The organism is Pseudoponticoccus marisrubri, assembly GCF_001482405.1.
GTDB lineage: Bacteria > Pseudomonadota > Alphaproteobacteria > Rhodobacterales > Rhodobacteraceae > Pseudoponticoccus > Pseudoponticoccus marisrubri.
Genome location: NZ_LPXO01000015.1, coordinates 1 through 54349 on the forward strand (window position 1 = coordinate 1; position 54349 = coordinate 54349).

The following is a 54349-nucleotide window of genomic DNA, read 5'->3' on the forward strand; positions in this document are numbered from 1 at the left end:
CCGTTCTCACGCATCAGACGACCGACACGGCGGTGGCCAATGTTCAGGCCCAACTCCTTCAACTCCTCGGTCATCCGCGGACGGCCATAACTGCCTAGGGTCAGGATGCATTGATTTCGTTCGCGGGGCGTGATTCACGGTTCCGAAAACGGAGCGGTGACATGAGCGATCTTTTCTGCTTGACCGACGCGCAGATGGCACGTCTGGTCCCCTTCTTTCCCAAGCCACATGGCTTGCCTCGGGTCGATGACAGGCGCGTGTTGAGTGGGATTATCTTTATCAATCGCAATGGCTTGCGCTGGCGTGACGCTCCTTCCGCCTACGGTCCGCACAAGACGCTCTATAGCCGGTGGAAGCGCTGGAGCGAGAACGGCATTTTCGCGCGGATGATGGCGGGTCTGGCAGCTGAGCACGGCGAAGAGAAGACTGTGATGATCGACGCGACCTACTTGAAGGCACATCGAACGGCGACCAGCATGGCCGCCAAAAAAAAAGGGGGCGCGGTCGCCTGATCGGTCGCACCAAGGGCGGGATGAACACCAAACTGCACGCGATCTGTGATAGCCAGGGACGACCGATCGACCTGTTCGTGACTGCCGGGCAAGTCAGCGATTATATCGGCGCGCGGGCGCTGCTTGGCAGCCTTCCAAACGTCAAATGGCTGCTCGGGGATCGCGGCTATGACGCCGACTGGTTCAGAGAAGCGTTGCAGGAAAAGGGCATACTGACCTGCTCCCCTTGGAGTCCGCGTTTATAAGTTAGCGCTGTTCAGGTTTTGGTCCTCTCTTGACCGTTGGTGCTACTCCCACGGAGTGAGCCCGTCGAGGCTCGAATGTGGGCGTTGGTGATTGTAGTCGGCGCGCCATGCCGCAATCATGCGGCAGGCATGGCGCAGAGACGGGAACAGGTGTTCGTTCAGGCACTCCTCGCGCATTCTTCCGTTGAAGCTTTCCACCAGACCGTTCTGCATGGGTTTGCCAGGCGCGATGTGGTGCCAACCGACCTTTCGGTCTTCCTGCCATTTGAGCATCGCGTTCGATGTCAGTTCCGTCCCGTTGTCCGAGACCACCATGCAGGGGTAGCCTCGCAGTTCTGCAATCCGATCCAGTTCTCGGGCGACACGCGCGCCGCCGATGGATGTATCCACCACGGCGGCCAGGCATTCCCGGCTGAAGTCATCAATGACGTTCAGCACACGGAACCTGCGCCCGTCTTCCAGCGCATCGGACATGAAGTCGAGCGACCATCTCTGGTTCGGTCCTTGCGGGATCGCCATCGGCGTCCTGGTGCCCACAGCGCGCTTGCGTCCGCCGCGTTTACGAACGGTTAACCCTTTTTCGCGGTAGAGCCGGTACAGCTTCTTCCAGTTCACATGCCACCCCTCGCGCTTCAAAAGGATGTGCAGACGCCGATAGCCAAACCGCCGCCGTTCAGACGCCAATTCCTTCATCCTGACCCGCAGCTCAGTATCCGCCGGACGCTTCGATGCCCGCCGGTAAACCCGCGGATCAATCCCCGCCAGAGCACAGGCGCGACGCTGCGAATACCTCTTCTCTTTCATGGCGCAGTCCACGGCATTCCGCCTCGAACCGGGCCTCAGAAGTTTTTTCCAAGCATCTCTTTAAGCGTCACCACATCCATCATCTGCTCGGCCAGCATCCTCTTCAGCTTGGCGTTCTCAGTTTCCAGCGTCTTCAGCCGCCGCGCGTCGGAAACCTCCATGCCGCCATACTTCGACCGCCACTTGTAGAAGGTCGCGTCGCTGATCCCGTGCTTGCGGCACAGCTCCTTCGCGCCCAGCCCGGCCTGATGCTCCTTCAAAATCCCAATGATCTGTTCTTCGCTGAAACGGCTTCTCTTCATCGTCTGTCTCCTCAATTGGAGAACAGGCTAACCAAAATTCGAGGACATTTCTGGGGAGCAGGTCAATACGCGCCTGCATCCCCGGCCGAAAGCAACGCAAGACACCGGTGAAACATGACAAGCGGCGGAACCGCATCGAGATCATGTTCGGCAGGCTCAAAGACTGGAGGCGCGTCGCGACCCGCTATGACCGATGCCCCAAAGTCTTTCTCTCGGCCATCGCCCTCGCGGCCATCGTCATCTACTGGTTATGAATCCTGACCCTAGGAACATCTTACAGGTTGTTTGGCCTCGATGCGGCCATGCGGTGACGCAGCATAATTCTCTCTGCGATACTGGAATGAAAGTCGGTTCGTCGTTCGGCGGCCCGCCCAGTTCGCAGGCGCGGAGAATGACCGCTGTCCGCCCATTGTGTTGAAAAACTCTGCGGCCTGAAATTCGCTTTAAAATTTTGGAACAGCTTTCCCTCAATTCACCCTTGGTCAAACTGTGTCCGCGCGACGGAGCTCTCTTGGGAGGAGGTTCTGGAGATTTGCTTCGTCCTCGCAGCACACCGAATTCTTCAACACAATGCGCCCTTCCTCCCACTGGGCTTCGCTGTTGCTGCGCAAACTCAGCAAGTGCGGCGAACTGCAGAAAAGTCCCGCAAACTCGACGCCCGAGATCACAAAAAGTCTTTACGCCCCGCAGATATCTGCAGGGGGCGTCGGCCTATTCGGAACCGCGCCGCGAGCAAGGGCGGGGCGCGTCACCACGCCGTTACATCGGCGGCGGGGGCGGGGGCATGACGGTGAAGAGCTGTGCCAGTTCCGAGACCTGGCCCGCCTTCTTCCAGCCGTCCTGGCCTTGCGTCCAGACATAGGTCTCGCGGGTCAGCTCGCCGCTGCTGGCCATGCGGCCCAGATCGGCGCGCGAGAAGGGGCCGCGGGTCTGGCCGTTCTCGGCCAGGTGCCAGACATGCTCGACCGGGGGCGGGGGCGGCGGGGCGGCGGCCGCCGCCTGCGGCTGTTGGGGGGCGGCGCCCCAGGGGCCCTGCTGGCCCATCGCGTTGGCCATCTGCATGCCCATGCCGGCGCCGAAGCCCATGCCCATGGACTGGTCCATCGCGCCGCCCTGGCCCATGGCCTCGGCCGCCTTCCACTTCATGTGGTCGTCGAGATTGCCCGCCAGCCCGCGCGAGGTGCGCGCATCCAGCGCCTTCTCGACCTCGGGCGGCAGCGAGATGTTCTCGATGTAGAGCTCGGGCAGCTCCAGCCCGTATTGCCGGATCACCGGGTCGATCGCCTTGGCGATCAGCTGGCCCACGTCGCCTGTGTTGGCCGCCATGTCCAGCACCGGGATGCCGCTTTTCGCGATGTCCTTCGAGAATTCCTGCACGATGATGTTGCGGATCTGGAAGCTGATCTCGTCCATCGTGAACTCGCCATCGGTGCCCACGATCTCGGACAGGAACAGCGCCGGGTCCGCCACCTTGACCGAATAGGTGCCGAAGGCCCGGATGCGCACCGGCCCGAATTCCGGGTCGCGCAGCATGATCGGGTTCTTGGTGCCCCATTTGAGGTTGGTGAACCGGTTTGTGTTGACGAAATAGACCTCGGACTTGAAGGGCGACTGGAAGCCGTGATCCCAGTGCTGCAACGAGGTCATGATCGGCATGTTGTTGGTCTCGAGCATGTAGAGCCCGGGCGTGAACACGTCGGCCAGCTGGCCCTCATGCACGAAGACGGCGGCCTGCCCCTCGCGCACGGTCAGCTTGGCGCCGTACTTGATCTCGTGGCCCTCGCGCTGGAAACGCCAGACCATGGTGTCGCGGGTGTCGTCGGTCCAGTGGATGACGTCGATGAACTGGCCCGACAGGAAATCCCAAATGCCCATCCGAATACTCCCTTGATTTAACTCGGCCCGTCCGAGCCGGTCAGCTCGGCGGCCCTGGCCTGGACGATGGGCAGCGCCTGTTCGGCGCGCATGCCCGGGGTCAGCCGCGGATCGTAGAGGATCTTCAGCAGCATCTCGTCATGCGTCGTCAGCAGCGCGAACTCGTCATCGTCGTTGAAGATCGAGGGCCGCGCGCGCGGGTCGTCATTGCCCAGCCCCATGCCCTGCGCCACCTCCTCGTGGATGCAGGAGCGGCGCAGCAGCTCGGGATGCTCCGAGCGGATAACCGCGATCGCGGTGCCGTAGGAATAGCCGCCCGGCGTGTCCGAGAAGGCGACGACAAGGCAATGGATCGAGCGCGGCAGGTTGTTGAAGATGCGCAGGGCCGACGGGTTCACGTCCGGCACGATCTGCTGGATGCGCGGCGCGATGCGGTCGCTGTCATCCTCGCTCATGAACAGGACGTGGAAATTGGGGTCGCTGTCCGTCATGGTGATCGGGTGGCCGGTGACCCGCGCCAGCCGCGCGGCAAAGGACGAGACCTGCGCGCGGTCGAAGGCGTGCTGGTCCTCGGGCACGCGCGGGCCGAACTCGACCGTCATGCGCACCGGCTGCAGCCATTTCTTGATCGCGCTGGCCGCCCCGCCCGAGGGGCGCAGCCCCTCGCCGCGGACATATTCCTCCTCCAGAGCGATGGCGGCGAAGTTGCGCACCAGCATCGTGTCGGTGAAGGCCGTGTCGGGGCCGCCGCCATCGGTGCGCAGCAGACCGCGGGCCAGCAGGTCATTCTGGACGCGGGCGTAGTACTGCGCAAGCGCCTGGCTGGCGGCCGAGGGCTCGGGCGCGGCCGGCTGGGCCGGCATCGCCGCGGGCTGCGGCGCGGGCGCCGGGGCCAGCGTGGCGGGACGCGCCTGCGGCTTGACCCCGCTCGTGCGCGGGGCCAGCGCCGAGGTCTCGCAGCCCGCAAGGGCCGCGACGACACCAAGAGCCGCCAGCGTGGCGGCAAGCCTGCCCCGACGCAGCATGATCAGCGCGGGACCGAGGTGGCGGCCACGTCGCCGGTGCCGCTGCGCCGCGACTTGGCGGCGGCCAGCGTCTCGCGCAGTTCCTTCTCCATGGTCTGGAGCTCTTCCTCGGCCTTGGCGCGGCGCGCCTTGCCCTCGTCGGCGATCTGCAGGCTGTCCTGGATGGTGGCGACCAGGTCGGCATTGGCCTGCTTGACGGCCTCGATGTCGAACACGCCGCGCTCCATCTCCTCGCGGATCATCTTGTTGCTGTCGCGCAGGTTGGCCGCGTTCGAGGTCAGCAGCTCGTTGGTCAGGTCATTGGCATCGCGCACCGCCGCCGCCGCCTGCTTGGAGCGCTGCAGCGTGACCGCCTGGGCCAGCTGCGTCTCCCAGAGCGGGACGGTATTGACGAGGGTCGAGTTGATCTTGGTGACCAGCGACTTGTCGTTCTCCTGCACCAGCCGGATCGAGGGCAGGGACTGCATGGTCACCTGCCGCGTCAGCTTGAGGTCATGCACCCGGCGTTCCAGGTCGTCGCGCGCGGCGCGCAGGTCGCGCAGCTCCTGCGCCTTCATCACCTGGTCCCCCTCGGGCGCGGCGTTGACCTCGGCCTCCTTGGCGGGGATCTCGGTGTTGTCGAGCTCTTCCAGCTTCTCCTCGCCGGCCGCGATGTACAGCGCCAGCTCGTCGTAGAACTGCAGCGTCTTCTCGTAGAGCATGTCCAGAGACTTGATGTCCTTCAGCAGCGTGTGCTCATGCTTGAGAAGGTCGTCGGTGATCTTGTCGATCTGCGCCTGCACGGTCTCGTAGCGGGCGGTGAACTTGGCGAAGGGCGCGGCGCGGCCCAAGAGCTTTTCCCACCACGAGCGTTCGCGGCGCACGTCCAGCTCCGAGACCGAGAAGCCGCGGATCGTGGTGACCATGTTGCGCAGCCCGTCACCCGCCGGGCCCACATCCTTGTTGCGCACATCGGCCAGCATGGCCTGGCTGATCTCCTGCAGCTCGGCCTGCGCGGCGGAGCCGAAGGACACGATGGAGTTCGTGTCGCGCATGTCGATCTCGTCCATGCGGGTGCGGATCTCCTCGCCGACCGGGGCGTCGGCCTCCTTCAGGTGCACGATGGCATTGGCGTCGCGCGGCTCGGGCAGAACCACCGCGTTCACCTCGTCGACCAGGGTCACTGCCTTCTCGGCTTCTTGGCGTACATTCTCAGACATGGGGGCTCCCGCATTAAATCACTTCATCGCGTGTCGAGACGGACACCTTCGCGCTGCAGACGCTCGCGCAGTACCTCGATCTCGACGGTCAGATCGGCATTGTTGTCCAGCAACAGCCTGTCGATCTTCTTGTCAAAGCTCTCTTCCAGATCGGTCAACAGCATCATGAAATCGCTGCGCGCATCGCGGTCGCGTTTGCGCGCGTAGACATCGGAAAACTTCACCGCCGCATCCCGGGCGCCCATCAGGTAGACGCCAAGGAATTTCTTGGCCGCCGTCAGGTCGCGGGGATCCTCTTCGACCGTGCGGATCATCTCGCGCACCTTGCCGGCAAAGCGCTCGACCCGGGCCTCGACCTGCCGGTCGCCGGCACGTTTCACCGCGTCCGTCATGTCGGCCAGGTGTTTCTCGGCCTCGTCCACCACCCGGGCGACGCGGTCCTGCTGGAAGGTGTCGATCCCCTCCATCCCCTTGTCCTTCATCGGATCGAGGCCGAAGGCGCCGAGGTGCAGCGCGGTCGCGGCGCCGCCGAAGATCAGCGGTGCGACCAGCCCGGGCTCGGACCGCCAGGCGGCGATCGCGGCGCCGATCCCGGTCAGCACGGCGGCAAACAGCTTGCGCGGGATGCCCGGACGGCGCGCCACCTTGCGCGCGTCATAGGCGGCCTGCGCCTTCAGCCCGTCGCGCAGCAGCCAGGCGCCCAGCAGCAGCGCGCCCGCGCCGCCCAGTCCCGCGGCGAGGCCCACGGCACCGTCATTCAGCGACAGCGCGGCCAGCACGATGGGCGGGATGAAAAGCAGGTTCGAGCGTGCACCGACCGGCGTCACCGTCGCACCCGCATAGGCCGGGCGGTCGCCGGGCTCCGGGCCGCTTTCGCCGTCGGGGCTGTACTTGCCGCCATAGCGCTGCGCCATGCCTAGAGCCCCCCGAGCCAGCCGGTCGCCACCCCGAACAGGAGCACGATCAACAGCACGTAGCTCACCTTCTGCAAGGCGTTTCCGGACATGGCTCCCCCGCGCTCTGCTTACGCCGCAGAACTTAAGGGCAAATTGCTGCGCTTGCTAGGGGGAACCCGCGGCGAGGGGCGTCAGGCAGCGGATTCGCGCGGCATGCGCTCCAGCAGGAAGTCCGCCTCCATGTCGAACACGTCGCGGCCGCCGCGCAGCCCGTGCCGCCGGGCGCGTTCCTCGAAGCTTTCGGCCATCACGTCCAGCTTGGCGACGAAGCGACGGCGGGCAAAGCGGAAATCCTCGCGCCTTGCGGCGTCCTCCAGCCGCGCGGTCTCGGTTTCCAGCATTTCGGCGAAGCGGGTCACCGGCTTGAGGATGCGGGCCCGCTCTTCGGGCGTGTGGCCGATGCTGCGCATGCAGCGCAGCACCATGGCGCGGGTCGCCTCGCTGCGCCGGGTCAGGTCGGCATCCTGCAGGGCGGCAATGCGGTCGGTCAGTTCGACCAGCACATCCTCCAGCCGGGCCTGCGCGGCCTCGACCTCCAGCGCGGCGGAATTGACGGGCTGTTGTTCGCCCTTGTCGCGCAGCGGGTCCGGCCCGAAGGCCGCAAGGCTCAGCGCCATGCCCGTCAGGCCCATCAGCAGCGGCGGCATCAGCGTGGCGAACTGGTGCCCGGCCAGGATCAGCACCATCACCCCGATCAGGGCCGAGCCCAGGATCTTGCGCGGCAGGCGCGGGCGCCGGGCGACCGGCGCGGCGTCATAGGCTTGGTGCAGCCGGTGGCCATGCGCGATCAGCCGCAGACCGATAGAGAAGATCCACAGCGCCATCAGCGCCGTGGCCACCCCGGCGAACGAGCCGCGGAACAGCCAGAGCAGCAGCGGGAAGGCCGCCAGGAACAGGATGTTGAGCCAGGAATCGAAGGCCGCGTCATCGGGCGCGGTCGTTGCGGTCCGGGCACGCCTGTCCTTGGGGATCATGAGGGCCTCCACCTAGAGATAGCTGAGCAGGAAGATCATCGCCCAGAGCGCCAGGAAGGCCGCGCGCTGCGGCAGCCGATGATCGGCCCGTGCCCGGGCCGCGCATCCGGCGAGCGCGTCATAGGTGTCGCGCGCGATCCCGGGCAGCTGGCTGAGCACCAGGACCGAGGTCAACAGAATCGTGGCAAGGGCGATGAGGGATGTCATGCCCCCAAGGTCCGGCCCAATCCGGGCGAAATCGGGGCAGGGGCCGGGAAAAACTGAGAAAGGTTAATGCCGTGTGAGGTGTTCTGGGGCAGGCCGGGGCCGAGCGTGCCGGGACGGGGCGGCGCCGGGGCCCGCGCGCTCAGCTCCGGCCGCGTCCCGGCGGGCTCCGCCGGCGCCGCACCGGGCGTTTCCTGGCCGTCGCCGTGCCCTCGGTCTCGGGGGCGGGCAGGCCCAGCTGGTCGCGCAGGATCTTGCGGCGCACCTCCTGCACCTCGCCCGGTTTCAGCTGGCCCAGCTGGAAGGGGCCGTAAGACAGGCGGATCAGCCGGTTCACCTCCAGCCCGATATCGGACATGGCGCGGCGGATCTCGCGATTCTTGCCCTCGCGCAGCCCGACGGTCAGCCAGGCATTGGCGCCCTGCTGGCGGTCCAGCGCCACGGTCATGGGCTGAAAGCGCATGCCGTCGACCTCCAGCCCGTCACGCAGCGGCGCCAGCATGGCATCGGTGGGCCGGCCCTTGACGCGCACGCGGTACTTTCGCAGCCAGCCGGTCGAGGGCAGCTCCAGCTTGCGCTTGACCCCGCCATCATTGGTCAGCAGCAGCAGCCCCTCGGAGTTCAGGTCCAGCCGCCCCACGCTCATCACCCGGGGCAGGTCGTCGGGCAGTTCGTCGTAGATGGTGGGCCGGCCCTGCTCGTCCCGCGTCGTGGTCACGAGGCCCGTGGGCTTGTGGTAGAGCCACAGCCGCGCCGCGTCGGGCGCCTCGAGCGGGGTGCCGTCCACGGTGATCCGGTCCGACGGGGTGACGTTCAGCGCGGCGCGTTCGACTTGGGCGCCGTTCACCGTGACGCGGCCGGCCTCGATCAGCCGCTCGGCCTCGCGGCGGCTGGCCCGGCCCGCGCGCGCGATGACCTTGGCGATTCGCTCGCCCTCTGGGGTATCCTTGCTCATGCCCTTCCTTAACGCAGGCCGGGCGCGGAGCGGAAGGGCCTTCGAAGGCCCTTCAAAGCGGCGTGCACGCCGCTTGAAAGGCGCTTGCAAGCGCCTTTCCCCCGCCCGCCGGGACCGGTACCAAGCGGTATGAGTTTCGTGTCGCATATGGACCTGGCGCTGAAGGCCGCGCGCGCGGCCTTCGCCCGTGGCGAGGTGCCGGTAGGCGCCGTGCTGGTCGCGCCCGGTGGCCGGGTGGTCGCCAGCGCCGGGAACCGCACGCGCGAATTGCAGGACCCGACGGCCCATGCCGAGATGCTGGTGCTGCGCGCCGCCGGGGCCGAACGGCTGCCGGACCATGACCTCTACGTCACGCTCGAGCCCTGTCCGATGTGCGCCGCCGCGATCTCTCTGGCGCGGATCCGGCGGCTTTACTACGGCGCCTCCGATCCCAAGTCCGGCGGGGTGGCGCAGGGGCCGCGCATCTTCAGCCACCCGCAATGCCACCACGTCCCCGAAATCTATGACGGGCTGGCCGAGCCCGAGGCGGCCGCGCTGCTGCGGGATTTCTTCCGCGCACGGCGGGGCTGAGCGAGGGTGTCCGGAATGACGAAAATCCCGTCCGGATCGTACGAAACGGATATTGCCCCCGAGGCCCCATGGCGCGCGTGATCCTCTTCAACAAGCCCTACGGCGTGCTGTCGCAATTCACCGATCGTGGCACTGCCGACAGCCCGCGCGCCACCTTGTCGGATTTCATCGACCTGCCCGGGGTCTACCCGGCCGGGCGGCTGGATCGTGACAGCGAGGGGCTATTGGTGCTGACCGATGACGGCAAGCTGCAGGCGCGCATCGCCAATCCCCGCTTCAAGCGCCCCAAGACCTATCTCGTGCAGGTCGAGGGCCGGGCCGAGCCCGCGCAGATCGCCGCGCTGCGCCGTGGCGTGACGCTCAAGGACGGCCCCACGCGGCCCGCCCGGGTCGCGGCGATCGATCCGCCCGTGCTCTGGCCGCGCACCCCGCCGGTGCGCTTCCGCAAGACCGTGCCGGATGGCTGGCTGCGGATCACCATCACCGAGGGGCGCAACCGGCAGGTGCGGCGCATGACCGCCCATGTGGGGCTGCCCTGCCTGCGGCTGGTGCGCTGGGCGGTGGGCGACTGGACGCTGGACGATCTGCCCCCGGGCGCATGGCGCGACGCGTGAGGCGCACACCCTGAAGTTGATTTTTGCCGCATATTCTGCCATCATGGCGGGACTTTCAGCAGCAAATTTCAGAGCATCGCCATGGCCCATTCCCAGAAATCCCCGCGCCCGTCGGATTACGACCGGCACCTTGCCCGCCGCCTCGACGATATCGAGGAGATGATCGACACGCTCAGCCGCCGGCTCGACGATCCGGCCACGCCGGAGCCCGGAGGGCGCGCGCCCGGACCCGACAGCGCCGCGCCCTTGGGCGAATGCGCGCTGCCCGCGGTGCCCGAGCGCAGCCTGCCCGACACGGTGTCCAGCGCGCGGGCCGAGCTGATCCGCTATTCGGACCGCAAATGGGTCAACGGCACGATCCTGCATTACTATTTCTTCGAAGAGGGGCCCTTTGCCGGGGACCGCGCCAATATCCGCATGGTGCGCGAGGCCTTCGACACCTGGGCCGATGTCGGGATCGGGCTGGGCTTTGTCGAGACCGGCGACATCTCCGAGGCTGAGATCCGCATCGGCTTTCAGCCCGGCGGCTCGTGGTCCTATGTGGGGCGCGACGTGATCGATATTCCGGGCCAGGCCGAACGGACGATGAATATCGGCTGGGACCTGCGCCGCGACCCGCGCGGCATCGACACGGCGGTGCACGAGATCGGGCACACGCTGGGCTTTCCGCATGAGCACCAGAACCCGTTCTCGGGGCTGGTCTGGGACGAGGACGCGGTCTATCGCCATTTCGCCGGCCCGCCCAACAACTGGGACCGGGCGCGCACCTATCACAACGTGCTGCGCAAGCTGGCACCGCGCTTGGTCACCGGATCGGACTGGGATCCGGATTCGATCATGCATTACGGCTTTGCGCCCGGGCTGATCCTGCAGCCCGAGCCCTATCACCGCACCGGGCTGCGCCCGGCGCTGGGGCTGAGCGAGACCGACCGGGCCGAGGTGCGGCGCTTCTACCCGCCCATGACGCCGGAGGAGCTGATCGGGCTGGCGCCCTTCCGCTCGGTCCTGGTCGAGTTGGAGGCGACCGAGCAGGCCAATTACCTGCTGGTGCCCGAGGCCACGCGCGACCACACGATCCGCGCCTTCGGGCAGGTGGACCTGCTGATGGTGCTGTTCCGCCGCGATGGCGACGTGACGCGCTACGTCGCGGGCGGCGACGATGCCGGGCAGGAGGCGAACACGACCCTGACCGTGCGGCTGGAACAGGGCCAGGAATACATCCTGCGGGTGCGCATGTTCGCCCGCTACGGGAGTGAGCGGGCGGCGCTGATGTACTGGTAGACGAAGCGGGCCCCCGGGTCAGACCCACTTGGCGAGCGGCGGCAGGCTCATCAGCACGGCATTGGCGTCATGGCCGGTGGCCAGCCCGAACTTGGTGCCCCGGTCATAGACGAGGTTGTACTCGGCATAGAGGCCGCGATGCACCAGCTGCGTGTCCTTGTCGGCCTCGGAAAAGGGCATGACGCGGCGCTTTTCGACCAGCGGCACATAGGCCGGCAGGAAGGCGCGGCCGATATCCTGCGTCAGCGTGAAATCCGCGATCCAGTCGCCGGTATTGCGGTCATCCATGAAGATGCCGCCCACGCCGCGGGCGCGCTTGCGGTGGGGGATGTAGAAATACTCGTCCGCCCAGGCCTTGAGGCGGGGGTATTCCGCCTCGCCATGCGGGTCCAGATGCGCCTTCTGGGTGGCGTGGAAATGCGCCGTGTCCGCGTCATACTCGATGCAGGGGTTCAGGTCCGAGCCGCCGCCGAACCACCATGCCGCGGGCATCCAGAACATGCGCGTGTTCATGTGCACCGCCGGCACGTGCGGGTTCTGCATATGCGCCACGAGGCTGATCCCCGAGGCCCAGAACCGCGGATCCTCGGCCGCGCCGGGCACGCCGCGGGCGGCCATCGCCTTCTGCGCCGCGTCGCCCAGCGTGCCATAGACGGTCGAGACGTTGACGCCGACCTTCTCGAAGACGCGCCCGCCGCGCATCACGCTCATCAGCCCGCCGCCCGCATCCGAGCCGTCATCGGAGTGACGCGTCGTCTCGGTCACCTCGAAGCGGCCGGGCGCGGCCTCGGCGAAGGGGCCGGTGTCATGGCTGTCCTCCAGCGCCTCGAAACTGGCGACGATCTCGTCGCGCAGGGTGCGAAACCACGCGCTGGCCTGCGATTTTTCCGGCAACATGGCCTCGGACATGGCGGCTCTCCTTGTTCGGTTTGCGGCACTCTAGGGCCGGCGGCGCCGGATGAGAAGCACCCCTGCGCCGGATCAGTGGGCGGGGGCGGCGACCGGGTCCAGCAGGGTGCGCCCGCCATCCACGGTCAGGATCTGGCCGGTGACGAAGCCCGCCCCGTCGCAGGACAGGAACTGCACCGTCTCGGCCAGGTCGCGCGGGGCGGCGATGCGGCCGAGCGGCGTGTGGTCCTCGATATCCGACCGGTAGCTGGTATGCTCTTTCAGCGTGTCCTTGAGGCTGGCCGACATGACCGAGCCGAAGGCCACCGCGTTCACCCGGATCCGCTCGGGCGCCAGCGCCACCGCCATCGAGCGCGTCATCTGGTCGAGCGCGGCGCAGGAGACCGAGTAGCCCAGCAGCTCGGGATGGGTGCGGCGCGCGGCGATCGAGGACAGGTTGATGATCGAGCCGACCTGTCCCTCGGTCTGGTCCTTGGCCTGCTTGATCATGCGCTTGGCGACCAGCTGGCTCATCCGCAGCGAGGTCATCAGGTTCTGCTCCAGCAGCTGCGGAACGGTGTCGTCCTCGATGTCCAGCGGGTCCGAGGGCAGCATCTGGCGCGAGCCGTTGATCAGCACGTCGACCCGGTCGAACGCATCCAGCGTGGCCGACAGCAGGTTGGCCATGGTCAGCCTCTCGCGCAGGTCGCCCGCGAAATAGCGCATGTTGCCGTCATCATCGGTCTTGCCGCATTCCTTGTGCAGGCGCGGCTCGTCCATGTCCGCCAGCATGACATTGGCGCCCTTGTCGACGAAATGCCGCGCGATGGCCAGGCCGACCCCGTTGGCGGCGCCGGTGACGATGGCCGTCTTGCCTTCGATTGAAAAACCCATGCGAGCCTCGTTTGGTTGTCCGGTGCCCCTAACCGGAATCAGCGCCGGTTGCGAGAGGGGCGGGCGGCGTGGAACAGCTTGAAGCGCGAGGTGCCGCCCTCCAGCTCGGTCACGTCCCGGAAGGACGCGGCCAGCGCGCCTTCATAGGGCAGGTGGCGGTTGGCCACCATCCAGAGCGCGCCGCGCGGGTCCAGCATCCGTGCCGCGGCGGCGATGAAGGCCTGCCCCAGCGCGGGATCGGCGCGGCGCCCCTGGTGGAAGGGCGGGTTCATCACCACGGCCGAGACCGGGGACGGGGGCTCCCACCGCGTGGCATCGGCCCAGTGAAACGATGCCTTGGGCGTGTCGATGTTCAGCCGGGCACAGTCCAGCGCGGCGAGATCGGCCTCGACCACGTAGAGCTTGGTGACATGGGGCGTGCGCAGGATCGCGCGCGACATCCAGCCCCATCCGGCGCCCAGATCCGCCACCGGCCCCGCCAGCAGCGGCAGGTTGCGCACCAGCAACTCGCTGGCCGGGTCGACGCCTTCGGCCGAGAACACGCCCGGCGCGGTCCACGCGCCTTCGACGTTGCGTGTGGGCGTGCGCGCCCAGTCCCGTGCCAGCGCCGTATCGGCGTTGAACCAGACCACCTTGCCATGCGCCTTGGACACCTGGCCCAGCAGCTCGACCCGGGCGCGCAGCGCCTTGATCATCGCGTCCATCCCGTCCGTCTTGGCCCCGTCCACCACGACCAGCCCGCCGGGCGCGGCAGCACAGGCCTCGGCAATGCGGGCCTCGGCCAGGTCCCGGGCACGGGGCAGCGTGACGATGGCGGCAGAACAGGCGGCCTCGGGGGCGGTCACGGTCTCGATCCCGCGCGCCTCCCAGGCATCGAAATCGGGGCGAAAGCGCTGCACGACCTGCAGGCGCTCGGGCGCGAGATCGGGCAGGGGCGCATCGCCCGGCGGGCCGAACAGCACCACGCGCCCCTCGGCCGGCAGGGTCAGGCCCGAGGCCAGCGCAAAGCCAAGGCGATCGGTGCTCATGACCGGATCTCCACGCGCAGCAGGGACGGGAGGGGCAGGGGCCGCACGGCCGGCAGGCAGGACGCGGTCAGGGCGTCTATTCCTTTTCCATCGTGCATTGCAGCGGGTGCTGGTGGCGCCGCGCGAAATCCATCACCTGTCCCACCTTGGTCTCGGCGATCTCGTGGCTGAACACGCCCACCACGGCCACGCCTTTCTTGTGCACCGTCAGCATGACCTCGAAGGCCTGCGCGTGTGTCATGCCGAAGAACCGTTCGAGCACATGCACCACGAATTCCATGGGCGTGTAATCGTCGTTCAGCAGCAGCACCTTGTAGAGCGGCGGCCGTTTGGTCCGCGGCTTGGTCTTGACGACCACGCCAGCCTCGCCCTCGCCGTCATCGGGCGGGGTGGTGCTGCCGGTCAGGGGATTTGTCCGAGCCATGCGGGCGTCTGTCATCGGAACCTGTCGCGCTTTGCGTGTCTGGATGTGACGCCGTTATATAGTCTACCGAGCGGTGGCGAAAAGGGGGGGCTGCCCCATGGAGGACGAATGGCGCGCAATCTCAGGACAATTGCATTCGATGCGGACGACACGCTCTGGCACAACGAGCGGTTCTTCAGCCTGACGCAGGCGCGATTCGCCGAATTGCTGGCCGACCATGCCGAGCGCGATCACCTCGATGCGCGGCTGCTGGCGGCGGAGAGGCGCAATATCGGCCATTACGGATTCGGCGTGAAGGGGTTCACCCTGTCGATGATCGAGACCGCGATCGAGGTGACCGATGGGCGGGTGCCGGCCTCGGTCATCTCGGAGCTGCTGGCGGCAGGGCGCGACATGCTGGACCACCCGATCGAGCTCTTGCCCCATGCCCGCGAGGCGGTGGAAGCGGTGGCGCCCAGCCATCACCTGCTGCTGATCACCAAGGGGGACCTGCTGCACCAGGAGCGCAAGCTGGCGCAATCGGGGCTGGGCGATCTGTTCGACGGGGTCGAGATCGTCTCGGACAAGGCGCCGGACACCTATGCGCGCATCTTCGGCGCCGCCCCCGGCGGGGCAGAGGGTGCGATGATGGTCGGAAACTCGATGAAATCCGACGTGCGCCCGGCCATCGCGGTGGGCGGCTGGGGGGTGCATGTGCCGCACGACCTGGCCTGGGCCCTGGAACACGCCGAGGCGCCCGAGGACAGCCCGCGCTTTCGCAGCCTGTCCGACCTGTCGGGGCTGGCCGCGCTGGTCGATGAGATCGGCTGACGCGCGGGCCCGAGTCGCCACATTTCCGCCGCAATCTGCCACAATCGGAACACATTGGCCGGTCTTGGGGGGGCTTTGGGGGGAATCCCCAAGATGTTGCATCACCCGATCTGCAAAAAACAGGGGAAATCAACAGTCTGTAAGCTTTTCTGAAACCATCTGGCATGCTATGGTTGTGGACAATAATCGACAAAACCCACCGAAAAATCGGGGGTCGAGGCAGAAAGGCGGAACACGTGAAGGGACTTCGCGGGCAGTCAGGCCGGTACGGCCTGGGAATGGTGACGTTTGTCTGGCTGGCATTGATGGTGCCGATCGCCACGGCAGCCGCACCCTACGCAGCGATGGTCATGGACGCGCGCAACGGCAAGGTGCTGCATGCCAGCAATGCCGATACGCGGCTGCATCCGGCCTCGCTCACCAAGATGATGACGCTCTACATCGCCTTCGAGGCGGTGCAGAACGGCGAGATCACCATGGACGCGATGGTCACGATCTCGCGCTTTGCCGCGTCCGAGCCACCCTCCAAGCTGGGGCTGCGGACCGGGCAGAAGATCAAGCTGCGCTATCTCGTGCGGGCCGCGGCGGTGAAATCGGCCAATGACGCGGCCACCGCCATCGGCGAGGCGATCGAGGGCTCAGAGGCCGCCTTTGCCCGGCGCATGAACCGCACGGCCAAGGCCATGGGCATGACGCGCACCACCTTCCGCAACGCCCATGGGCTGACCGAGGACGGGCACCTGTCCACGGCGCGCGACATGACCCTGCTGGGGCGTCACATGATCTATGACTACCCGATGTACTACAACCTGTTCTCGCGCCAGACGGCCGATGCGGGCGTGCGCCGGGTCGCCCATACCAACCGGCGGCTGCTGCAGGCCTATCGCGGCGCGGACGGGATCAAGACCGGCTACACGCGTGCGGCGGGTTTCAACCTCGTCGCCTCGGCGCAGCGCGGCTCCGAGCGGGTGATCGCCACGGTGTTCGGCGGCCGCTCCACCGCGTCGCGCAATGCCAAGGTGGCCGAGCTGCTGGACCTGGGCTTTTCCCGGTCGCCGTCGCGCGTGGCGCTGCGGGCCCCGCGCGTGCCGCCCTATCTTGGCCGCGCCAGCGGGCCGGTCGTGACCACGGCCAAGGCCGGCATCCCGCCCGCCGACAGCGGCAAGATCATCCGTCGCGGCAGCGCCGCCGTGGCGCGCAGCCTGCGCCCGGTGGCACGTCCGGTGCCCGACACCACGCCCGACGTGGCGCCGCTGGTGGCCGATCTGCAGGATGATATCGAAACCGTGCTGAAAGAGGTGCAGATCGCCGCCGCGGCCGAGGCCTCGTCCCGCGCGCCGGACGCCTCGCCCAAGCCGGTGCCGCGCCCGGAGGGGCTGCTGCTGGCCGCCACCGCCGAAGAGCCGCCGACCCCGGCGCGCAAGGCCGAGGTGGTCACCCGCCTGTCGACCTCGGGCGGACGTCACTGGGGCATCAATATCGGCCGCTTCCCCAACCGCTTCGCCGCCGAGAAGGTGCTGCTGAAGACCGCGTTGACCGAGACGGCGACGCTGGACGGCGCGCTGCGCAAGGTGGTCAAGGGATCGCGCGGATGGGATGCCAACTTCATGGGCCTGACCCGCGACACGGCCGAGCTGGCCTGCCGCCGGCTGCATGCGCGCCAGCTCAACTGCTTCATGATCGGGCCGGGCTGAGCCCCGTCTGACCGCTCCGCCCCTGCAAAGCCCCGGCCATTGCGCCGGGGCTTTTTCATTGGCGGGATCCGCTCAGCGGCGGCCGAAGGCGCGCTGGTACTTGCCGATGAACAGGTCCTTGCCCTTCATCTGGCGGGTCAGCAGGTCGCCCACCGTCTTCAGCACAAGGAAGGAACTGCCGCGCCGGGGGCCCAGCGGGATCAGGATCGGCGCCTTGCGCCAGGGCGTGTAGCGGGGCAGGTCCTCGACCCGGCGGCCGGCGCAGAGCGCCTTGAGCGTCTTGGTCAGCCACGGCCCCTGCCGCGCGGTGGCGACCACGGTCATGCCGTCGCCGGTGGCAGCCACGTCGCCCGCCGCGAAAAGGTTGGGGAGCTGCGGGGAGGGGCGCAGCCAGTCATCCACCTTGATCCGGCCCTGGCCCGTCACCTCGGCGCCGGGCAGGTTGGTCAGCAGCTCCGAGCTGGCCGTCGCGCCCAGCACCGGGAAGACGAGATCCGCCTCGATCCGCGTGCCGTCCGACAGGGTCAGGGTGCCCTCGAAAGGCGCGGTGGTTTCGGGCAGATCCTCGGCCCGCGCGCCCAGCACCAGCTTCACGCCCATGTGGCGCAGCTTGACGGTCAGCGCGCGCCCCAGCGCGGCGGGCTGGTCGGGGAAAAGCGCAGGTTGGTCCGAGATCAGGTAGACCGTCTTGTCGGGCATGAAATGCGCGATCTCGCCGGCCAGCTCGGTGCCCACGGCGCCGGCGCCCACGATGGCCACGGTCTTGGCCGCGACCAGGCGCGCATGCGCTTCGGCGTTCTGCGCCCGCAGCCAGGCAATGTCGTCGCCCTTTGCCTTGAAGGGCAGGGCATTGGACGATCCGGTGGCGGCAACGACATAATCGGCCGCGACCCGGCTGCCATCCGCCAGCGTCACGCCTTCCGCGTCCAGCGCGGTCGCACGGGCCTGCAGAACGCGACCGCGCGAGAGCAGCTTGTCATAGGGGATCAGCGCATCGTCCAGCAGCTCGGGCGTGACCACGGCGCGGATCATCGCCGAGGTATGCACGAAATGGCTGCGCTGCTCGATCAGCGTGACCTCGGCCGTGTCCTCCAGCGACCGGGCCAGCTCGGCGCCCAGGTAGCCGCCCCCCACGATTGCGATCCGTTTCGACATGTGCTCCGCCTCTCTGCATTGTCCGGTTGGGGCAAGGGTAGGGTTCGGGGTCCGCAAGACCAAGCCGCGCACAATTTGCCGGGCCCTTAAACAGACGAACCCCCGAGAGGCGGCCTCCGGGGGTTGTCACGTGACTTCAGTGTCTGAAGACAAAGGCGGGCGCTTAGAGCAGCCCTTCGCGCTGGGCCTTCTTGCGCGCCAGCTTGCGGGCACGACGAATCGCCTCGGCCTTTTCACGGGCCTTCTTCTCGGAGGGTTTCTCGAAATGCTGCCGAAGCTTCATTTCGCGGAACACGCCTTCGCGCTGCAGCTTTTTCTTCAGGGCGCGGAGCGCCTGATCGACATTGTTGTCGCGAACACTGACCTGCATGTGGTTGTCACCACCTTTCTAGTTTCGAGTTGCAAGGAAAATTGCAGGAGGTGGCCGTATAGCAAGCAGCGGCCTAGTTGTCTAGTGTCACGCCCAACGCCACGAGGAGACGATCCCATGACCGAGACGACTGCCGACAGCCTGCTGGACGCCGCGCTGATGCATGTGCCGTTCGACGGCTGGTCCGAGGCCACGTTCCGCGCCGCGATCCGCGACACCGAGACCGAGCGCGCGGTGGCGCGCGGCCTGTTCCCGCGCGGCGCGGTGGATCTTGCCGTGGCCTATCACAAGCGCGGTGATGCCTTGATGCGCGACCGGATCGCGGCCGCCGACCTGAGCGAGATGCGCTTCCGCGACAAGGTGGCCTTTGCCGTGCGCGCCCGGATCGAGGCGGTGGATGACCGCGAGGCGGTGCGCCGGGGCACGACGCTGTTCGCCCTGCCGATGCATGCGGCCGAGGGCGCGCGGCTGATCTGGGGCACGGCCGACGCGATCTGGACCGCGCTGGGCGACAGCTCGGAGGACATCAACTGGTACACCAAGCGCGCCAGCCTGTCGGGGGTCTACTCGGCCACCGTGCTCTACTGGCTGGGCGACGATTCGCTGGGCAACGAGGCGACCTGGGATTTCCTCGACCGCCGGATCGAGGACGTGATGCAGATCGAGAAGGTGAAGGCCTCGATGCAGGACAACCGGCTCTTCGGCACGCTGATGGCAGGGCCTTCAAAGCTCTTCGACCTCGTGCGCGCACCGGGGCAGGGGATGCACGACGACCTGCCGGGGCAAAGCGGCGCGCGCTAGGCCTCAACGACCCGGGACGCTTTGCCCTTTGTCCGCCGCCGCCGACTTGCTACCACGCGGGCCAAGTCGAAAGGATCAGCGGATGACGGACATGCGAGCAATCGAGATTTCTGAGCCGGGCGGACCCGAGGTGCTGCGCCCCGTGACGCGCGGGCGGCCCGAGCCCGCGGCCGGACAGGTGGTGATTGAAGTGGCCTATGCCGGGGTCAACCGCCCCGACGCGCTGCAGCGCGCAGGCAATTACGCGCCGCCGCCCGGCGCCTCGGACCTGCCGGGGCTTGAGGCTTCGGGCACCGTGGTGGCCGTGGGGGACGGGGTCGACTGGCCGCGCGTCGGCGACGCGGTCTGCGCCCTGCTGCCGGGCGGGGGCTATGCCGAGTATGTCGCCACACCCGCCGCGCATTGCCTGCCCGTGCCCGACGGGATGGGGCTGAAAGAGGCGGCCTGCCTGCCCGAGACCTTCTTCACCGTCTGGACCAACGTTTTCGACCGCGGCGGCCTGCAGGCGAGCGAGCGTTTCCTCGTGCATGGCGGCTCGTCCGGGATCGGCACAACGGCGATCCAACTGGCCCGGCATTTCGGCGCACGGGTCTTCGCCACCGCCGGCTCGGCCGAGAAATGTGCCGCCTGCACGCGGCTGGGCGCCGAGCGCGCGATCAACTACCGCGACGAGGATTTCGTCGAGGTTTTGCGCGCCGAGGGCGGGGCGAACCTGATCCTCGACATGGTGGGGGGCGATTACATCCCGCGCAACGTCAAGGCGCTGGCCGATGACGGGCGGCTGGTGCAGATCGCCTTTCTGCAGGGCCCCAAGGCCGAGCTGAATTTTGCCCAGCTCATGGTGCGCCGCCTGACGATCACCGGCAGCACGCTGCGCCCGCAGAGCGACCTGGCCAAGGCCCGCATCGCCGAGGCGCTGCGCACCCATGTCTGGCCGCTGCTGGAGGCGGGACGCGTGGCGCCGGTCATGGATTCCGAGTTTCCGCTGGACGAGGCCGCCGCGGCCCATGCGCGGATGGAAAGCTCGGACCATATCGGCAAGATCGTCCTCAAGGTCCGCGACTGACCGTGTGGCGCAGGCGGGGGCGGCCCCTCCTGCGCCGGGGTCACGTCACGGCGTCACTTCACCGCGCGGCGATAGAGATGCCAGGTGGCATGGCCCAGCCAGGGCAGCACCAGCACCAGCCCCAGCAGGAAGGGCAGGCTGCCCAGCACCAGCAGCCCGGCCACCAGCGCGCCCCAGGCCAGGATCACCTGCGGGTTCTGCCGGGTCACGCGCACCGATGTCTCGACCGCCACGGGAAGACCTGTCTTGCGGTCGAGCAGCAGCGGGAAGGCCACGACCGACACGGCCAGAACCACCAGCGCAAAGACGAAGCCGATCCCGCAGCCCAGCACGATCATCGTCCAGCCCGCCCCGGTGCCCAGAACCTGGGACAGGAACGCCCCGATCGAGGCCGGCGCGCCGGGGCCCATCGTGACCGAGTAGAGCGTCATCGCCACCGCCATCCAGGCCAGGAACAGCATCGCCAGGTAGAGCCCAAGCACGAGGATCGCGCTGAACGAAGGGCGCTCCACCACTTTCAGCGCGCTCAGCATGCCGGCATCCTCGCCGGCCTCGCGCCGGCGGCTGATCTCGTAGACCCCGACGGCGGCCACCGGGCCCAGCAGGGCAAAGCCCGCGACCAGCGGGAAGAGCAGCGGCACCAGCGACATCTGCAGCCCGATCCCCATCAGGACCAGCCCCATCACCGGGTAGAGCAGGACGAGAAACATCACGTCGCTGCGGCTGGCCTGGAAATCGGCCCAGCCGTCACGCAGCGCGCCGCGAATATCCTGCATCGAGAGGGTCTGGACCTGCGGCGGGGCCACGTCCTCGCTGCCCAGCCGCGAGGTGCTTGCCGCCACGTGTCGCCCGGTGCGGCCGATCACGTTGGCCAGCCATGTGCCGGGATTGCCGATCGTCTGAGCCATGTCTTACCTCCTCGTTGGCATGCGCATACCAACCGGGCAGGGCCATGGGGCGCCCACGGCCAGACCGGCAAGCGCACGATGCGACAAAGGGTAGCATGATTCTGCCGCCCCGTGGGTCACGGAGTGGCGAGGGCCCGCGCCGGCGGGCCTATCCGCGCCAGTCGAAGAAGCCGGGACCGGCGCGCGACAGCAGATCGGCGGCCAGGGCGCGGCCCAGCTCGGGCCCCTCGACGATCGGCCCGCTGACCGCGCCGGCATGCGCTTCCGAGCCGTCGGGGCGCAGGATCTCGCCGCGCAGGTGCAGCTGATCGCCGTCCAGCTCGGCCAGCGCGGCGATCGGCGTCTCGCACGAGCCGTCGAGCGCGGCCAGGAAGGCGCGCTCGGCCGCCAGCCGTTGGGCGGTGGTCAGGTCGTGGATTGCCGCCAGCATCCCTGCCACGCGCGAATCGCTCTCGCGGCGCTCGATGCCGATTGCGCCCTGCGCGACGGCGGGCAGCATGTCCTCGGGCGGGATCGGGGTCTGCGGCACATGGGTCATGCCCAGCCGGCTCAGCCCCGCGCAGGCGAGGAAGGTGGCATAGGCTACGCCGTCCTCGAGTTTCTTCAGCCGGGTCTGCAGGTTGCCGCGGAACTCGACCACGCGCAGGTCGGGGCGGCGGTGCAGCAGCTGCGAGCGGCGGCGCAGCGACGAGGTGCCCACCACCGCGCCGTCCGGCAGATCGGCGATGGTCGCGGCATGCGGGCAGATGAAGGCGTCGCGCGTGTCCTCGCGCGGCAGCAGGCAGTCCAGCACCAGCCCCTCGGGCTGCTCGACCGGCATGTCCTTCATCGAGTGGACGGCGATGTCGATGCGGCCGTCCAGCATCGCCTCCTCGATCTCCTTGGTGAACAGGCCCTTGTTGCCGATCTCCTTCAGCGGCCGGTCCGCGGCGATCATCGCGCGGTCGTCGCCGGTGGTCTTGATCACCACGATCTCGAAGGCCTCCGGCGCCAGGTCATGCGCGGCGGCCAGCCTGTCGCGGGTCTCGTGGGCCTGGGCCAGCGCCAGCGGCGAGCCGCGGGTGCCGATCTTCAGGGGGGCGGCGGGGGAGGGCAGATCCGTCTTCATGCGCAAAGCTTTATGCGGCAGGCTGCCCGCTGGCAACCGGGCTTGATTTGCCATATGCGACGGAAAACGGATGGGAGGCCCCCGATGAGCAAGACGATCCTGCGTGCCCTGGCGGGCGAGACATTGCCGGTACCGCCGGTCTGGATGATGCGGCAGGCGGGCCGCTACCTGCCCGAGTACCGCGCCACGCGGGCCGAGGCGGGGGATTTCCTGTCGCTGTGCTACAACCCGGAACTGGCGACCGAGGTCACGCTGCAGCCGATCCGGCGCTACGGGTTCGACGGCGCGATCCTCTTCGCCGACATCCTGCTGCTGCCGCAGGCGCTGGGGGCGGATCTGTGGTTCGTCACGGGCGAGGGCCCGCGCCTGTCCACGATCACTTGCCAGGCCGATTTCGACAAGCTGGGCCGGGGCGAGATGATCCATGACACGCTCTCGCCGATCTACGAGACGGTGTCGCGGCTGTCCCGCGAGCTGCCGGAGGAGACGACGCTGATCGGCTTTGCCGGCGCACCCTGGACCGTGGCGACCTACATGATCGCGGGCAAGGGCACGCCCGACCAGGGCCCGGCGCACGCGCTCAAGGACGAGAACCGCCCGCTTTTCGAGGCGCTGATCGAGCGGCTGACCGAGGGCACGATCGACTACCTCTCCGAGCAGGTGAAGGCCGGCGCCGAGGTGGTCAAGATCTTCGACAGCTGGGCCGGCTCGCTCGAGGGCGAGGATTTCGACCGCTACGCGCTGGCCCCGGCGCGCACCATCACGCAGGAGCTCAAGAGCCGCTTCCCCGGCCTGCCGGTGATCGTCTTCCCGCGGCAGGCGGGCGACAAGTATGTCGGCTTCCACGCGGCCACGGGCGCGGATTGCGTGGCGCTCGACGACAGTGTCAGCCCCGACTGGGCGGCCGAGCATGTGCAGGTCTCGGGCTGCGTGCAGGGCAACCTCGCCAACACCCACATGGTCACCGGCGGCCAGGCGCTGGTGGACGAGACAAGGCGCGTGGTGCAGGCGTTCTCCAAGGGGCCGCACATCTTCAATCTCGGCCACGGCATCACGCCCGACGCCGATCCCGAGAACGTGCAGCTGATGATCGACACGATCCGGAACGGCTAGGCGGACAAATTCCATCAGATGGAATTTGCAAGAATTTTCCGAAAATTCTTGTCCGCCCCCTGTCAGCGGCGTCCCCAGAGCGAGCGGCGTCCCGGCGTGGGGCGGCCGCGCCGCCGTTCGCGCAGGAAGACGAAGATGCCGGCGCCGATGATCAGCGCGCAGCCGATCCAGGTCGCCGGTACCGGCCATTCGCCGAAGATCGCCCAGCCCCAGAAGATCGCCAGCGGCAGGCCGATATACTCGAAGGGCGCCACCGTCGCCGCCGCGGCCGAGCGGTAGGCCGCGCTCAGGCAGTAGCCCACGATGCCCGACATGCAGCCCAGCCCCAGGAAGACCGGCCAGTCCTCCTCGGGCGGCCAGCGCCAGGCGCGCAGCAGGAATTGCAGGCTCTCGTTCTCGACGCCTTCGGCAAAGCGCCCGTCGCCCGCCACCACGAAGAAGCCCAGCGAGACCACGAGGAAGGTCGACTGGATGTAGACCGCGAGGGCCGAGGCGCGCGTGGTCACGCCCAGCCGCCGTGTCAGCACCTGCATCAGCGCGTAGAGCGCTGCGGCGATCACCGGCAGCAGCAGCACCCAGCGCGCCACGTCCAGCTCGGCCTTCCACGGCTCCTGCAGGATCACCACGCCGGCAAAGCCCACCACCACCGCCCCCATGCGCAGCGGGCCCACCGTCTCGCCCAGCATCGGGATGGACAGCAGCGTGATGAAGAGCGGCGCGACGAAGAACAGCGCCGTCGCCTGGCCCAGCGGCAGCACCGCCACCGCGGCGAAGAAGGTCATGTTGGCCAGCACCACCAGCAGGCCGCGCAGCGCCTGGATGCCCGGGCGATCGGTGCGCAGCAGGCGCAGTCCGCCCTCGGCAAAGAGGAAGCCGAAGGTGAAGACCAGCCCGATCGCCGCGCGCACGAAGACCAGCTGGTGCAGCGGGTAGCCGCCGGACAGGACCTTGATCAGCAGGTCGTTGACCGAAATGGCCAGCGTGCCGATGCAGATGAACAGGATGCCGAGTCCGGGCCGGTCATGCGTGTCAGGTGTCATGCCCTGCGCCTAGCGTCGCGCGCGCGCCCGGTCCATCCCCCAACGGACATGCATGGCCGTTGTGCAGGATTGCACGATTGCATTCTGAACGATCGGGTCTAGTTTCCCCACGCGAACAGGAGGGCCGGACATGGCGATGGTAGAGATCCGCGACGTGCGGAAATGGTACGAAGGCGGATTCGAGGCGCTCAAGGGCGTCACGCTCGACATCGAGGAGGGCGAGATCCTCGCGCTGCTCGGACCGAACGGGGCCGGCAAGACCACGCTCATCTCGGCGATTTGCGGCATCACCCGCCCCAGCGCGGGCGAGATCCGCGTCGGCGGCCATGACGTTGTCAGCGACTATCGCCGCGCCCGCGCGCTGGTCGGGCTGGTCCCGCAGGAGATCAATCTCGAGCCCTTCACCAAGGTCGCCGACAGCGTGCGCTTCTCGCGCGGGCTGTTCGGCAAGCCGCATGACCCGGCCGCGATCGAGCGGATCCTGCGCAAGCTGTCGCTCTGGGACAAGCGCGACAGCAAGACGATGGAGCTGTCGGGCGGCATGAAGCGGCGCGTCCTTATCGCCAAGGCGCTGGCCCATGATCCGCGCGTTCTATTCCTTGATGAGCCCACCGCCGGGGTCGATGTCGAGTTGCGCCGCGACATGTGGCGCATCGTCGAAGAGCTCAAGGCCGATGGCGTGACCATCATCCTGACCACGCATTACATCGAGGAGGCCGAGGCCATCGCCGACCGCGTGGGCGTGATCAACAAGGGCGAGATCCTGCTGGTCGAGGAAAAGGCCGGGCTGATGGCGCGCATGGGTCAGAAAGAGCTGCGCATCGACCTCGTCACCCCGGTCGAGACGCTGCCCGAGGCGCTGGCCGCCCATGAGCTGGAACTGGAGCGGGACGGGCGCGTGCTGGTCTACCGCTACGAGACCGGGTCCGGGCGCAGCGGCATCGGCCGCCTGATGGGCGAGATCGCCGCCGCGGGCCTGCAGGTCAGCGACGTGCACACCGCGCAGGATTCGCTCGAGGACATCTTCGTCAACCTCGTGGCCGGGCAGGACCACAGTGACATGGAAGGGCGCGCGGCATGAATTTTCACGCCATCCTGGCCATCTACCGCTCCGAGATGGCGCGGTTCTTCCGCACGCTGTTGCAGAGCTTCATCTCGCCGGTCATCTCGACCTCGCTCTATTTCGTGGTGTTCGGCGCGGCCATCGGCTCGCGCATCGACGAGGTTGAGGGGGTCAGCTACGGCGCCTTCATCGTGCCCGGCCTGATCATGCTGAGCGTGATGACGCAGGCGCTCTCCAACGCCTCCTTCGCGATCTACTTCCCGAAATTCATCGGCACGATCTACGAGCTGCTCTCGGCACCGATGAACTTCCTCGAGATCGTGCTGGGCTATGTGGGCGCGGCGGCGACCAAGGCGCTGTTCATCGGGGTGGTGATCCTCGGCACCTCGTCCTTCTTCGTGGACCTGTCGATCCAGCACCCGCTGGCGATGATCCTGTTCATGGTGCTGACCTGCATCAGCTTCTCGCTGTTCGGCTTCATCATCGGCATCTGGGCGAAGAATTTCGAGCAGCTGCAACTGGTGCCGCTGCTGGTGGTGACGCCGCTGGTCTTCCTGGGCGGATCCTTCTACTCGATCTCGATGCTGCCGCCGGTCTGGCAGACCATCACCCTGTTCAACCCGGTGGTCTACCTGATCTCGGGCTTCCGCTGGTCCTTCTTCGGCGCCGCAGACGTGCCGGTGGGGCTGAGCCTCTTGGCCATCGCGGGCTTCACCGCGCTCTGCCTTGCCGTGATCTGGTGGATCTTCCGCACCGGCTGGCGCATCCGCAGCTAGGTTTTTTTGAGTTCGAGACCGCACCCCGGGCCCGCGAGACATCGCGGGCCCGCCGGACGTTTTTGGCGGGACGAGAACCCGGCAGCTCCGTGTCGCCGAACGTCCAGCCCGTCAGTACGTATCAAAGCCGCCCCGGGGCAAGCTCGGGCGCGCCCGTCCGCTGGCATCCCGCGGGCGCATGGGGCATAGGCGGGGCATGGATATTCCCAACACCGCGGCGCGCAACCGGGCGGCCGTCTTCTTCATGATCGGTGCGTCGGCGCTGATCTCGGGCACTTCGCTTCTGGCCAAGGCGCTGGGCCTGCCCATGGGCGAGGTCGCGGGGCTGCACCCGTTCCAGGTGACCGCGGGGCGGTTCTGGTTCGGGCTGGTCACGCTGCTGGTCTTTCTCGGCGCGCGGCCGGCGCTGCGGCCGGGTTTTGCCGGTGCCAACTGGGGCCTGCACATGGCGCGCGTGGCCTGCGGCTGGCTGGGCGTCACCTCGATGTTCGCCGCGGTGGCCGCCATGCCGGTGGCCGAGGCGACGGCGATCTCGTTCCTCGCACCCCTGGTCACCATGGCGCTGGCCGTGCTGATGCTGGGCGAGCGGCTGGGCCTGACCAAGCTGGCCGCCGCGGCGCTGGCGCTGGTGGGCGTGACGCTGATCCTCAAGCCCGGCACTGCGGCCTTCCAGGTGGCAGGGCTCTACGCGCTGGCCTCGGCCGGCTTCCTCGGGGTCGAGGCGATCTTCATCAAGCGGCTGAGCGGCAGCGAGCCCGCGCTGCGCGTCTTGCTGATGAGCAACCTCTTGGGCTCGGTCGTGTCGCTGGGCGTGGTGGCCTTCGTTTGGGCCTGGCCCGTGGCCGGGCAATGGGCGCTGATGGCGCTGCTGGGCGCGGTGATGGTCGGTGCGCAGGCCTGTTTCGTGCAGGCGCTGAAACGCGGCGAGGCGAGCCTCGTAATGCCGGTCTTCTACACCGTGCTGGTCTTCGCGGCGGTCTATGACTACGCGCTCTACGACGTGGTGCCGGACTTGCTGGCCGGGATGGGCGCGGCGCTGATCGTGGCCGGTGCGCTGCTGCTGGCCTTCCGGCAGCCGGTGCGCGCGGCGCTCACACGGTGGCGGGGGCGCCGCGACCTCCGAGGATGACATCGGTCGCCATGCCGCCCACCCACATGGCAAAAAGCGCCAGCCAGGCGGTGCCGGCGAATATCGAACCGCCCGAGACACCGGCGCCGATGGCGCAGCCGCCGGCCAGCATCCCGCCGAACCCCATCAGCGCGGCGCCGATCATGGCGTTGCGCATGGGCGTCGGCCCTTCGAACCCCTGGAAGCGCAGCTCGCGCGCCCAGGCAGCGGCGAGGAACGATCCGATCACCACGCCGGGCACCAGCCCGATGTCGAATTCCAGCACCGAGGTGCGGTCGAGGAAGAACATCAGCGTGTTGGCGGAAGGGCCGGTGAAGGTCAGGCTCTCGATCTGGACCGGCTCGAAGGCCGACTGGCTGAGCGCGGTGGTCAGCCCATAGCCCAGGGCCGCGGCGAACCCCACGCCCGAGGCGAAGACCAGCCGCGACCAGCCGATCTGGTTGCGGCGCGACAGTTCCAGCGCGACCAGTGCCACGATCAGCCCGATCACCAGCCCGCTGCCCTGCGGCAGGCTGGCGGCGGCCAGCAGGTCCATGTTGCGCCCGCCCTCGGTGATCCAGAGCGCCGCCAGCCGGTCGCGCAGCGGCGCCAGCCAGCCGGTCAGGCTCATCTGTGCCACCACCGCGAAGATCAGCCCCGAGACGACCGAGCGCAGGTTGCCCGTGGCCGCCAGCACCAGGAGCCGCCCCGAGCAGCCGCGCGCCAGCACCATGCCTGCGCCGAAAAGCAGCCCGCCGATCACCGCGCCCGACCAGCTGCCGGTGACCGCCATCATGCGCGCCTCGCCGGTGTCGATCAGCCCCAGCATCCGCGCGCCCTGCACCCAGACCACCGCGGTCGAGAAGGTCAGCAGCCAGACCGCCACCTTGTCCTGCAGCATGCCGCGGGCGAACTCGACCACCGCGGCGCGCAGGCAGAAGCGCGAGCGCTGCGCCGCGACGCCGAAGACCAACCCGGTGATCAGGCCGAACAGCGCGGCAGCGGGGCTTTCGCCGATCCGGTCGAGAAGGGGGACGATATCCATGGGCGGCATCCTCTCAGGCGGTTCCGGGCGGTCTGCCGCAGCCGCGCGCCGGGCGCCTTGATCTGGATCAGGGCAGGGCCGGTCCATCTGCGACGCGGGCGTCGTTTTCAGGGCGCTTGTCCCCGACACGGGCGGGTCGTCCCCGGGCCGGACCGATGCGGGTGATTCGCGGCACAAGGGGCGGCAACGACATTCAGGCGAAATCGGAGGATCGCCATGGACCAGAGCTTTTCTGCAGCCCAGCTGATCGCGGCCATGCCGGTGATCGCCAATGCCGACCACGCCCCGCTGGAGGGCGGCGAGGATCCGGCCTTCGGCACGGTGCGTTGGCGCACGCTGTTCTCGGCCGACAAGACCGACACGCATTCCATGGTGATGGGCGTGGCCGAGTTCGGCCCCGGCGGCACGCTGAACGCCCATCGCCACAGCCCGGCCGAGATCTATTTCGGGCTGGCGGGCCACGGCACCGTCACCATCGACGGGGTCCCGCACGAGATCTCGCCCAACGTGGCCGTCTTCATTCCGCCGGATGCCGAGCATTTCACCGAGGCCGGCGAAGAGGGGCTGCGCTTCCTCTATGTCTTCCCGAACAATCGCTTTGGCGAGGTGGAATACCGCTTCTCGGTCGCCTGAGCCGGCCTGTGACCCCGCGCCCGGTGCGCAGGTCGGCCTGCGCTGGCGCAGGGTGCATTGCGCTCGCCTCGTCCCGGGAAAAGGCGTAAGGACAGGGGCATGATGACCCCCGTGCCCCTGTCCGATGCCCGCAGCCTTCCGATCTGGAAGCGGCCGGTGACGCTGCTGTTCCTGATGGCCGTGGCCATGCCGCTGAGCTTTGCCACGTGGTCGGCGCTGCTGAACAATTTCGTCATCGAGGCGGCGGGGTTCGACGGGTCCGATATCGGCTGGCTGCACACGGTGCGCGAGATCCCCGGTTTCCTCGCCGTGGGCGTGATCCTTGTGATCATGGTGATGCGCGAGCAGGTGCTGGGCCTTCTGTCGCTGGTGCTGCTGGGCGTGGCCACCGGCGTGACCGCGTGGTTCCCCACCATTGGCGGGCTGATGATCGTCACGCTGCTCAGCTCCATCGGCTTTCATTATTTCGAGACGGTGAACCAGTCGCTGCAGCTGCAATGGCTGCCCAAGGACCGCGCGCCGCAGGTGCTGGGCTGGCTGATCGCCGCCGGATCGGCCGCGACGCTGGTCGCCTACGTGCTGATCGTGATGACCTGGGAAGCCTTCGATCTGTCCTACAATTTCGTCTACCTCGCCTCGGGCGGGGCGACGGTGCTGATCGCGCTCTACTGCCTGCTGGCCATCCCGCAATTCGAAAGCCCCAACCCGCAGGTCAAGAAGTTCATCCTGCGCCGCCGCTACTGGCTGTATTACGCGCTGCAGTTCATGTCGGGCGCGCGGCGGCAGATCTTCGTGGTCTTTGCGGGCTTCATGATGGTCGAGCGTTTCGGCTTCGAGGTGCACGAGGTCACGGCGCTCTACCTGATCAACCTCGTGGCCAACATGGTGATCGGGCCGCTGTTCGGGCGCGCCGTCTTCCGCTTCGGCGAGCGCAACACGCTGGCCTTCGAATATGTCGGGCTGACGCTGGTCTTCCTTGCCTATGGCGGGATCTACTGGTTCGGCTGGGGCGTGATCCTCGCCGCGGCGCTCTACGTGATCGACCACCTGTTCTTTGCCATGGCGCTGGCGCTCAAGACCTATTTCCAGAAGATCGCCGATCCGGGCGACATCGCGCCCACGGCGGCGGTGGCCTTCACGATCAACCACATCGCGGCGGTCTTCCTGCCGGCGCTGCTGGGCTATCTCTGGCTGGTCTCGCCCGGGGCGGTGTTCGGGCTGGCCGCGGCCATGGCGCTGACCAGCCTCGCGCTGGCCCTGATGATCCCGCGCCACCCCGAGCCGGGCCACGAGACGGTGTTCGCGGCGCTCGTGCCCACCCCGGCCGAGTAGCGGCGATGCGGCCCCCGTCCACGCGCACGGATCCGGGCCGGGCATGAGCGGCACCGAGGGCCGGTTCCTGCGCGGCGCGACACTGGGGCACGTGGTGCGCATGACGCTGACCAGCGCGGCGGGCATCACCTTCGTCTTCCTCGTCGATGCGGCCAACCTGTTCTGGCTGTCGCAGCTGGGCCAGCCGATCCTGATGGCCGCGATCGGTTTCGCCTTCGCGATCCAGTTCTTCACCGTCTCGATCGGGGTGGGGCTGATGATCGCCACCACGGCGCTGGTTTCACGCAGCATCGGGCGCGGCGAGCGTGCACTGGCCCGGGATCAGGGCAGCGCGGGCATGGTCCTGACCGTGCTGGTGCAGATCCTCACCGCCTCGGCCGTGGTGCTGCTGCGCGAGCCGCTGCTGCGCTCGGTCGGGGCAGAGGGGGCCGCGCTGGAGCTGGCGGCGCGCTACTTGGCCCTGTCCATCCCCTCGCTGGCGGTGATGGCCGTGGGGCTCTGCGGCAGCGCCGTGCTGCGGGCCGAGGGCGACGGGCGGCGCGCCATGCAGGTCACGCTGGGCGCGGGCGCGGTGATGCTGGTGCTGGACCCGGTGCTGATCGTCTGGCTGGGGCTGGGCCTGGACGGCGCGGCGCTCAGCGTCTGGATCTTCCGGCTGCTCATGGCCGGGCTTGCGCTGCATTACGCCATCGGCGTGCATGACCTGCTGGCGCGCCCCCGGCTGGCGGCGCTGCGCCACGCGGCCGGCCCGTTGCTGCGCGTGGCGCTGCCGGCCATGGTCACGCAAATGGCCACGCCCTTCGGCAACTTCCTTCTGACCGGCGTGATCGCCACCCATGGCGATGGCGCGGTCGCCGCCTGGGCGGTGATCAACCGGCTGACCGTCGTGGTCTTTGGCGGGCTGATCTCGCTCGGCGGGGCGATCGGCGGCATCTTCGGGCAGAATTACGGGGCGGGTGCAATGGACCGGGTGCGCAGCACCTATCGCGACGCGGTCGGCTTCGCGATGGTCTATGCCACGCTGGCCTGGCTGGTGCTGATGGCATTGGCCGACCGGGTGGCCGCGGCCTTCGGGCTGGCGGGCGAGGCGGCCGAGGTGCTCGCCGCCTTCGCGCAGGTGGGCACCGCCGCCTTCATCCTGGGCGGGCTGATCTTCGTGTCCAACGCCGCCTTCAACGCGCTGGGCCGGCCGGTCTCGGCCAGCCTGCTCAGTTGGACCCGCGAAGGCGTGCTGATGCTGCCCGCCGCGCTGTGGCTGTCGGGGCCGTTCGGCGCCGCGGGCGTGGTCTATGCCCAGGCGCTGGTCGGCGTGGTCATGGGGGTGATCGCGGGCCTGCTGGGCTGGCGCCACGTGCAGCGGCTGGATCCGCGCCCGGTCGCGCCGCTTGACCTTGTCACCCGGCGCGCCTACCGGGACGTGAACCGCTATCGGAGACGCTGACATGCCCACCTGGACCGCCTTCACCAAGCTCGCCACCAAGGCGCCCGCCGAGGCGTTGGGCGAGGCGATGGAAACGCTGGAGCCCGAGCCCACCGGGGTGGGCGTCTTCGAGATCGAGGACGGTTCGGGCACATGGGAGGTCGGCGGCTATTTCACCGAGGCCCCGGACGAGGTCGAACTGGCGCTGCTGGCCGCCGCCTTCGGGGCGCAGAGTTTCGTGGTTTCGGAAGTGCCGGATACCGACTGGGTCGACAAGGTCCGGCGCGAGCTGACCCCGGTCGTGGCCGGGCGCTTCTTCGTCTATGGCAGCCATGACGCCGACAAGGTGCCCGAGGGGTCCGAGCCGCTGTTGATCGAGGCCGCCATGGCCTTCGGCACCGGCCATCACGGCACCACGCAGGGCTGCCTCGAGGCGCTGGACCGGCTGGCGGTCGAGGGGCTGATCGGGCGCAACGTCGCCGACATCGGCTGCGGTACCGCGGTGCTGGCCATGGGCGCGGCGCGGATCTGGCCGGTAGAGCCCGACCGCCCGGTGCTGGCCTCCGATATCGACGCGGTCGCGGTCGAGGTGGCCGAGGCGAATGTCGCCGCCAATGCCCTGTCCGAGCGGGTGCGCTGCGTCGAGGCGGCGGGCTTCGGCCACGAGGACATCCTGTCCCGCGCGCCCTTCGACCTGGTCTTTGCCAATATCCTCAAGCAGCCGCTGATCGACCTTGCTCCGGACATGGCGCAGCACCTTGCCCCCGGCGGCTACGCGATTCTCTCGGGCATCCTGACGCGTCAGGCCGACGAGGTGGTCGAGGTCTATGCACGCCACGGGATCAATCAGCTGCGCCGCGACGTGATTGGTGACTGGGTGACGCTCACCTTGCGCAGTTCTGCTGCCGTTTAGTCGAAATTTCGGTGAATGCGCCGCATTTGCCGAAATTTTGCCGCAATTTGACGTCAAATTGGCCAAATCCGGTGGGGGCCGGACATTACGAGGCTGCCATGGACGACGCGCTCCGCAACTTCCAGAAACGCCAGCAGGCGGTTCACCGCAAACATCTTCGCATGGCCCGCGGCTATGTGACGAAACTCGACCGGACCGGGGTCTTCGTGCAGACCCCCGACAACAAGGCGGCCGGCTTCGGCCTGCGCACCCTGCTGCTGGTGGTGCTGGCCTTTGCCCTCTTCAAGATCGGCGTACTCGCCTATCTGGGCGAAGAGGTCTATGCCGGCCATGTCGAGGCGCTGCGCGCCGGCTCGGTCTTCGAACAGGCGGGCGCCTGGCTGATGCAGGCCGACCCGGTCACACGGGCGGCGGCCAGCCTTGTCGCGCCCTATCTCGGCTGACCCTGTCGGCTGCGCTCTCTTTCTCTCTCCGCTCACGAAAAAGGCCGCTCCTGCTTGCGCAGAGCGGCCTTCAGTTCCAAGGTATCACGTGTTCAGCCCCGCGCGACCTTGTCGATGTCGCCACGGTGCAGGCCAATATCATCCAGTTCGCGGTCGCTGAGCTTGGACAGGCTCTTGCGCGTCACGCGCTCGTCGTTCCATGCGGCAAAGCCGCCGACGGCCAGGGTGAAGATCGAACCGATCCGGGCGGCGGAGCCGGTCGCGGCGAAGGGGCGGGTGGTGTCGAATGCGGCCATCTGTCTGGTCTCCTGTCCTTGGTGCTGCGCTTCGTCACCCGCACCTAGTCGAGCCGAAATGCCCGAACAAGAGGCGCTTTTTGCATGGAACCCATGCAAAAAGCGCATGCCGGAATTGATCATTAAAGTTTTGAAATTACTGCCGGAATCTGCCTTGGCGTCGTGTCGTTTCCGACCCGTTTGGCGCCGCTTTCAGACCATGCCTGTCGCCTGTGGAAAACCGCATGTCGCAAACGGTGCAAGCGGGATTTTGCGTGGTATATGTTCGCCTTTCGTGCTAGTCGTGGCGAAATAACAACAATTGCAGGCAACCATGCGGGTATTGGGCATCGATCCGGGGCTGCGCAACCTCGGCTGGGGCGTGATCGAGGCGAAGGGCAGTCGACTCAGCCATGTCGCGAACGGCACCTGCCACTCGGCGGGCACGGATCTCGCGGCGCGTCTGCTGTCGCTGCACGCGCAGCTGAGCGCGGTCTTCGCGCGTTACGCACCGGACACGGCGGCGGTCGAACAGACCTTCGTCAACAAGGACGCGGTGGCGACGCTGAAGCTGGGACAGGCGCGGGCCATTGCGCTGCTGGTACCGGCGCAGTTCGGGCTGGCCGTGGGCGAATACGCGCCCAACAAGGTCAAGAAGACGGTGGTCGGCGTGGGACATGCGGACAAGGCGCAGATCCAGCACATGGTGAAGATGCAGCTGCCCGGCGTGACTTTGGCCAGCGCCGACGCGGCGGACGCGCTGGCCATCGCGATCTGCCACGCCTTCTACGCGGCCGCCCCGCAATCGCGGATGCGCGCGTCATGATCGGGCGGATCGCGGGACGCATCGAGTACAAGGCCACCGATCACGTGCTGATCGACGTGCGCGGCGTGGGCTATGTCGTCTATTGCTCGGACCGGGTGCTGGCGGCACTGCCCGGCCCGGGCGAGGCGGCGGCGCTCTACACCGACCTTCTGGTGCGCGAGGACCTGCTGCAGCTCTACGGCTTTCCCACCCTGACCGAGAAGGAGTGGTTCCGCCTGCTGATGAGCGTGCAGGGCGTGGGCGCCAAGGCGGCGCTGGCCATCCTCGGCACGCTGGGCGCCGACGGGGTCAGCCGCGCCATCGCGCTGGGGGACATCGCCTCGGTCAAGGCGGCCAAGGGGATCGGCCCCAAGACCGCGCAGCGCGTCGTCAACGAGCTCAAGGACAAGGCGCCGGCCGTCATGGCCATGGGTGCCGGCGCCGCACCCGCCATGCCCGACACGGAGCTGACGGAACCCGCCGAGCCGGCAAGCCGGCCGGCCACGCCCGCAGCCGCGCCGTCGCCGCAGGCCGCCGCGGTCTCGGCCCAGTCCGAGGCATTGTCGGCGCTGGGCCATCTGGGCTATGCGCCGGGCGAGGCGGCCGCCGCTGTGGCGCAGGCCGCCGGCGAGGATCCCGAGGCCGGCACCGAGACGCTGATCCGCGCCGCGCTCAAGCTCTTGGCGCCACAGGCGTAATCTCAGCCAGCAGGGCGGCGCCGCCCGACCTGCGGAAAGGGGCCCATGACCGAACCTGACCCGACCCTGCGCCCGGAACCGCTTTCCGAGGATCGCGACCGCGCGCTGCGGCCGCAGATGCTCACCGATTTCATCGGGCAGGCCGAGGCCCGCGCCAACCTGCGCGTCTTCATCGAAAGCGCCCGGTCGCGCGGCGAGGCGATGGACCACACGCTGTTCCACGGCCCCCCCGGGCTCGGCAAGACGACCCTGGCGCAGATCATGGCGCGCGAGCTGGGCGTGGGCTTCCGCATGACCTCGGGCCCGGTGCTGGCCAAGGCCGGCGATCTCGCCGCGATCCTGACCAATCTCGAACGTCGCGACGTGCTCTTCATCGACGAGATCCACCGCCTGAACGCCGCGGTGGAAGAGGTGCTCTACCCCGCGATGGAGGATTACGAGCTCGACCTCGTGATCGGCGAGGGGCCCGCGGCCCGCACCGTCCGGATCGAGCTGCAGCCCTTCACGCTAGTGGGGGCCACCACGCGGCTGGGCCTGCTGACCACGCCCCTGCGCGACCGGTTCGGCATCCCCACGCGGCTGAACTTCTACACGGTTGAAGAGCTCGAGGTGATCGTCGCCGGCAACGCCACCAAGCTGGGCGTGCGGGTCGAGGGGGACGGCGCGGTCGAGATCGCCCGGCGCGCCCGCGGCACGCCGCGCATCGCCGGCCGGCTGCTGCGCCGGGTGGTCGATTTCGCCGTGGTCGAGGGCGGCGGCGTGGTCACGCAGGCGCTGGCCGACCGCGCGCTCACCCGGCTGGGCGTCGACGGGCTGGGGCTCGACGGGGCGGACCGGCGCTACCTCCAGCTGATCGCCGAGAACTATGCCGGCGGCCCCGTCGGGATCGAAACGCTCTCCGCCGCCCTGTCCGAGAGCCGCGACGCGCTGGAAGAGGTGGTCGAGCCCTTCCTGCTGCAGCAGGGCCTGATCCAGCGCACGCCGCGCGGCCGCATGTTGGCCCGAAAGGCCTGGACGCATCTCGGCCTCGCCGCGCCGAAGGCGCCCGGGCAGGCGGATCTCTTCGGCAAGTAGCCCTGCGCCCGGCGACCGCGCCGCGCCCCCGCGGGGTTGCGGTGCCGCCGCACAGCGCCTATCCCGCGGGCGAAGGGAGAGGCCATGACCCCAGACCAGATCGAAGCCCTGTTCACCCGCGCCGATGGCGGCTTTCTCTGCGCCCGCTGGGGCCGGCCCATCGTGCCCATCGTCTTCGGGGTCGAGGATGCCACTCTGAGCACGGTCAAGGGCGCCTTCGAGGCGATCTGCGCGCTGGCCGGCCACCCGATGGCCGAGACCGACCCCGAGCTCGGCACCAACACGATGGTCTTCTTCTTCCGCGACTGGGACGAGCTTCTGGCCGTGCCCGATCTCGACCGGCTGATCGAGGGGCTGGGCCCGCTGGTGGCGCGGCTGAAATCGGCCGGGGCCAACCAGTACCGGGTCTTCCGCTTCGACGCCGACGGCGCGATCCGCGCCTGCTTCATCTTCCTGCGCATGGACGAAGAGCTGTCGAAGGTCCCGGCCGAGGTGCTGGCGCTCAGCCAGGTCGTGCAGGCGATCCTGCTCTGGTCCGACACGGCCTTCCGCGACCGCTCGCCGCTCGGCCGGGTCGAGGGCGGGCGCACCGTGCTGCGCCCCGAGATCGCGTCGCTCGTCCGCGCCGCCTACGATCCCGTGCTGCCGGCCATGTCGCAGGACCCGACCCACGCCCTGCGCCTCGCCGCACGCATCCAGGCACAGGAGAAGGCACAATAGCCGTTCCGCACCGGCCAAGGCCCTTTCATCTTTCCCGAAACACTCCGGGGTCCGGGGCAGCGCCCCGGTCCGACAGCGATGACCTGCCCGGGGCACCTTGCGGGTTCGCTCACAGCTCCTGACCCGCCGAACGGCGCAGAACCAGCCACAACAGCCGTCCCGCACCCTCCAAGCCCCTTTCATCTTTCCAAAAATACTCCGGGGTCCGGGGCAGAGCCCCGGTCCGACGATGAAAGCCCGCTCAGCGCACCATGCCGACGATGTCATAGGTCCGTGCCAGGATCGGCTGCGCGATGGCGCGGGCCTGCTCGGCGCCGTGGCGCAGGATCGCGTCGATCTCGGCGGGGTCCTGCATCAGCCGTGCCATCTCGCCCGAGATCGGCGCCAGCTGCGCCACCGCCAGCTCCGCCAGCCGCGGCTTGAACTCGGAAAACGGCTTGCCGCCCATCTCGGCCAGCACCGCCTCGACCGAGCTGTTTTCCAGCGCGGCGTAGATGTTCACCAGGTTGCGCGCCTCGGCCCGCTCGGCCAGCCCGTCGGCCTCCGAGGGCAGGGGCTCGGGATCGGTGCGCGCCTTGCGGATCTTGGTCGCGATCGCGTCGGCATCGTCGGTCAGGTTGATCCGGCTCATGTCCGAGGGGTCGGATTTCGACATCTTCTTCGTGCCGTCGCGCAGGCTCATGACCCGCGTGGCGGCGCCCTCGATCACCGGCTCGGTGATGGGGAAGAACTCCACGCCGAAATCATTGTTGAACTTCGTCGCGATGTCGCGCGTCAGTTCCAGGTGCTGCTTCTGGTCCTCGCCCACCGGCACATGCGTGGCATGGTAGACCAGGATGTCGGCCGCCATCAGCGCAGGATAGGCGAACAGCCCCAGCGAGGCGTTCTCCTGGTTCTTGCCGGCCTTGTCCTTCCACTGCGTCATGCGCTTCATCCAGCCCATGCGCGCCACGCAGTTGAAGATCCAGGCCAGCTGCGCGTGCTCGGCCACCTGGCTCTGGTTGAACAGGATCGATCGGTCGGGATCGACCCCCGAGGCGATGAAGCCGGCACAGAGCTCGCGCGTGGCGCGGGCCAGTTTCGCGGGGTCCTGCCAGACGGTCATCGCGTGCATGTCGACCATGCAGTAGATCGACTGCACCCCGCTGTTCTGGCTGTCGGCAAAGCGCTTGAGCGCACCGAGATAGTTTCCCAGCGTCAGGCCGCCCGAGGGCTGGATGCCGGAAAAGACGCGCGGCGTGAAAGCGGGAGAGGGCTGGCCCTCGGACATCGGCGGTCTCCGTCTGGAAGTTTGGCTGCGGGTGGCTTACCCATGCGCCCGAGCGTGGTCAAGAAAGCCGGGAAAGGGTCCGCCATGACGCATCCGCACCAAGAGACGCCGGTCAACCCGATGCCGCCCGTGGTGGTGGCGCTGTTCCTCGTGCTGGCAGGGATCGAGGGCGCCTTCGCGCTGGCCGACCGGGGCCTGCTGGGCGGTGCCGGCGGGGTCGGCTGGCGGATCGAGGCGCTGAACCGCTTCGGCTTCTCGGGCCGGGTGATGGACTGGATGCTGCAGACCGGGCAGACCCCGGCCGAGCACCTCGTGCGCTTCCTCGCCTATCCCTTCGTGCATGCCAGCTTCAGCCATGCGCTCTTTGCCATGGTGATCCTGCTGGCCATGGGCAAGCTGGTGGCGGAATCGCTGGGCACGCTGGCCTTTGTGGCGATCTTCATGATCTCGGCGCTGGCCGGTGCGCTGGCCTACGGGCTGCTGCTGGACGACCCGCGCCTGCTGGTGGGCGCCTACCCGCCGGTCTACGGGCTGATCGGGGGTTATACCTTCCTGCTCTGGACGGGGCTGGGCGCGATGGGGCAGGCGCGCTACCGCGCCTTCACGCTGATCGGCTTCCTGCTGGGCATCCAGCTGATCTTCGGCGTGCTCTTCGGTGGTGGCAGCGACTGGGTGGCCGATGTGGCGGGCTTTGCCACGGGTTTCTTCCTCAGCTTCCTCTTCGTGCCGGGCGCGCTGCAACGCGTGCTGGCCAAGTTCAAGCGCGACTGACCGCGCGCCAGGTTTCACGACAAAGGAGAATGTCATGATCGTCGAACATGCCCAGGTGCGGGTGACCCCCGGCGCCGGCGCGGCGTTTGCACAGGCCGTGGCCCAGGCCCGGCGCGAGGTCTTTCCCAAGGCGAAGGGCTGGCTGGGGCTGGAACTGCACCGTTGCGTCGAGGCGCCGGACAGCTACATCGTCGCGATCTCGTGGGAGACGCTGGAGAACCACACGGTCGATTTCCGCGAAGGCCCGCTCTTCCGCGACTGGCGCGCCCTCGTCGGCCCCCACCTCGCCGACCCGCCCAGCGTGCTGCATTACGAAACCGTGGATCTCGCCTGAGGGCACGCGCGGCCCGACCCTTCTTCGGCCGGGCCGCGTGTGTCGTCAGGTGTTGTCGAAGGCGACCTGCGGGGCGTAGCGGGGGCGGGTGAAGCTGTAGGTGCGGATGTCGAAGCTGCCCAGTCCCACCTCGAAGACCGGGTCGTAGAGGTCCCAGGTCTCGACAAGGATCAGCTGGTCGCCGGACATCGCCTGCGGCAGGCGGTCGACCATCTCCTGCACGTCGCGGGTCTGCAGCCGGACCTGGTCGCCGCGTTCGCGCGACCAGCGCACCTCCCAGTTGGCGTTGTCCGCGTCGTATTCCACCACCGTCACGCGCAGGTCGCTGTCGGTGCCCGACGACTTGGTCAGGTAGCGCAGCAGGTTGCGGGCATTGGTGATGTAGGTGCCGTCGATCGGGTCGGTCTCGCGCGAGATCATGTCGCCGATCACGTAATTGGCCTTCTGGCTGATCGATTGCTGGCGGAACACGTCGAAATAGACCCAGCCGGCAGCGAAGATCCACAGCAGCGCGGGCAGGACGATCATCGCCTCGACCGAGACATAGCCCCTGTCATCTTTCGAGAACCGGCGCAGGAAGCTGTTGAGCGGTCTGAGCAGCATGGACATGTCTCCTATCAGGGCTCGGTCACGAAGGCGGAGGACACCACCAGCGCGGTATAGCCCTCGGCATCCTTGGGCAGGGACGAGCTGACCGTGCCGGCCGGGGTGATGGGGCGGTACTTGTAGCAGGCGCGCAGGAACATCATCTGGTTCGCCTCGCCGTTCTGGAAATTCCGGTTCGGCGTCACCGGTTGGGCGGTGTCCACGCAATCGGCGCTCTGTTCCGGGGCCGACCAGTTGCGCATGTCGAGGCGCACCATCTCGAGATGCAGCGCGTCCATGCAGCCCGGCAGGATGGTGGTGCGGTCGCAGATCGCCTGCTTGAGCGAGCCGTGATCGGTGATCGTGCTGGGGCTCAGCCGGACCTCGCGCACCGCGCCGTCCAGCGCGCGTTCGAGGATGGTGCTGCGCACCGTGACCACGCCCAGCTCGACCGAGGAGAGGATGAGCACCAGGAAGAGCGGCATCCAGAGCGCGAAGGGAACCACCATGGAGCCGTCTTCGCTGCGGGCAAAGCGGCGGAGGAATGCTGTCTGTCTGCGGGTCATTGGATCAGCCTCAACTGGACGAGGGAGCGGGCGATATTGGCGAAGGTCTCTGTCAGGTCCTCGCCCTGCACGTCGAAGTAATGCGAGGCCGAGGAGGCGCAGTCCTGCATGGCATCCAGCCCGCGCTGCGGCGCCTCGACGCCGATGGCGTAGACGATGATGCCCTCGGCCTTGGCCGCGTCGCAGATCCGCGACAGCCGGTTGTCGGCCGTATTGGCATTGACCATCGTGCGGTAGGGCGTGCGCATCGCGTTGTAGCGGCTCCACGAGATCAGCCCGGCATAATAGGCCGGCCGGTACCAGGCCTCGGCCACCCAGCGGGTCTTGAACTCGGCATAGAGTTCGAGGTTGCTCAGCCGCAGCGGCACGTTGGACGCGCAATCGGCGGCGTCGCTGTCGGGCGCCACGTGGTAGGGGCTGCAGAGCGGCTCGGTCGTGCCGGTGCCCGCCGGGGTGATGATCGATTCCAGCAGATCGCGGGTGATCTCGGCCACGTCGCCCACCATCGGGGCCGCGCCGCCAAGCGCATGGCTGTAGGGGCCGCGCGCCCAGCCACCATTATGCGGCCAGTACCAGATGTCGTTGCTGGTGCCGACATTGTCGACCACGCGGATCGAGAACCGGTCGTCGCCCTTGGCCAGGGTGCCGTTGTCATCGACCCAGACATCGGACATGTCGTATTTCATGCTGTCCGGCAGATCGTATTGCTGGGTGTTGGCGCCGTCGGTCATCACCACGATGAACTTGAAGGTCTCGCCGTCATTGTAGGGCGCGGGGCGATCGGCCGCCGCGGGTGCCACGTGCCCGTCCGCCGCCATCTGCGCGACGGCTGTCCCGGCCGAGGGGTCGAGCAGCGCGGTGCCCCATTTCACGCCGAGGTCGATGGCCGTGTTGCCCTGCGCCTCGAAGGTCTGGATATGCGCCTTGAGCGTGGCGGGATCCGAGCTGTAGGGCACCACCGCGTTGTGGTTGCCGGCGCCGCACCACGGGTCTGTGACCCGGCCCGAGCCGCCATAGGGGTCGAAATGCGCCAGCTGGCCCAGCTCTTCGGCGGGCGAGACGGCGGCATCGTCGAATTCCGCCGCCTCGAAGGTGGCGCAATGCGATTTGTCGTGCAGCGGCTTGAGCGTGTAGTAATCCGACAGCGTCTCGCCAAGGTTGACGGTCGCGTTGTAGGGCACGACCGAGATGGTCACCGTGCCGTCATTGCCGGGCGGCAGCATCAGGTCGATGAACTCGCCCGAGGCATCCTTGAGCTGTTCCAGCTTGTTGCCCGACATCGAGCCGGACACGTCCAGCACCATCGAGATCTCGAGCTTGCTCAGCGCCTCCTCGGCGGTGGCCAGGCCCGAGGCCTGCAGCGTGTCGATGCCCAGAAGCGACAGGAAGTTCGAGGGCATCGTCGTCTGGGCCGAGGCGTTCACCCGCTTGGAGACGACCGTCTCGTCCACGTTGACCTCGGACAGCGTGTCTTCCAGCCCCATGGCGCGGAAATATTCCTCGACCGTGGAGGTGGGGTCGAGATCGTTCTCCATGCTGGCGGCGGCCAGCACGGCGCGGTCCAGCGTGCCCTGGATCTTGGCGCGCTTGACCTCGGCATACATCATGTCGATGCCGATGCCGCCGAACACCATCATGATCAGCGACCCGGCCACGCCGACATAGGACATGGCGCCGGACTGGTCTTTCCAGAACCGTCCCAGCCATCCGCCGGTCGCCGAAATGGCGGATCCTCCGGGCCGTGTTCGCCCGCGTGTCAAATGCAAGTCCGTTTCAAACATCACGTTTCCTTTCCCGTAGCAGCCCGGGACAAAACACACGATTCACTCAGCCCATGTCGCATTGATGCCGTGTCAAGGTGGCCAAATTTGGGCGGTTTTAATCGTAATTGTCTTGAATTTTAGGGGCTTGCGGTGACAGTGCAGGTCCTGCCGGGTCTTTGTCCCCGGCTTCCGCACAATGCCCGGCACAGGCCGGCCAAGGCGGGGGCGAAACTGTGTTGGGTCCGGGGCAAAGTCGCGTTACCGTCACGGTTACGGGCGATGATCCGTCACAGCAAGAACCGCAGATCGCCCGAGCGGGAGGGACACATGTGCGCTACACCTTTGAATGAGCCGAGTTTTCGCCAATCCGTCGACCTGATGTACAATCGCGCCGTGGCGCTGATGGACCTGCCGCCGGGGCTCGAGGAGAAGATCCGCGTCTGCAACGCCACCTACACGGTGCGCTTCGGGGTGCGGCTGCGCGGGCAGGTGCATACCTTCACCGGCTACCGCTCGGTCCATTCCGAGCATATGGAGCCGGTCAAGGGCGGGATCCGCTTCGCGCTGGCCGTCGACCAGGATGAGGTCGAGGCGCTGGCCGCGCTGATGACCTACAAATGCGCGCTGGTCGAGGCGCCGTTCGGCGGCTCCAAGGGCGGGCTCTGCGTCGATCCGCGGCAATGGGACGAGCACGAGATCGAACAGATCACGCGCCGCTTCGCCTACGAGCTGATCAAGCGCGACCTGATCAACCCGTCGCAGAACGTGCCCGCCCCCGACATGGGCACGGGCGAGCGCGAGATGGCCTGGATCGCCGACCAGTACCAGCGCATGAACACCACCGACATCAACGCACGCGCCTGCGTGACCGGCAAGCCGCTCAACGCGGGCGGCATCTCGGGCCGGGTCGAGGCGACGGGGCGCGGCGTGCAATATGCCCTGCGCGAGTTCTTCCGCAGTGCCGAGGACCGCGCCGCCGCCGGGCTGGAGGGCAGCCTGGACGGCAAGCGCGTGATCGTGCAGGGGCTGGGCAATGTGGGCTACCACGCCGCCAAGTTCCTGCAATCCGAGGATGGCGCGATCATCACCGGCATCATCGAGCGCGACGGCGCGCTGTTCAATCCCGCCGGGCTGAATGTCGAAGCCGTGCGCGAGTGGATCGTCAAGCATGGCGGCGTGACCGGCTATCCCGATGCCAACCATTTCGCCGAGGGCGCCAGCGTGCTGGAGGAGGAGTGCGACATCCTGATCCCCGCCGCGCTGGAAGGGGTCATCAACCTCGGCAACGCGCACAACATCAAGGCGCGGCTGATCATCGAGGCCGCCAACGGCCCGGTCACCGCCGGGGCCGACGACATCCTGCGCCAGAAGGGCACGGTCATCATCCCCGACATGTATGCCAATGCCGGCGGTGTCACCGTGTCCTATTTCGAATGGGTCAAGAACCTGTCCCATATCCGCTTCGGCCGGATGCAGCGGCGGCAGGAAGAGGCGCGCCACCAGCTGATCGTGGACGAGCTGGAGCGGCTCGACCGGCACCTGGGCGACGCGTGGTCCATGACGCCCGATTTCAAGGCGCAGTACCTCAAGGGGGCGGACGAGCTGGAACTGGTGCGCTCGGGGCTCGATGACACGATGCGCATCGCCTACCAGTCCATGCGCGAGGTCTGGCACGGGCGCGACGACGTCACCGACCTGCGCACCGCCGCCTATATCGTGGCCATCGACCGCGTCGCCAAGAGCTATCGCGCCAAGGGTCTGTGAGGTCTCAAGCGGGGGCGGCGCGTGCCGCCCCCGGCCGCGATGCGTGAAGTTCGTCTAAAACTCGCGCGTTAGTCCTTTTTTAGGACACATTTCTGCACCGTAACCATTCCGGCTGTTCCCGGATCCTGCCCCACGCCGCGCCCCTTGCCGGGAGCGCGCGAAGACAGGGGACAGGACCATGCGACCTCGTTGCGATTTCGGCTTGCGCTTCTTCGCGGAAGAAGACGGCAACATCACCATATTCTCCGTCTTCATGACGGTGCTCATCCTCGCCATCACCGGCGCCTCGGTGGACCTGATGCGCTACGAGGCGACGCGGGCCCGCATGCAGGCCACCATGGACCGCGCGGTGCTCGCGGCGGCCGATCTCGACCAGGAGCAGGATCCGGTCGCCGTGGTCAACGACTACATGACCAAGGCGGGGCTGCTGGACGTGCTGGCGCAGGTCGAGGTCGACCAGGGGCTGAACTACCGCACCGTCAGCGCCGATGGCGCGGCGGACATGGACACGATCTTCCTGCACATGTCGGGTTTCGACCAGCTGACCGCACCGGCCCGCAGCGTGGCCGAGGAGAAGATCTCGAATGTCGAGATCAGCCTCGTGCTGGACGTCTCGGGCTCGATGCAGGGCAGCCGCATCTCCAAGATGCGCGACGCGGCGCAGGAATTCGTCGACACGGTGATCGTGCCCGACGGCGACACGGCCGGGCTGACCACCGTGTCGGTCATCCCCTACAACGCGACCGTGAACCTCGGGACCACGGCCGGGCCCTACTGGCGCCTCTCCGACACGCATGGCTATTCCAACTGCGCGATCTTTCCCGATGCCAGCTTCGATCAGACGGCGGTGTCGCCCGAGACCGAGCTCGAGCGGCTCGGGCATTTCGACCTGAGCTCGACCAACGAGACTACCTCCGAGATCCCCAACCCGTGGTGCCGGACCGGCAACGAGAGCGCCGTCGTGGTGCACAGCGCCGATGCCGCCGCATTGTCAGCGCATATAGCGACCTTCGAGGCGGGCGGCAACACGGCGATCGACCTGGGCGTGAAATGGGGCGCCGCGCTGCTGGACCCTGCCGCGCAACCCGTCGTGGCCGCCATGTCGGCGGACGGCCATGTCATCCCCGACGCCGCAACCCGACCCGCGGCCTTCGAGGATCCAGAGGCGATCAAGTTCATCGTGGTGATGACCGATGGCGCCAACACGACCGAGTATGACCTCAAGCCGCGCTACAAGACCGGCCTGTCCGATATCTGGATCGATGATCGGGGCACAGCCGATCCCGGGGACGACCGGTTCTCGTTGCGGGTGGTCGACAATCCCGGCAGCCAGAACGACCGGTGGTTCTGGCACCGCTACGAGAACAGCGGCTGGAGCTATCGCTACCGCTCGCGGCCCGATGGCGGCGGTGATGCCCGCAGGATGAGCCATGCCGAGCTGTTCGCCCGGTTCGGGACCAAGGCCGTCGCGCGCAAGATGTACACCCAGCCCTATTATGACGGCTACGTCTCCTACGACGCCTATTACGACATCTACTATGCCTACCGCGCGATCGTGAACGGCGACGCGGCCGACAGTCGTCTGTCCGACATCTGCGAGGCGGCGCGCGACACGGGCATCGTGATCTTCGCCGTGGCCTTCGAGGCGCCGCAGGGCGGCAAGGACGCCTTGCTGGACTGCGCCTCGTCGCCATCCCACTATTTCGACGTGGAGGGGGTCGAGATTACCGACACCTTCCACGCCATCGCGCGGCAGATCAACGCGCTGAGGCTGATCCAATGAGCGCGATTGTGGCAGGCGGCGCGCGGGTTCTGCCGCAATTCGGGGGCGAAGCGGTCACATTCCATCCTGTCGATGCATGTGACCCCGGGGCGCGGCGCGCAAAAAAGGTCCGCTTGTGTCCCAATCCCGTCCCGCTCGCACCGCATTCGTTAACTAATCCTGACAGGTGCCGAGGACCGGGAGTCCGGGTGAACGGAAGGGAAAAAGAGCATGTCCAGTGCGTACCAGGAACTGAACCGTTTTCGAACGGAAGAGGACGGAAACATCACGATCTTCTCGGTCATGATGATTGTTCTCATTCTCATCATCACGGGGGCTTCGGTGGATATCATGCGGTTTGAAGCCACGCGGGCCCAGCTGCAGGCGACCATGGACCGGGCGGTTCTGGCGGCGGCGGATCTGGACCAGCACCAGCATGCCTCGACCGTCGTGACCGACTACATGCAGAAGGCCGGGCTGGAAGACGCGCTTGGCGGCGTGGATGTCGAGGACGGGTTCAACTACCGCGTCGTGGATGCCCATGCGCAGGTCGAGCTGGACACCTTCTTTCTGCACATGTCGGGCTTTGATCGCCTGACGGCGCCAGCCCGCAGCATCGCAGAGGAAAAGATCTCGAACGTCGAGGTGTCGCTGGTGCTCGATATCTCGGGATCGATGCGCAACAACGGACGCATGGACAGGATGCGCCCGGCGGCCCAGTCCTTCGTCAACAAGGTCATGACCGAGCAGACGAACGGCATCACGACGCTGAACCTCGTGCCCTTCGCAGGACAGGTGAACCCCGGCGATATCCTGTTCGACTATTTCCGGGGCGAACGGCCCAAGATCAAGAAGAACGAGAACAACGGCTGGGGCAACGGGGACCAGGATGCCCCCGGCGGTTCGCTGTGCAACAACAATGCCGAGAACGCGGATGAAGGCGCATCCGATCCCTCCTGCTCGGACGGCACCACCACGACCGAAACGACGGAACCCGCGGCGGAGGACTACTTCCAGCCCTGGGCGCAGGCGATTTCGAATATCGTGATCTATTTCGACACCGACGGCGATGAAATCTACGACGTGGCCCACAAGATCCAGGGGTTCCCGGAGAACGCGCCGCGCGACACGGATGACTTCTTCAAGGGCGCGGTGGCCTACATGATGTCTCAGGACGGCCGCTTGCAGCATGCCGACCAGTTCCTCGGCATCTCCATCAAGGGGGGCAAGCAGAAGACGCGCTACTTCCAGGTGAACGGTGACGAGAACGGCCCCGAGAGCGATATCGGCCCCAAGAAGAACCGCGGCAAGATCCCGGGCAACACCTACAGCTACGGCCACATCAACTTCGACTACTGGGCCCAGTTCTACACCTCGCCCAACCCCGAAACACCGCCGTCCGACGGGACCGACACGACCGAGGAGCCGGCCCCGGGCAATTCGCAGAACGTGAACATGCCGTCCTCCTGCGTCGAGATCTACAACAACGAGTTCGCGACGACGGAGATGCCGAAATCCGACGACTACGTACCACACTTCAACTTCTGGCCCTATGACGAGACCGTCATGGACTGGGGCTGGTGCCCGGGCGAGGACACGACCGTCCAGTACTACTCGGCGAACCGCCAGCAACTGGTCGATTTCATCGGCGACATGCGGATGCATGACGGGACGGGCCTTCAATATGGCATGAAATATGGTCTCGCACTGCTGGATCCGGCCAACCGGGACGAAGTCGGCCACCTGATCGACAACGGGGTGGTGGACCCGCAATTCCGCGGCCGGCCGATCGACTGGCACGATCCCGAGACGGAAAAATACGTCGTGCTGATGACGGACGGCCAGACGACCGACCAGTATCGCCCGCAGGATCCCGAGGCGCCGATCAACAACGACGAGGCGCTCCAGACCCAGGGCAGCGGATCGTACTACACGATGTCGTCGCGCTCGACCAACATCTCGAACCTGCTGCAGCAATGCGATCTTGCCCGGCTGAACGGCGTGACGGTCTTCACCATCGCCTTCGAGACGAGCAACTCCGCCGCGAACGACATGAAGGCCTGTGCCTCCTCGCCGTCGCATCACTTCCACGTGCACGGCGATGAAATCGCGGACGCTTTCGATGCGGTTGCGCGCCAGATCAACAACCTGAGGCTGATTCAATGATCTCCCGTCTGATCTCCTTCGCCAAACGCTTCCGCAAGGAAGAGGACGGCAACGCCACGGTCGAATTCGCCGTCTACTTCACGATCTTCTTCATGATCCTCGCCGCCGGGGTCGAGATCGCCTTCATCAACCTGCGCCATGCCATGCTGGAGCGCGGGGTGGACCTGGCGACACGCGACATCCGGCTGAGCACAGGGCATGTGCCCAGCTATGAGGAGGTGCGCGACAAGATCTGCACCGAGGCGACCATCCTCGACGTCTGCGGCGACAACCTGCGGGTGGAAATGGTCCAGGTGGAGCCGCGTGACCTGAGCGCGGCGCCGGTGGATGCCGACTGCATCAACGCGCAGCAGGATCCGCGCCCGGTGCGCAATTTCGTGGCCGGGCAGGACAACGACCTGATGCTGATCCGGGCCTGCCTGAAATACAAGCCGATGATGCCGACGACCTCGATCGGCAAGGAACTGAACTTGGACGACGAAGGCTATGCCCAGCTGGTGGTGACATCGGCCTTCGTCCAGGAACCGAGGTAAGCCCGATGCGACAGAGCCTTCTTTCCCGACTGACCCGTTTCCTGCGCGACGAGGACGGCAATGTCACCGTCGAGACGGTGATCTGGGTGCCGCTGATGATCAGCATCCTCGCGGCCACGTTCAGCCTGTTCGACGCGTTCCGCTACAAGGCGCTGAACGTCAAGGCGGCCTACACGATCTCGGACGCGCTGTCGCGCGAGACCGACCCGATCGACGGGGCCTACCTGGACGGGATGGTGGACCTGCTGGCCTTCCTGACCCGCTCGGAAGGGCCCTATTCCCTGCGGGTCACGCTGGTGCGCTATGACGGCGACAACAGCCGGTACAGGGTGGAGTGGTCGCAATCGCGCGGCACCTTCGAGACGCTCGAGAATGCCGACCTGGCCGATATCGAGACCAAGCTGCCCAACATGCTGGACAACGAGCGCGTCATCGTGGTCGAGACCGCCACGCAATACGTGCCGCCCTTCGAGGTGCCGGGGCTGAACACGGCCGGGCTGTTCTACAATTTCGGCTTCACCCGTCCGCGCTTTGCGCCCAAGATCGTCTGGAGCGACGGCTGAACCCAGCCGCCGCTTCGGGCCGAAAACGACATCAGGCGTCGTCGCCGGGCGTTGATCGCGCCCGGCGCTGCTGTTTCACTGGCCCGGTGGCAGACGGGGCAGGGCATGCGGTTTTCAGGATGGCGGATCGTCAGGGAGGGGCTGACCGGGAACCGGGGCTGGCGGCCGCACTGGCGCACGCCGGACCCCAAGCCCGAATATGACATCGTCATCATCGGCGGCGGCGGGCACGGGCTGGCCACGGCCTTCTACCTGGCCAAGGAGCACGGGCTGCTCAATGTCGCGGTGCTCGAGAAGGGCTATCTTGGCGGCGGCAATGTCGGGCGCAACACCACGATCGTGCGCGCCAATTACAACCTGCCGGGCAATTCCGAGTTCTACTCGCATTCCCTGAAACTCTGGGAGGGGATGGAGCAGGAGCTGAACTTCAATACCATGATGAGTCAGCGCGGCGTGCTGAACCTGTTCCATTCCGACGGACAGCGCGACTACGCGGCGCGGCGCGGCAATTCCATGCGCCTGCAGGGCGATGATGCCGAGCTGCTCGACCGCGAGCAGGTGCGCGCGATGGTGCCCTATCTCGATTTCGACACGGCGCGCTTCCCGATCTATGGCGGGCTGTTCCACGCCCGCGGCGGCACTGCGCGGCATGACGCGGTGGCTTGGGGCTATGCCCGGGGCGCGGATGCGCGCGGCGTCGACCTGATCCAGAACTGCGAGGTGACCGGCATCGACATCGCGGGCGGCCGGGTGCAGGGCGTGCAGACCACGCGCGGCGCGATCCGGGCCAGGAAGGTGGGCATCGTCGTGGCCGGACGCTCCAGCCAGGTTGCGGCGCTCGCAGGGATGCGCCTGCCGATCGAAAGCCACGTGCTCCAGGCCTTCGTGACCGAGGGGCTGAAGCCCTGCATCGATCACGTGGTCACCTTCGGGATGGGGCATTTCTACATCAGCCAGTCCGACAAGGGCGGGCTGGTCTTCGGCGGCGACCTCGATTTCTACGCCTCCTACGCGGCGCGCGGCAACCTGCCCATGGCCGAACACGTGATGGAGGCGGCCATGACGCTGATGCCGATGATCGGCAAGGCGCGGGTGCTGCGCAGCTGGGGCGGGATCATGGACATGTCGCCGGACGGCTCTCCGATCATCGACCGCACCGGGATCGAGGGGCTCTACCTGAATTGCGGCTGGTGCTATGGCGGGTTCAAGGCGGTGCCGGGCTCGGGCTTTTCCTTCGCCCACCTGATCGCCACCGACCGCCCCCACGCGCCTGCCGCGCGGTTCCGGCTGGATCGCTTCGCCACCGGGCGCGGGCTGATGGACGAGGAGGGCACCGGTGCGCAGCACAACCTGCACTGAGCGCGCCGGCGAGGGGGCGGATGTGAGTATTTTCAAAGAGAAGAAGCTGCAGCGCGCGCCCCGGCCTCTGGTGCGTTCTGGGGACGGGGAGGGGGTCGGATGCGCCTGAGCTGTCCGCTGTGCGGCGAGCGCGACCGCCGCGAGTTCACCTACCAGGGCGCGGCGGCGATGGTGGACCGGCCGGCCCCCGGCGCCACGACCGAGCAGTGGTCGGACTGGCTGCACCTGCGCGACAACCCCGCCGGGCGCACGCGTGACCTGTGGTATCACGAGGCCGGTTGCGGGGCCTGGCTGGTGGTGGAGCGCGACACGGTCACCCACGAGATCTTCGGCACCGCGCTGGTCGGAGGCGATCATGCGGATTGACGGGATGGGCCGCGTGGACCGGGCGCGGGTGCTGGGTTTCACCTTCGACGGGCGACGCTACCAGGGGTTTGCCGGCGACACGCTGGCCTCGGCGCTGCTGGGGGCGGGGGTGCGGCTGATGGGCCGCAGCTTCAAGTATCACCGGCCGCGCGGGCCGCTGACCGCCGGCTCGGCCGAGCCCAACGCGTTGGTCACGGTGGGTCGGGGCGCGCGGGCCGAGCCCAATACCCGGGCCACGATGCAGGAGCTGTACAACGGGCTGGCCTCGGTCAGCCAGAACCGCTGGCCCTCGCTGGCGCTGGACCTGCTGTCGGTGAACGACCTTGCCGCGCCGTTCCTTGGCGCGGGGTTCTACTACAAGACCTTCATGTGGCCGAAAGCATTCTGGGAGAAGGTCTATGAGCCCGTGATCCGGCGCGCGGCCGGGCTGGGGGCCCTGTCGGGGCAGCCGAATCCAGACCGTTACGAGAAGGCCTTTGCCTTCTGCGACGTGCTGGTGATCGGTGCGGGGCCGGCGGGGCTGATGGCGGCGCTGGCGGCGGGGCAGGCGGGTGCGCAGGTGATCCTGTGCGACGAGGACGCCGCGCCAGGCGGCCGCCTGCTGGCCGAGGCCGAGGCGGTGGACGGCCGGCCGGGCGCCGATTGGACCGCGGCGCAGTGGGAGGCGCTGCGGGCCATGGAGAACGTGCGCCTGATGCCGCGCACCACCGTGACGGGCGCCTATGACCAGGGCAGTTATGGCGCGCATGAGCGGGTGGCGCAGCACCTGGCCGATCCCGGTGCGGCGCCGGTCGAGTGTTTCTGGCGCATCGCGGCGCAGCGCGCGGTGCTGTGTTCGGGGGCGCTGGAGCGGCCCATCGCCTTTCGCGACAATGACCGGCCGGGGGTGATGCTGGCGGGCGCGCTGCGCGGCTATGCCCATCGCTGGGGCGTGGCCCCGGGTCGGCGCGTGGCGGTCTTCGGCAACAATGATGACGCGCATCGCACGGCGCGCGACCTGGCCGCTGCCGGGTTGGAGGTGGTGGCGCTGGTCGACAGCCGCCATGATGCCGAGAACCGCGCAGGCGACGTGCCCTTCTTTCCCGGCCACGTGGTGAGCCGCGCGCATGGGCGGCGCGGGCTCTCGGCCATCGAGATCCGCGGCGCGGATGGGCGCCGGCAGCGGGTCGCGGTGGAGGCGCTGGGCGTGTCGGGCGGCTGGAACCCGGCCCTGCACCTGACCTGTCACCTGGGCGCGCGACCCGTCTGGTCCGAGACGCTGGCCGCCTTCCTGCCGCGTGCCGATGCGGTGCCTGGGCTGCGCCCGGCCGGCGCGGTGGCGGGGGCCCTATCGACCACGTCCTGCCTGCGGGACGGCGCCGAGGCCGGGCGGGCAGCGGCGGCCGATCTGGGCTTTGCGGCGGTGCTGCCCGCGATCCCAGAGGCGGAGGATGCGCCCGGCCGCCTGCGGCGGCTCTGGGCGGTGCCGGGCCGTGGGCGGGCCTGGCTGGATTTCCAGAACGACGTGACGGTGAAAGACGTGAAACAGGCCGCGGCCGAGAACTATGCCTCGGTCGAGCACATGAAGCGCTACACCACGCAAGGCATGGCCACCGACCAGGGCAAGAGCTCGAATATCGGGGCGCTGGCGATCCTGGCCGATGCCACCGGGCGCGACATCCCGCAGACCGGCACCACCACCTTTCGCCCGCCCTACAGCCCCGTGCCGATCGCGGCCATGGGGGCCGGGGCGCAGGGGCAGGGCTTTGCCCCGGTGCGCGAGACGACCTCGCATGCGCAAAGCGTGGCGATGGGCGCGCCGATGGTGGAGGCCGGGCTCTGGTACCGGCCCTCCTACTTTCCACGCGCGGGCGAGACCACGTGGCGCGCCGCCTGCGACCGCGAGGTCGCCATGGTGCGCGGGGCGGTGGGCATCTGCGATGTCTCGACGCTGGGCAAGATCGAGCTGGTCGGCCCGGATGTGGGCGCCTTCCTCGATGTCGTCTACACCAACCGCTTCTCGACGCTGAAGCCGGGGCGCGTGCGCTACGGGCTGATGCTGCGCGAGGACGGGCACGTGATGGATGACGGCACCACGGCGCGGCTGGAGGCCGATCGCTGGGTGATGACCACGACCACCGCCGCGGCGGGGCAGGTGATGCGGCATCTCGACTGGGTGCAGCAGGCCTGGGCGCCGGGCATGGATCTGCGCTTTGTCTCGGTCACCGAGCGCTGGGCACAGTTCGCCGTGGCCGGGCCGCGGTCGCGCGAGCTGTTGAACGGACTGCTGGACGCGCCCATCGACGATGCGGGCTTTCCCTTCATGGCCTGTGGGCCGGTCTCGGTCGGCGGGGTGGCGGGGCGGCTGTTCCGGATCTCCTTCTCGGGCGAGCATGCCTACGAGATCGCGGTGCCGGCGCGCTTTGGGGCCAGTCTGTTCGAGGCACTGGTGGCGCGGGCCGAAGCGCTGGGCGGCGGCGCGTACGGGATGGAGGCGCTGAACGTGCTGCGCATCGAGAAGGGCCATGTCACCCATGCCGAGATCCATGGACGGGTCACGGCCTTCGATATCGGCTTCCAGCGGATGATCTCGCCCGCCAAGGAGTGCATCGGCAAGGCGCTTGCGGCGCGGCCGGGGCTGGTCGAGGAGAGCCGCCCGCAGCTGGTGGGGCTGCGCCCGCTGGACGGGCAGAGCCCGCTGCCGGCCGGCGCGCATCTCTTTGCCGCCGAGGGTGCGGTGACGCCCGACACCGACTTGGGCTATGTGACATCGACGGGCTATTCGCCGACGCTGGGCCTGCCGCTGGCGCTGGGCTTTCTGGCCAATGGCCGGGCGCGCCATGGCGAGACGGTGCGGCTGATCGACCGGCTGCGCGGGGCGGAGGTCGCCTGCGAGGTGACCGACCCCGTGGCCGTCGACCCGGACGGAGGGCGCTTGCGTGGTTGAACTGACGGCACAGACCCCGTGGGCGGCGCTGCTGCCCGTCACTGCCGGGGCGACGGGGCTGAGTGCCTGGGATCCCGGCCCGATGACCGCGCTGATGCCCTATCGCGGGCGGAGGGCGGCGCTGTCCGAGGCGATGCAGGCGGCGCATGGGCTGGGTTTCCCGGACCCGGGCGAGGTGACCGCAGCGCCGCCGCTGCGCTGCCTCTGGACCGGGCGCGGCCAGGCCTTTCTGATGGGCGGCCCCGCCGATCCGGGCCTGTCGGCGCAGGCCGCGCTGGTGGACCAGAGCGATGGCTGGGTCGCGCTGCGGCTGGAGGGGGAGACCGCCCCGGAGGTGCTGGCCCGGCTGGTGCCGGTGGATTTGCGCCCGGCGGCCCTGCCCGAGGGGCGGACCCTGCGCACGCTGTGCGGGCACATGACGGTGTCGATCACGCGCGCGCCCGAGGGGCTGGAGATCCTGGCCTTCCGGTCGATGGCGGGCACGCTTGTGCATGAAATCGC

54 protein-coding genes and 3 pseudogenes (1 of these 57 cut by a window edge) are annotated in these 54349 nt (G+C 67.9%); 33 read left to right on the plus strand and 24 right to left on the minus strand.

Annotated features, from left to right (window positions below):
* Positions 1-107: pseudogene (locus tag AVJ23_RS22355) on the minus strand (IS3 family transposase); the annotation flags it as partial.
* A gap of 54 nt (positions 108-161) precedes the next feature.
* On the opposite strand from AVJ23_RS22355, the pseudogene AVJ23_RS22360 reads away from it, so the two are divergent.
* A pseudogene (locus AVJ23_RS22360) lies at positions 162-739 on the plus strand (IS5 family transposase); the annotation flags it as partial.
* A gap of 60 nt (positions 740-799) precedes the next feature.
* Here AVJ23_RS22360 and AVJ23_RS18305 read toward each other — a convergent pair.
* A protein-coding gene (locus tag AVJ23_RS18305; protein ID WP_099045534.1) for an IS3 family transposase occupies positions 800-1863 on the minus strand; the annotation gives its coding sequence in 2 pieces (ribosomal slippage) (positions 800-1608 and positions 1608-1863; 1065 coding nt in all).
* 41 nt (positions 1864-1904) lie between these two features.
* Here AVJ23_RS18305 and AVJ23_RS18315 point away from each other — a divergent pair.
* Positions 1905-2117 (plus strand): annotated as a pseudogene (locus AVJ23_RS18315) (transposase); the annotation flags it as partial.
* 505 nt (positions 2118-2622) lie between these two features.
* Here AVJ23_RS18315 and AVJ23_RS18320 read toward each other — a convergent pair.
* The 7 genes from AVJ23_RS18320 to AVJ23_RS18350 all read right to left on the minus strand — a co-directional run bounded on the left by AVJ23_RS18320 (position 2623) and on the right by AVJ23_RS18350 (position 9051).
* Positions 2623-3738: an SPFH domain-containing protein gene (locus AVJ23_RS18320; protein ID WP_058863677.1), complete on the minus strand. Its 1116-nt coding sequence runs from the start codon at positions 3736-3738 to the stop codon at positions 2623-2625.
* A 17-nt stretch (positions 3739-3755) separates the two neighbouring features.
* Positions 3756-4763: a DUF2927 domain-containing protein gene (locus tag AVJ23_RS18325; RefSeq protein ID WP_058863678.1), complete on the minus strand. Its 1008-nt coding sequence runs from the start codon at positions 4761-4763 to the stop codon at positions 3756-3758.
* Between the two features lie 2 nt (positions 4764-4765).
* The gene (locus tag AVJ23_RS18330) at positions 4766-5962 is read right to left on the minus strand and encodes a toxic anion resistance protein (protein WP_058863679.1); all 1197 of its coding nucleotides are present in this window, start codon (positions 5960-5962) and stop codon (positions 4766-4768) included.
* A gap of 23 nt (positions 5963-5985) precedes the next feature.
* The gene (locus tag AVJ23_RS18335; RefSeq protein WP_058863680.1) at positions 5986-6876 is read right to left on the minus strand and encodes a 5-bromo-4-chloroindolyl phosphate hydrolysis family protein; all 891 of its coding nucleotides are present in this window, start codon (positions 6874-6876) and stop codon (positions 5986-5988) included.
* A 173-nt stretch (positions 6877-7049) separates the two neighbouring features.
* Entirely contained in the window at positions 7050-7892 is an 843-nt protein-coding gene (locus AVJ23_RS18340; RefSeq protein ID WP_157772707.1) for a hypothetical protein, read from the minus strand.
* Between the two features lie 12 nt (positions 7893-7904).
* Positions 7905-8099, minus strand: coding sequence for a hypothetical protein (locus AVJ23_RS18345; protein WP_058863682.1), 195 nt, complete (start codon positions 8097-8099; stop codon positions 7905-7907).
* Positions 8100-8238: 139 nt separating this feature from the next.
* Positions 8239-9051: a pseudouridine synthase gene (locus AVJ23_RS18350; RefSeq protein WP_058863683.1), complete on the minus strand. Its 813-nt coding sequence runs from the start codon at positions 9049-9051 to the stop codon at positions 8239-8241.
* A 129-nt stretch (positions 9052-9180) separates the two neighbouring features.
* On the opposite strand from AVJ23_RS18350, the gene AVJ23_RS18355 reads away from it, so the two are divergent.
* The 3 genes from AVJ23_RS18355 (at position 9181) to AVJ23_RS18365 (ending at position 11516) form a co-directional block, all read left to right on the plus strand.
* The gene (locus tag AVJ23_RS18355) at positions 9181-9621 is read left to right on the plus strand and encodes a nucleoside deaminase (protein ID WP_058863684.1); all 441 of its coding nucleotides are present in this window, start codon (positions 9181-9183) and stop codon (positions 9619-9621) included.
* A gap of 68 nt (positions 9622-9689) precedes the next feature.
* Positions 9690-10235, plus strand: coding sequence for a pseudouridine synthase (locus AVJ23_RS18360; RefSeq protein ID WP_058863685.1), 546 nt, complete (start codon positions 9690-9692; stop codon positions 10233-10235).
* A gap of 81 nt (positions 10236-10316) precedes the next feature.
* Positions 10317-11516: a matrixin family metalloprotease gene (locus AVJ23_RS18365; protein ID WP_058863686.1), complete on the plus strand. Its 1200-nt coding sequence runs from the start codon at positions 10317-10319 to the stop codon at positions 11514-11516.
* A gap of 18 nt (positions 11517-11534) precedes the next feature.
* On the opposite strand, the gene hemF is transcribed toward AVJ23_RS18365, so the two are convergent.
* From hemF to clpS, 4 genes are all read right to left on the minus strand, one after another.
* On the minus strand, positions 11535-12425 hold the full coding sequence (hemF, locus tag AVJ23_RS18370; RefSeq protein ID WP_058863687.1) for an oxygen-dependent coproporphyrinogen oxidase: 891 nt from the start codon (positions 12423-12425) through the stop codon (positions 11535-11537).
* Between the two features lie 72 nt (positions 12426-12497).
* Positions 12498-13298, minus strand: coding sequence for an SDR family NAD(P)-dependent oxidoreductase (locus AVJ23_RS18375; RefSeq protein WP_058863688.1), 801 nt, complete (start codon positions 13296-13298; stop codon positions 12498-12500).
* A gap of 38 nt (positions 13299-13336) precedes the next feature.
* The gene (locus AVJ23_RS18380; protein WP_058863689.1) at positions 13337-14326 is read right to left on the minus strand and encodes a class I SAM-dependent methyltransferase; all 990 of its coding nucleotides are present in this window, start codon (positions 14324-14326) and stop codon (positions 13337-13339) included.
* 76 nt (positions 14327-14402) lie between these two features.
* Positions 14403-14750 (minus strand): ATP-dependent Clp protease adapter ClpS, encoded by a 348-nt coding sequence (gene clpS / locus AVJ23_RS18385; RefSeq protein ID WP_058863690.1) that lies wholly within the window; start codon positions 14748-14750, stop codon positions 14403-14405.
* Between the two features lie 108 nt (positions 14751-14858).
* Between clpS and AVJ23_RS18390 the strand changes: the two genes are divergently transcribed.
* Positions 14859-15560 carry an HAD family hydrolase gene (locus AVJ23_RS18390; RefSeq protein ID WP_058863691.1) on the plus strand — a complete coding sequence of 234 codons (702 nt, stop codon included), beginning with the start codon at positions 14859-14861 and terminating at the stop codon, positions 15558-15560.
* 278 nt (positions 15561-15838) lie between these two features.
* Complete coding sequence (locus AVJ23_RS18395; protein ID WP_058863692.1) at positions 15839-17254, plus strand: D-alanyl-D-alanine carboxypeptidase family protein; 1416 nt, start codon at positions 15839-15841, stop codon at positions 17252-17254.
* A gap of 72 nt (positions 17255-17326) precedes the next feature.
* On the opposite strand, the gene AVJ23_RS18400 is transcribed toward AVJ23_RS18395, so the two are convergent.
* On the minus strand, positions 17327-18409 hold the full coding sequence (locus AVJ23_RS18400) for an NAD(P)/FAD-dependent oxidoreductase (RefSeq protein WP_058863693.1): 1083 nt from the start codon (positions 18407-18409) through the stop codon (positions 17327-17329).
* 163 nt (positions 18410-18572) lie between these two features.
* Entirely contained in the window at positions 18573-18779 is a 207-nt protein-coding gene (gene rpsU / locus AVJ23_RS18405; protein ID WP_007818122.1) for a 30S ribosomal protein S21, read from the minus strand.
* Between the two features lie 117 nt (positions 18780-18896).
* Between rpsU and AVJ23_RS18410 the strand changes: the two genes are divergently transcribed.
* Positions 18897-19580: a COQ9 family protein gene (locus tag AVJ23_RS18410; RefSeq protein WP_058863694.1), complete on the plus strand. Its 684-nt coding sequence runs from the start codon at positions 18897-18899 to the stop codon at positions 19578-19580.
* A gap of 82 nt (positions 19581-19662) precedes the next feature.
* Positions 19663-20646 carry an NAD(P)H-quinone oxidoreductase gene (locus tag AVJ23_RS18415; RefSeq protein WP_058863695.1) on the plus strand — a complete coding sequence of 328 codons (984 nt, stop codon included), beginning with the start codon at positions 19663-19665 and terminating at the stop codon, positions 20644-20646.
* Positions 20647-20699: 53 nt separating this feature from the next.
* On the opposite strand, the gene AVJ23_RS18420 is transcribed toward AVJ23_RS18415, so the two are convergent.
* Positions 20700-21554: a DUF2189 domain-containing protein gene (locus tag AVJ23_RS18420; RefSeq protein ID WP_058863696.1), complete on the minus strand. Its 855-nt coding sequence runs from the start codon at positions 21552-21554 to the stop codon at positions 20700-20702.
* A gap of 148 nt (positions 21555-21702) precedes the next feature.
* Positions 21703-22662 (minus strand): hydroxymethylbilane synthase, encoded by a 960-nt coding sequence (hemC, locus tag AVJ23_RS18425; protein WP_058863697.1) that lies wholly within the window; start codon positions 22660-22662, stop codon positions 21703-21705.
* Between the two features lie 84 nt (positions 22663-22746).
* Between hemC and hemE the strand changes: the two genes are divergently transcribed.
* A complete protein-coding gene (gene hemE / locus AVJ23_RS18430; protein ID WP_058863698.1) occupies positions 22747-23775 on the plus strand; it encodes a uroporphyrinogen decarboxylase in 1029 nt (342 codons plus the stop codon).
* Positions 23776-23837: 62 nt separating this feature from the next.
* Here hemE and AVJ23_RS18435 read toward each other — a convergent pair whose 3' ends face one another.
* Entirely contained in the window at positions 23838-24815 is a 978-nt protein-coding gene (locus AVJ23_RS18435; RefSeq protein WP_058863699.1) for a DMT family transporter, read from the minus strand.
* A gap of 130 nt (positions 24816-24945) precedes the next feature.
* On the opposite strand from AVJ23_RS18435, the gene AVJ23_RS18440 reads away from it, so the two are divergent.
* The 3 genes from AVJ23_RS18440 to AVJ23_RS18450 all read left to right on the plus strand — a co-directional run bounded on the left by AVJ23_RS18440 (position 24946) and on the right by AVJ23_RS18450 (position 27783).
* Positions 24946-25896 (plus strand): ABC transporter ATP-binding protein, encoded by a 951-nt coding sequence (locus AVJ23_RS18440; protein ID WP_058863700.1) that lies wholly within the window; start codon positions 24946-24948, stop codon positions 25894-25896.
* Positions 25893-26654 carry an ABC transporter permease gene (locus AVJ23_RS18445; protein ID WP_058863701.1) on the plus strand — a complete coding sequence of 254 codons (762 nt, stop codon included), beginning with the start codon at positions 25893-25895 and terminating at the stop codon, positions 26652-26654. The genes AVJ23_RS18440 and AVJ23_RS18445 overlap by 4 nt, the downstream gene beginning before the upstream one ends.
* A 196-nt stretch (positions 26655-26850) precedes the next feature.
* Positions 26851-27783, plus strand: a complete 933-nt coding sequence (locus tag AVJ23_RS18450) for a DMT family transporter (RefSeq protein WP_058863702.1) — start codon at positions 26851-26853, stop codon at positions 27781-27783.
* On the opposite strand, the gene AVJ23_RS18455 is transcribed toward AVJ23_RS18450, so the two are convergent.
* A complete protein-coding gene (locus AVJ23_RS18455; RefSeq protein WP_058863703.1) occupies positions 27746-28807 on the minus strand; it encodes a YeeE/YedE family protein in 1062 nt (353 codons plus the stop codon). The genes AVJ23_RS18450 and AVJ23_RS18455 overlap by 38 nt on opposite strands.
* A 216-nt stretch (positions 28808-29023) precedes the next feature.
* Between AVJ23_RS18455 and AVJ23_RS18460 the strand changes: the two genes are divergently transcribed.
* The 5 genes from AVJ23_RS18460 to AVJ23_RS18480 all read left to right on the plus strand — a co-directional run bounded on the left by AVJ23_RS18460 (position 29024) and on the right by AVJ23_RS18480 (position 33548).
* On the plus strand, positions 29024-29440 hold the full coding sequence (locus tag AVJ23_RS18460) for a cupin domain-containing protein (RefSeq protein WP_084794749.1): 417 nt from the start codon (positions 29024-29026) through the stop codon (positions 29438-29440).
* Between the two features lie 99 nt (positions 29441-29539).
* Positions 29540-30772 carry an MFS transporter gene (locus AVJ23_RS18465; protein ID WP_058863704.1) on the plus strand — a complete coding sequence of 411 codons (1233 nt, stop codon included), beginning with the start codon at positions 29540-29542 and terminating at the stop codon, positions 30770-30772.
* A 43-nt stretch (positions 30773-30815) separates the two neighbouring features.
* Positions 30816-32213: an MATE family efflux transporter gene (locus tag AVJ23_RS18470; protein ID WP_240484720.1), complete on the plus strand. Its 1398-nt coding sequence runs from the start codon at positions 30816-30818 to the stop codon at positions 32211-32213.
* Position 32214: 1 nt separating this feature from the next.
* Positions 32215-33105, plus strand: a complete 891-nt coding sequence (locus AVJ23_RS18475; RefSeq protein ID WP_058863705.1) for a 50S ribosomal protein L11 methyltransferase — start codon at positions 32215-32217, stop codon at positions 33103-33105.
* Between the two features lie 98 nt (positions 33106-33203).
* Positions 33204-33548: a hypothetical protein gene (locus tag AVJ23_RS18480; protein ID WP_058863706.1), complete on the plus strand. Its 345-nt coding sequence runs from the start codon at positions 33204-33206 to the stop codon at positions 33546-33548.
* A gap of 92 nt (positions 33549-33640) precedes the next feature.
* Here AVJ23_RS18480 and AVJ23_RS18485 read toward each other — a convergent pair whose 3' ends face one another.
* Entirely contained in the window at positions 33641-33844 is a 204-nt protein-coding gene (locus AVJ23_RS18485; protein ID WP_058863707.1) for a DUF1127 domain-containing protein, read from the minus strand.
* 313 nt (positions 33845-34157) lie between these two features.
* Here AVJ23_RS18485 and ruvC point away from each other — a divergent pair, with 313 nt between their 5' ends.
* From ruvC to AVJ23_RS18505, 4 genes are all read left to right on the plus strand, one after another.
* Positions 34158-34649, plus strand: coding sequence for a crossover junction endodeoxyribonuclease RuvC (gene ruvC, locus AVJ23_RS18490; RefSeq protein ID WP_058863708.1), 492 nt, complete (start codon positions 34158-34160; stop codon positions 34647-34649).
* The gene (gene ruvA, locus AVJ23_RS18495; RefSeq protein ID WP_058863709.1) at positions 34646-35326 is read left to right on the plus strand and encodes a Holliday junction branch migration protein RuvA; all 681 of its coding nucleotides are present in this window, start codon (positions 34646-34648) and stop codon (positions 35324-35326) included. Before ruvC ends, ruvA begins: the two co-directional genes overlap by 4 nt.
* 45 nt (positions 35327-35371) lie before the next feature.
* Positions 35372-36400 carry a Holliday junction branch migration DNA helicase RuvB gene (ruvB, locus tag AVJ23_RS18500; RefSeq protein ID WP_058863710.1) on the plus strand — a complete coding sequence of 343 codons (1029 nt, stop codon included), beginning with the start codon at positions 35372-35374 and terminating at the stop codon, positions 36398-36400.
* A gap of 84 nt (positions 36401-36484) precedes the next feature.
* Complete coding sequence (locus AVJ23_RS18505) at positions 36485-37120, plus strand: hypothetical protein (protein WP_058863711.1); 636 nt, start codon at positions 36485-36487, stop codon at positions 37118-37120.
* A gap of 241 nt (positions 37121-37361) precedes the next feature.
* On the opposite strand, the gene trpS is transcribed toward AVJ23_RS18505, so the two are convergent.
* Positions 37362-38390 (minus strand): tryptophan--tRNA ligase, encoded by a 1029-nt coding sequence (trpS, locus tag AVJ23_RS18510; protein ID WP_058863712.1) that lies wholly within the window; start codon positions 38388-38390, stop codon positions 37362-37364.
* Between the two features lie 84 nt (positions 38391-38474).
* Between trpS and AVJ23_RS18515 the strand changes: the two genes are divergently transcribed.
* The gene (locus AVJ23_RS18515) at positions 38475-39161 is read left to right on the plus strand and encodes a rhomboid family intramembrane serine protease (protein WP_058863713.1); all 687 of its coding nucleotides are present in this window, start codon (positions 38475-38477) and stop codon (positions 39159-39161) included.
* A 34-nt stretch (positions 39162-39195) separates the two neighbouring features.
* A complete protein-coding gene (locus AVJ23_RS18520) occupies positions 39196-39495 on the plus strand; it encodes an antibiotic biosynthesis monooxygenase family protein (protein WP_058863714.1) in 300 nt (99 codons plus the stop codon).
* A gap of 45 nt (positions 39496-39540) precedes the next feature.
* Here AVJ23_RS18520 and AVJ23_RS18525 read toward each other — a convergent pair whose 3' ends face one another.
* The 3 genes from AVJ23_RS18525 to AVJ23_RS18535 are packed head-to-tail and all read right to left on the minus strand — an operon-like array spanning position 39541 to position 42316.
* Positions 39541-40098: a TadE/TadG family type IV pilus assembly protein gene (locus AVJ23_RS18525; protein WP_058863766.1), complete on the minus strand. Its 558-nt coding sequence runs from the start codon at positions 40096-40098 to the stop codon at positions 39541-39543.
* Positions 40099-40112: 14 nt separating this feature from the next.
* Complete coding sequence (locus tag AVJ23_RS18530) at positions 40113-40646, minus strand: TadE/TadG family type IV pilus assembly protein (RefSeq protein ID WP_058863715.1); 534 nt, start codon at positions 40644-40646, stop codon at positions 40113-40115.
* Positions 40643-42316 carry a Tad domain-containing protein gene (locus AVJ23_RS18535; RefSeq protein ID WP_058863716.1) on the minus strand — a complete coding sequence of 558 codons (1674 nt, stop codon included), beginning with the start codon at positions 42314-42316 and terminating at the stop codon, positions 40643-40645. The genes AVJ23_RS18530 and AVJ23_RS18535 overlap by 4 nt, the downstream gene beginning before the upstream one ends.
* Positions 42317-42736: 420 nt before the next feature.
* Between AVJ23_RS18535 and AVJ23_RS18540 the strand changes: the two genes are divergently transcribed.
* The 9 genes from AVJ23_RS18540 to AVJ23_RS18580 form a co-directional block, all read left to right on the plus strand.
* Entirely contained in the window at positions 42737-44173 is a 1437-nt protein-coding gene (locus AVJ23_RS18540) for a Glu/Leu/Phe/Val family dehydrogenase (protein WP_058863717.1), read from the plus strand.
* A 178-nt stretch (positions 44174-44351) separates the two neighbouring features.
* On the plus strand, positions 44352-45956 hold the full coding sequence (locus AVJ23_RS18545) for a pilus assembly protein TadG-related protein (RefSeq protein WP_084794753.1): 1605 nt from the start codon (positions 44352-44354) through the stop codon (positions 45954-45956).
* A 210-nt stretch (positions 45957-46166) separates the two neighbouring features.
* A complete protein-coding gene (locus AVJ23_RS18550) occupies positions 46167-48101 on the plus strand; it encodes a TadE/TadG family type IV pilus assembly protein (protein ID WP_058863719.1) in 1935 nt (644 codons plus the stop codon).
* On the plus strand, positions 48098-48634 hold the full coding sequence (locus AVJ23_RS18555) for a TadE/TadG family type IV pilus assembly protein (RefSeq protein ID WP_058863720.1): 537 nt from the start codon (positions 48098-48100) through the stop codon (positions 48632-48634). The genes AVJ23_RS18550 and AVJ23_RS18555 overlap by 4 nt, the downstream gene beginning before the upstream one ends.
* Before the next feature lie 5 nt (positions 48635-48639).
* A complete protein-coding gene (locus tag AVJ23_RS18560; protein ID WP_058863721.1) occupies positions 48640-49197 on the plus strand; it encodes a TadE/TadG family type IV pilus assembly protein in 558 nt (185 codons plus the stop codon).
* A 105-nt stretch (positions 49198-49302) separates the two neighbouring features.
* A complete protein-coding gene (locus tag AVJ23_RS18565) occupies positions 49303-50556 on the plus strand; it encodes a sarcosine oxidase subunit beta family protein (RefSeq protein ID WP_058863722.1) in 1254 nt (417 codons plus the stop codon).
* Between the two features lie 99 nt (positions 50557-50655).
* Positions 50656-50922 (plus strand): sarcosine oxidase subunit delta, encoded by a 267-nt coding sequence (locus tag AVJ23_RS18570; RefSeq protein ID WP_058863723.1) that lies wholly within the window; start codon positions 50656-50658, stop codon positions 50920-50922.
* Positions 50912-53848, plus strand: coding sequence for a sarcosine oxidase subunit alpha family protein (locus AVJ23_RS18575; protein WP_058863724.1), 2937 nt, complete (start codon positions 50912-50914; stop codon positions 53846-53848). Before AVJ23_RS18570 ends, AVJ23_RS18575 begins: the two co-directional genes overlap by 11 nt.
* On the plus strand, positions 53841-54349 hold the 5' portion of the coding sequence (locus AVJ23_RS18580; RefSeq protein WP_058863725.1) for a sarcosine oxidase subunit gamma. Its footprint extends 43 nt past the window's final position; only the first 509 of its 552 coding nucleotides appear in the window; it begins with the start codon at positions 53841-53843; its stop codon lies beyond the right edge, outside the window. Before AVJ23_RS18575 ends, AVJ23_RS18580 begins: the two co-directional genes overlap by 8 nt.

Excerpts from the sequence above, each read along its gene's own strand:
- AVJ23_RS18345 (WP_058863682.1), bottom strand. The coding sequence starts at position 8,099 with ATGACATCCCTCATCGCCCTTGCCACGATTCTGTTGACCTCGGTCCTG.
- AVJ23_RS18470 (WP_240484720.1), top strand. The coding sequence starts at position 30,816 with ATGAGCGGCACCGAGGGCCGGTTCCTGCGCGGCGCGACACTGGGGCAC.
- AVJ23_RS18465 (WP_058863704.1), top strand. The coding sequence starts at position 29,540 with ATGATGACCCCCGTGCCCCTGTCCGATGCCCGCAGCCTTCCGATCTGG.
- AVJ23_RS18330 (WP_058863679.1), bottom strand. The coding sequence starts at position 5,962 with ATGTCTGAGAATGTACGCCAAGAAGCCGAGAAGGCAGTGACCCTGGTC.
- trpS (WP_058863712.1), bottom strand. The coding sequence starts at position 38,390 with ATGTCCGAGGGCCAGCCCTCTCCCGCTTTCACGCCGCGCGTCTTTTCC.
- AVJ23_RS18320 (WP_058863677.1), bottom strand. The coding sequence starts at position 3,738 with ATGGGCATTTGGGATTTCCTGTCGGGCCAGTTCATCGACGTCATCCAC.
- AVJ23_RS18445 (WP_058863701.1), top strand. The coding sequence starts at position 25,893 with ATGAATTTTCACGCCATCCTGGCCATCTACCGCTCCGAGATGGCGCGG.
- AVJ23_RS18415 (WP_058863695.1), top strand. The coding sequence starts at position 19,663 with ATGACGGACATGCGAGCAATCGAGATTTCTGAGCCGGGCGGACCCGAG.
- AVJ23_RS18460 (WP_084794749.1), top strand. The coding sequence starts at position 29,024 with ATGGACCAGAGCTTTTCTGCAGCCCAGCTGATCGCGGCCATGCCGGTG.
- AVJ23_RS18475 (WP_058863705.1), top strand. The coding sequence starts at position 32,215 with ATGCCCACCTGGACCGCCTTCACCAAGCTCGCCACCAAGGCGCCCGCC.
- AVJ23_RS18380 (WP_058863689.1), bottom strand. The coding sequence starts at position 14,326 with ATGAGCACCGATCGCCTTGGCTTTGCGCTGGCCTCGGGCCTGACCCTG.
- AVJ23_RS18565 (WP_058863722.1), top strand. The coding sequence starts at position 49,303 with ATGCGGTTTTCAGGATGGCGGATCGTCAGGGAGGGGCTGACCGGGAAC.
- AVJ23_RS18390 (WP_058863691.1), top strand. The coding sequence starts at position 14,859 with ATGGCGCGCAATCTCAGGACAATTGCATTCGATGCGGACGACACGCTC.
- AVJ23_RS18550 (WP_058863719.1), top strand. The coding sequence starts at position 46,167 with ATGTCCAGTGCGTACCAGGAACTGAACCGTTTTCGAACGGAAGAGGAC.
- AVJ23_RS18375 (WP_058863688.1), bottom strand. The coding sequence starts at position 13,298 with ATGGGTTTTTCAATCGAAGGCAAGACGGCCATCGTCACCGGCGCCGCC.
- AVJ23_RS18480 (WP_058863706.1), top strand. The coding sequence starts at position 33,204 with ATGGACGACGCGCTCCGCAACTTCCAGAAACGCCAGCAGGCGGTTCAC.
- hemE (WP_058863698.1), top strand. The coding sequence starts at position 22,747 with ATGAGCAAGACGATCCTGCGTGCCCTGGCGGGCGAGACATTGCCGGTA.
- AVJ23_RS18440 (WP_058863700.1), top strand. The coding sequence starts at position 24,946 with ATGGCGATGGTAGAGATCCGCGACGTGCGGAAATGGTACGAAGGCGGA.
- AVJ23_RS18535 (WP_058863716.1), bottom strand. The coding sequence starts at position 42,316 with ATGTCCTATGTCGGCGTGGCCGGGTCGCTGATCATGATGGTGTTCGGC.
- hemF (WP_058863687.1), bottom strand. The coding sequence starts at position 12,425 with ATGTCCGAGGCCATGTTGCCGGAAAAATCGCAGGCCAGCGCGTGGTTT.
- AVJ23_RS18360 (WP_058863685.1), top strand. The coding sequence starts at position 9,690 with ATGGCGCGCGTGATCCTCTTCAACAAGCCCTACGGCGTGCTGTCGCAA.
- ruvC (WP_058863708.1), top strand. The coding sequence starts at position 34,158 with ATGCGGGTATTGGGCATCGATCCGGGGCTGCGCAACCTCGGCTGGGGC.
- AVJ23_RS18350 (WP_058863683.1), bottom strand. The coding sequence starts at position 9,051 with ATGAGCAAGGATACCCCAGAGGGCGAGCGAATCGCCAAGGTCATCGCG.
- AVJ23_RS18410 (WP_058863694.1), top strand. The coding sequence starts at position 18,897 with ATGACCGAGACGACTGCCGACAGCCTGCTGGACGCCGCGCTGATGCAT.
- hemC (WP_058863697.1), bottom strand. The coding sequence starts at position 22,662 with ATGAAGACGGATCTGCCCTCCCCCGCCGCCCCCCTGAAGATCGGCACC.
- AVJ23_RS18570 (WP_058863723.1), top strand. The coding sequence starts at position 50,656 with ATGCGCCTGAGCTGTCCGCTGTGCGGCGAGCGCGACCGCCGCGAGTTC.
- ruvA (WP_058863709.1), top strand. The coding sequence starts at position 34,646 with ATGATCGGGCGGATCGCGGGACGCATCGAGTACAAGGCCACCGATCAC.
- AVJ23_RS18400 (WP_058863693.1), bottom strand. The coding sequence starts at position 18,409 with ATGTCGAAACGGATCGCAATCGTGGGGGGCGGCTACCTGGGCGCCGAG.
- AVJ23_RS18325 (WP_058863678.1), bottom strand. The coding sequence starts at position 4,763 with ATGCTGCGTCGGGGCAGGCTTGCCGCCACGCTGGCGGCTCTTGGTGTC.
- AVJ23_RS18525 (WP_058863766.1), bottom strand. The coding sequence starts at position 40,098 with ATGCTGCTCAGACCGCTCAACAGCTTCCTGCGCCGGTTCTCGAAAGAT.
- AVJ23_RS18485 (WP_058863707.1), bottom strand. The coding sequence starts at position 33,844 with ATGGCCGCATTCGACACCACCCGCCCCTTCGCCGCGACCGGCTCCGCC.
- AVJ23_RS18455 (WP_058863703.1), bottom strand. The coding sequence starts at position 28,807 with ATGGATATCGTCCCCCTTCTCGACCGGATCGGCGAAAGCCCCGCTGCC.
- AVJ23_RS18520 (WP_058863714.1), top strand. The coding sequence starts at position 39,196 with ATGATCGTCGAACATGCCCAGGTGCGGGTGACCCCCGGCGCCGGCGCG.
- AVJ23_RS18420 (WP_058863696.1), bottom strand. The coding sequence starts at position 21,554 with ATGGCTCAGACGATCGGCAATCCCGGCACATGGCTGGCCAACGTGATC.
- AVJ23_RS18435 (WP_058863699.1), bottom strand. The coding sequence starts at position 24,815 with ATGACACCTGACACGCATGACCGGCCCGGACTCGGCATCCTGTTCATC.
- AVJ23_RS18450 (WP_058863702.1), top strand. The coding sequence starts at position 26,851 with ATGGATATTCCCAACACCGCGGCGCGCAACCGGGCGGCCGTCTTCTTC.
- clpS (WP_058863690.1), bottom strand. The coding sequence starts at position 14,750 with ATGGCTCGGACAAATCCCCTGACCGGCAGCACCACCCCGCCCGATGAC.
- AVJ23_RS18505 (WP_058863711.1), top strand. The coding sequence starts at position 36,485 with ATGACCCCAGACCAGATCGAAGCCCTGTTCACCCGCGCCGATGGCGGC.
- AVJ23_RS18560 (WP_058863721.1), top strand. The coding sequence starts at position 48,640 with ATGCGACAGAGCCTTCTTTCCCGACTGACCCGTTTCCTGCGCGACGAG.
- AVJ23_RS18515 (WP_058863713.1), top strand. The coding sequence starts at position 38,475 with ATGACGCATCCGCACCAAGAGACGCCGGTCAACCCGATGCCGCCCGTG.
- AVJ23_RS18530 (WP_058863715.1), bottom strand. The coding sequence starts at position 40,646 with ATGACCCGCAGACAGACAGCATTCCTCCGCCGCTTTGCCCGCAGCGAA.
- AVJ23_RS18575 (WP_058863724.1), top strand. The coding sequence starts at position 50,912 with ATGCGGATTGACGGGATGGGCCGCGTGGACCGGGCGCGGGTGCTGGGT.
- AVJ23_RS18365 (WP_058863686.1), top strand. The coding sequence starts at position 10,317 with ATGGCCCATTCCCAGAAATCCCCGCGCCCGTCGGATTACGACCGGCAC.
- ruvB (WP_058863710.1), top strand. The coding sequence starts at position 35,372 with ATGACCGAACCTGACCCGACCCTGCGCCCGGAACCGCTTTCCGAGGAT.
- AVJ23_RS18355 (WP_058863684.1), top strand. The coding sequence starts at position 9,181 with ATGAGTTTCGTGTCGCATATGGACCTGGCGCTGAAGGCCGCGCGCGCG.
- AVJ23_RS18540 (WP_058863717.1), top strand. The coding sequence starts at position 42,737 with ATGTGCGCTACACCTTTGAATGAGCCGAGTTTTCGCCAATCCGTCGAC.
- AVJ23_RS18545 (WP_084794753.1), top strand. The coding sequence starts at position 44,352 with ATGCGACCTCGTTGCGATTTCGGCTTGCGCTTCTTCGCGGAAGAAGAC.
- AVJ23_RS18555 (WP_058863720.1), top strand. The coding sequence starts at position 48,098 with ATGATCTCCCGTCTGATCTCCTTCGCCAAACGCTTCCGCAAGGAAGAG.
- AVJ23_RS18335 (WP_058863680.1), bottom strand. The coding sequence starts at position 6,876 with ATGGCGCAGCGCTATGGCGGCAAGTACAGCCCCGACGGCGAAAGCGGC.
- AVJ23_RS18395 (WP_058863692.1), top strand. The coding sequence starts at position 15,839 with ATGGTGACGTTTGTCTGGCTGGCATTGATGGTGCCGATCGCCACGGCA.
- rpsU (WP_007818122.1), bottom strand. The coding sequence starts at position 18,779 with ATGCAGGTCAGTGTTCGCGACAACAATGTCGATCAGGCGCTCCGCGCC.
- AVJ23_RS18340 (WP_157772707.1), bottom strand. The coding sequence starts at position 7,892 with ATGATCCCCAAGGACAGGCGTGCCCGGACCGCAACGACCGCGCCCGAT.